This window comes from Reinekea sp. G2M2-21 (assembly GCF_015687175.1).
Classification (GTDB): domain Bacteria; phylum Pseudomonadota; class Gammaproteobacteria; order Pseudomonadales; family Natronospirillaceae; genus Reinekea.
Genome location: NZ_JADPQG010000003.1, coordinates 230,687 through 288,357 on the forward strand (window position 1 = coordinate 230,687; position 57,671 = coordinate 288,357).

The following is a 57,671-nucleotide window of genomic DNA, read 5'->3' on the forward strand; positions in this document are numbered from 1 at the left end:
GACCGAAAGTCCCGCAAGACCCATCCCTTTTTCTGGACACGGGAACGTGAAGCAGACAGGCTGGCCTTATGGAATTTACTGGAAACAGCTTGGCACAATCATCAATCCATCGAGCCCAGAGCGGAAACGTCTGTAAACTGAGCCATCAGTTGCTCTAACGCCGTGGGATTGATCAACTGATACAGCCGATCCTCCCGGGTAATAGTGCCCTGAATATAACCGCCGGCCATGTTGGTATCCATCTGGTCGGCGTTAAAATACTGCACTCCCTCGACCTTATCGACCGCCAAGCCGACCCGGCTTTCCGGGAAGTCCAACACCACCATGAAGCTCGGATTTTCTACATAACCCAGACCATTCATTTGCAAAACGTCCATGACCGCCAGAGTTTCACCACGTAGGCTAATCAGCCCCATCACGCCGGTGGCCTGACTGGGGACCGGGTTTAACGGCTGCCAGGGGACAACTTCCTTGATCAAGGTTGCCGGAAACGCCAAGGGTTCTTCATTCAGCTGCACCACAACCCACATTTCATTTGTCGACATTGTCTACCCTCTTCCTCACTACGGCTTAAACAGGTTAGTTAGCTTCTGCGACCTTCGCAAACTCATACTTTCACAATTCCCTGCTAGACTTATTCTTTCACCCCTATCATCGGCCGGCAGGCAAAAAGGTTTATGTCTTATTTGCAATTACTGGATGACGCGTTTGAAGAACTGGCAGCGGCAAAAAACCTGGATGATCTCATTCGCCGGGCTGTATTGATCTCATTGAACCTTTTTAAGTTCGATCGCGCTGGTATTTTGCTGTTCAAACCGGGAACCCAGGAAATACTGGGCACCTGGGGCACGGACGTTCATGGCAATTTGCGCGATGAACATGACCTGCGTCTGCCCTTAAATGACCGACATATACTGCACAAGCGCGAAGGCCGTGTACGGCTTGTCGAAAACATCGATCTGCTCGATGAAGGCCGTTCGGTCGGCAATGGCTGGCTGATTCAGGCTGCTATTTTTTCCGGTGAAGAGCTCTTTGGCTGGATATTTATTGACAATCTGGTTAACCAACAACCTCTCACTACCGAACAATTTGAAGCGGTCAAGGTATTCTCCAACGTACTGGGCCAATTGATTGTACGCAGCAAAATGGAAGATACTCTGTTGGCGGCGCTGGATTCGCTGGCATCCAACGAAGATCTGACCATGAATGCTCTGGACAAGGTACATCGGCTGGAAGCGCAGATTGAAGGCAACCGGAAACTGGTTGTCCTGGCCGAACGGCTTTCAGGTCTGGTCCCCATGAGCACCCGTGCTGTGGGTAATTTGCTGAACTTTATTAATCTGCTGACACCTGAACAATTTGGCCAGTCCGATCAGGCATTACTGGAGTCTGCAAAAAAATCCGCTGACCGACTATCTAGGATTTTCCGGCACTTTGATCAAAAAGTGCATGATGCGACGGACAACGATGTCCAGACTTTGCCGGCCGCAGTGGTTCAGGAGTATTGGTTTAATCAATTCAATTCCCTGTTCCGCAACACACCGCATCATCTCGAAGTGCGCACAGACGACCCGACCGAAGAGGTTTCTCTGCCGCTGATACTGCTGACACAGTTGGTGAAAGAATTAATCGCCAATTCGCTGAACCACGGCCTCGAACACTGTCAATCTGGCCGTACGATCGTGTCATTAGCCCGCAAAGGTCCATGGTTAACGGTGCAAGTAGAAGATACCGGCCCGGGGCTGGATGAGGATCAGTTCGAAGACGTACTGAAATTATTCGTCACGTCAAAACCAAACGAGTTGCTGGGTTCTGGTCTAAATGTCATTCAACATTACGTGGAACGCTGGTTGAACGGGCAGCTGGACCTGGGTCCGTCCGAATTTGGCGGACTTCGCTGCACGCTGAATATACCGATTCAGCAATGACTAACTGAAAGGACAGCCTGGGGCAGTCGTATCAAATTTCTGACAGCTGTTGCGTCTGCCAGACAAATTGACGAGTTCGCTTGCCTTTGCCTTTACGCGCTCTGCGTTTACCCTTACCGGCAAATAACAAAAACACCGTGAGAGAAAACTATGACGGATGTGCTTTTTCAGCCCACTCCCACTGCGCTAGCGCAATGCCAACTGACCGCTTTTGCGACAGAATTCGGCCAACGTATCGGGCAAGACTTCCCGAACTACGCGAGTTTGCATCAGGCGAGCATCGACCACCTAGACACCTTCTGGCACACGCTATGGGACACCTCTGGCGTTATCGGTGAGCCGGGAGACATCGTTCTTGGTCAACGCACTATGCCCGGTGCTCAATGGTTCCCAAAGGCCACACTGAACTTCGCCGAAAATCTGCTGGCCATAGGTCAAGCGGAGCATATTGCCTTAATTAATGTCAGTGAATCCCGACCGGACAGCACGCTCAGCTACGCACAATTGCGCCAGCAAGTCATGCAACTGGCCGCGTATCTGAAGCAGGAATGCGGCATCCGCGCGGGCGATCGAGTCTGTGCTTACCTGGGCAACACCCCGGAAGCAATCATCGGGATGCTGGCAACGACTTATCTCGGTGCGACTTGGTCATCGGCTTCGCCAGACTTTGGATTTGAAGGCGCATACGACCGCTTTGGCCAGATTGAACCAACGGTTTTAATCGCAGGCAACGGCTACCGATACGGCGGCAAAGACTTTGACAGACGAGATGTCGTGAACGCTTTGCGAGAAAAGATCAGCTCTGTGCGCCACCTCATTTCGGTCTCGATCCTCACCAATCTTGATGATTTGCCTGATGCGGTAAACCTGGCGGATATCGTCATTCAGGATCGCCCGGCACCTGAGTGTGTCCGTTTTCCGTTTAATCACCCGCTTTATATTCTGTTTTCCTCAGGTACCACCGGCAAACCAAAATGCATTATGCACGGCGCCGGAGGAACACTACTGCAGCACATGAAAGAGCTGCGTTTACACGGTGATATATCCGAGCAATCGGTTTTTTTCTATTTTACGACAACCGGTTGGATGATGTGGAACTGGCTGGCCTCGGGTCTGGTTACCGGCGCCACTCTGGTCCTCTACGACGGCAACCCCATGTACCCAGCAACGGATTCACTCTGGGCACTCGCCGAGAAGTACCGTTTCACGCACTTTGGCACTAGCGCAAAATACCTTTCAGCCTGCCGTAAAATGGGGGTGAACCCGGCACAAGACGATCTCAGCGCGTTGCGCGTTGTCTTTTCCACTGGCTCACCACTCGCGCCTGAAGACTTTGCATGGGCCTACCAAAACATCAAAAAGGACATGATGCTGCATTCCATTTCCGGCGGCACCGACATTGTCAGTTGTTTCGTGGGAGGCAACCCCTGGTCACCGGTCGTAACCGGAAAAATTCAGGCGGCTAATCTGGGTATGGCTGTAGAGTCCTGGGATGACGATGGACACAGAGTTATTGACCAGCGGGGCGAGCTTGTTTGCACCCAGCCCGCGCCTTGCATGCCTATCGGATTCTGGCAGGATCCGGATCAAGCCCGCTATAAAGCCGCCTATTTCGAGCGTTTTCCCGGTGTTTGGGCGCATGGTGACTTTTGTGCCATCGATGCACAGGGCCAAGTTGTCATACTGGGGCGCAGCGACACTACTCTGAATCCCGGTGGGGTACGCATTGGCACCGCAGAAATTTACCGGCAGGTGGAGCTGATTGACGCCGTGACTGACTCTCTCGTCGTCGGTCGACCGGTAGACGATGATATGGAAGTCATCCTGTTCGTGGTATTGCAAGAAGGGGTCATTCTCGGCGAGGACTTGAAGGCTCAGCTGCGTAAACAGATCCGTACGAATACCACGCCCCGCCATGTACCGGCACATATCATGGCAGTATCAGCCATTCCCTATACCCGTTCCGGGAAAAAAGTGGAACTGGCGGTCACAGAAATACTGCGCGGCGAGAGCCCCAAAAATGTGACGGCGCTGGCCAATGCCGATGTTCTCGCAGAATATCAGCACATCGCTGAGTCTTTAAACCGGACCTGACCTACCAAAAAATTCTGCCCGTTACAGCGGGCAGCGTTTTGTGAGACCGAGTTTCAGCTTCAATTCAGTTTCATTCGGTATTCTTTGCTCAGGTTGCTACCGAAAATACTTATCAAAAAGACAGTCTTGGTGAGTATGATGCCACTGTTCGTATCGTAAATGGCTACTTTGCGGATACTGCTTTGGTCACGGTCAAAGACCCCCTATATTCACCGCCAACAAGAAATCAGCAAGGAGTCACCCAATGCCACAGTCAATTAATCAGGTTTTCAAATACGTCAGCGAGCATCCGGGTTACCGGGCATCTTTGGGTGTTATTGCCAGCCCACGTGCCGCGAAAACCATTTTGGCCTGGGGTGCTGTCAATGAAGCGACAGAAGAGACCTGGGTACCCGAGTTAACCGATATTAAACACAGCTGGCCAGATGCGAAATGGACACCGATGAACCAGAAACAGGCATCGCTTTTTGACGAAGCGTATCAACGCGAACAGAAACCAAGACAAGACTGGCTACTTTCAATTTAGCATTTGATTCCTAAATGTTGTCCTCGGGCCAGCGGAGGACCCACAGCTGGCATTAGACCCTCACTTGAGGTTCTAGTACTCCTCGACCTTTTGGGGCTCTTTGAGCCCCCTTTTTTTACGGCAAAACCACGATTGAAACGTGACTGCGTAAACGGCCGCTGAACTGCCCGGTTTTAAATTCTGCACTGACCGAACCAGTAACGTCTTTATCCAGCGTAAACGCCACTTCACAACCCTGGCTGGGATAATCCAGTAGTTGAGGGCCATTGCTGAAAATCGTTGAAAAGCGTATATAAGCCAAACCGTCTTGCAAACCTTGGGAAGTGCTGCCCTGCCGAGTCTCGGTGTCACCGCTTGCGGTACAGCTAACCGTCCAGTTTAAGCTTTTATAATCTTCCGCGACCGACGCCGGAAAACGCAACTCAACGCCGTCTTCGTCGTAATTGAACGTTTGCCCTTCTGAGGGTGAGGAAAAACTACCGGTTGCAGTCAGCTGAATTGAAGAACCCAGCGCTGACAAAAATTCGGTGCGGTTAAAATCGATCACTAACGTACCATCTGCCGCCGAAAATTGCGCTTCGTGACCGTGCCCACTGCGACGCAACGTTTTCGTCTGACCCGCTAAGGTCGCCGTGAGTTCATCCCCGCCGGAAGCTAGTAAATAGGTCGGTTCTTCATCGTCACCAAAAATCAGTTCAGCGCGCACGGTATAAATATCGCCCGAGTTCGACACAAAAAATTCCGCCTCAATACCACTGGTTTTGACATCGTCCGAATCCGATGTCGGTACTTCATTGCACCCGACCAACGCGGCCGCGGCGACTAACGGTAATAGTCTGTTCATGTTTTAGTCCTTAATAACGCTGGCGTGAGCACCGTCCCCGGTGCGGTCGACGATCACCTTAACCAAAATCATAAGACGTTGCACTGAGCCGAATGGCACTTTTCTGAAGGGAATTTAGCGTGTATTCGAGATATTTTGTTTAATTTCTATAGCACGGTTTCAGGAGATCTTTTACGTCGTCACGGGACTAACCGGCTGGTCAAACCAGGCATGGCTCTTAACAATTCCAGCCGCCACAAACGACTATTCTCTGTCGTCAACTTCATCTTCGACAGATCGTTTACGACAGCCATTTATGGCCGGCTTACTTGTTCAAGCTTCCCTGCTTGAACAACCGTGGTGAACGAAATTATCTCGCTCGGGCGTTTGGAAAGCGATGAAACAGTATGCGTCAGCTTCTCGATAACTAATGCAAACCAGCAAATTCTATTTAGCTTGATCAGGTGTAAATAACCCAACCGTCGCATTTGCTTTGGCTGGCATGACGGACACGTCGCAACGGATTCAAGGCATGGATGCCCTTGTAAGCGCCGCGCGTGCAGGGATGCACGCTCAAGCGACCGTTCGAAGTACGTGTCAGGCAGGGCAGAAAACCAAAGCGAGCGACAAAGGGGGTGCAAGGGGATCTCCCCTTGGAAAGAAAAAACCGCGAAGAAAAACGTAGAAGAAGAACCGAACCATAGTCGTCGGACCAGATTGGTTCTTTGCAACAAGACACAGATGTCTGAACCCTCTCACGGCATCTTCTTTTCAGTTTCGGTATACTGGCTGGCTCAGATTAAGGAGCCTTCATGCTGCAACTGTCAAACGCCGTTTTTATTCCCGACGAGGAGTTGGAGATTTCCGCGATCCGTGCGCAGGGTGCGGGTGGTCAAAACGTTAACAAGGTCTCCAGCGCTATTCACCTGCGCTTTGATGTTCGCGCATCATCGTTGCCGGAGTTCTATAAGGAGCGGTTACTGGCGTTGAGCGACAGCCGAATCAGTAAAGATGGGGTGATCGTTATTAAGGCGCAGACCTTCAGAACACAAGAAAAGAATCGAACAGATGCATTTGAGCGTCTCAAGGCGTTGATCCTGGATGCGACCAAAACCCAGAAAGCCCGCCGAGATACCAAACCAACGCGAAGCTCACAACGCAAGCGAGTGGATAAGAAAACCAAACACGGTAAAACCAAAGCATTGCGCGGCAAAGTCAAAGACTTTTAAAGCAAGTCATGCTTCGGCTTTCAAACCAAAACCGATCAGAAAATCCCCAGAATCGCCGGGCCCCAATAGAGCGTGGTGAACGCGTAAGTACCCAAAATCACAAAACCGGAAGCCACGACCAACACACCACTGAAACACCAGAGCATGACGGGGCGCCACGTGGCGACCGGTGCCCTCAGAATAATTTCAACCACCAGCAGATTCGGGATAAAGAAAAAGAAGTCCATCACATAATCAAACGGGCCGGTAAAGGTCTCATTGTGACCGGCGTTATCCGTCAGCAGATACCAAAAACCATAATCCATGCGATACAGCCAGGAACCGACGGCCAGCGCAAACAACCGCAAAGCCCACCGGCGATGATCCACAAACTGTTTTGCCATGGCCAGGCGAATCGTCATGACGGCACACACAATCATTAAAACACCGTACAGCCCAAACCCAAGATCCATGACCCAGCCTCCAATGGTGCCTTTGCTGACCACAAACACCAGACCACCGATGGCAGTTAGCAGCGCTGCGGTCACGTAAATACGACCAAGCCAGTGGTGCAAGACAGGAAAACGGGCGCGCACTGAACTCATCAATTGAACGCAACCGAAAATCAGAATCAGGCCGCCGGCCATAAAGTGCAGACCGATACCGGCGGTCGCTGTCGTGGTATCTTCACTGTACAAATTGTTTAGCGTTGCATTCCAACTGTGCATGTCCTGCTGGAAAAAGGGTACCGCGTAAAAGGCCAGAATATACAAACCGAACAGCAAGGTGCTGGTCCACACCAACGCAGATATCAGCCGGATGGACCAAGCCAATGCGCGCTGCGCGAGAATCGGTCCGCTCGATTGGCCGTTCACAGAATCAAGAGTCGATAGAGATGCTTCTGACATGCGTCTTCCTTTTCAAAAATTAGGTCATTCCAAGTCTATTCGTGGTGAATTTCACCCTGGCTGAAAACCACCGCACCGCCACCAATATAGACATCACAAACCTGATTGTGTTGTTTGATCACCCGGGCGCGAAGCTCACTGGGGCGCCCCATTTCCACACCTTGCGCAATCGTCCAACAATACTCATGGTTTCCCCGCGTATCCAGATCCGCCAGCAGCGCCGCCAGGGCACAGTTCGCGCTGCCTGTAGCTGGATCTTCCGGCACACCATCGGTTGGCGCAAACATACGACAGCGGATGTCGACTTCATCGTCGGAATGGGCATAGACATGCAGGAACGGTGACTCACTTTCTGTCAGCAGCGCCTCCAGTGCAACGCTGTTTACTTTCGCCTTGCGCAGCGCCTCGACATGCCGCAATTGCACCGCAATAAAGGGCAGTCCAACGGAGATCGCCATCGGTTGGTGTTGCGACACAACTATATCGTCACAGGGCAACGATAAAACCTGGCTGATTAACTCTGCAGAAAAAGTCTGGCCCTTGCTCAATGCTTCAGGAGCGCGCAGCTCCGCCTGCCAGGAACCATTATCCGCACGCTGGACGGTCACAGGCACATCACCCGCTAACTCTTCGAAAACAAAGCGGCCACTGTCCGGCAGCAAGCCTTGTTCAGCCAACACGATCGCCGTCCCGATATTCGGATGACCGGCAAACGGAAACTCCGTCGTAGTGGTAAAAATTCGGACCCGATAATCACCGCCGCGCTCAGGCGGTAAGACAAAGGTGGTCTCGGAATAATTGAACTCACGGGCGATCTGCTGCATCTGTTCGGTGGCCAGGCCTTGGGCATTGAGCACCACGGCCAATGGATTGCCACCATACCGCCGATCCGTAAACACATCACTGACGACAAACGGAATTCTCATCATGACACCTCAGGACGGATCGGATTCCGGCGCTTTACCACGCAACCGATGCTGCAGTCCGGTTAAGAAATTACGCAACACCTGATCCTTGCACTCACGAAAATTCTTATGGGTTGGTTTTCGGAAAAAGGCACTCAATTCCGATTTACTCAATCGAAAATCCACTTCTTCAAGAATGGCAAGAATATCTTCCGCTTGCAGATTGAAGGCAATTTTCAATTTACGCAGCACAATATTGTTGGTCAGCTCGTCTTCGGTTTCAGGCACTGCCCCCTCTTGTGGTCCGCGCTTATTAATTATCAATCCATTCAAAAAATGTGCAAACGCTTTATCCGGGCAGGATTTATAGCCCTCATCATCGTCGCGTTTTAACCAGGTAATTACCTTGTTTTCATCCACCGGCAAACCACCCAGCGCGTACAGATCCATCATTTTCTGATTGGTGATATTCAGGGTGTAGCGCAAGCGACGGAGTATGTCGTTGTTCGTCATGGTCGAATTCTCAAAGGTTGTGTAAGAGGGATTTAGGCAATGCCCAATTCTTCTTTTAGCTGTTTTAACAGCGCTGCCGGTAAATTAGTGATGGTGAGTGATTCCGTACTAGGATCAAAGTTCACATTCTTGCCGAGTATTTCGTTACTGAAACTGATCGATACTTCTTTGCTTTTACCGGTATAGCGTAAGTACTTTTTTAAACTCTTGCGATCGGGTATAAACTCTTTTTTGGCTTCTGGTTGTGTGTTTTCCATATAGGCTACCAGAGATTGTGACACTCCGGGGGCGACCTCATCGTTAAGGACAACCGATATTTCATTGGCCACCACGGTCTCACCCAACTTGTCCTGCTCCGCACAATATTCGATGGCTTTGCGACGATAATTACCGCCTTTTTCCGGAGGTAGGGTTTCACTGTAAGCTTTCACTATCTCCATGAAGCGTTCGGTATCGACCGCCGTATTGATGGTATCGACAAAATTCACAAACTCCAGCAATGCCGATTGCAGCTGACGGTCGCCAAAACCAAAACTTACGGTCAGATATTTCTGGTCTTGTCCGGCCAAAGCCGTTAAGTCCACCACGCCACCAAAACCCAGTTTTGAAAAATCAATAATAGAGGAATCAGTAATGTCCATCTTTTGCGTCAATGCGATGCCATTTTTGTGCTTCAGATGAAAAAACCACAGGTAGTCGCCATCTTCCAGTGATTCATTAGCAAACAACCAATGACCTTCAAACTCAAGTTCTTTCTCTTCGATCTCCAATTGCAGTTGCTTCATCAGCTGCTGACTCATGGTAACGAAGCCGACACTTTTCTGCTGCCATTGCCCGGTTAATGCTTTGAAATGACCGCTTTCTTCACTGAACTGACCGTACTGTTTACTGCTGCGGTTGTAAAACGCTGTTTTCATAAAATTGATCAAATCCGACAACTGCTCATTCTGCTCTAACTCTTCTTCGCGAAGGTTGAGTTCAGCCGTGGTCGAATTGCGAAACAGTTGATGCACAATGGCGTGAGTAATAGACATAGCAGGCAATAATCTGTGATTTGGAAACGAACGGGCATTCTAGCCCGAATGCTACTTCAAATCACGCTGAACCGGCGCGGACACCGGTGCAATGCAAGATGGGGGAGTCAGTTAACCATTGGTCTGGTTCAATTGTTCCGTTAACCAGCTGATGGCGTCTGACATCGTAGTAAAGGCCTGATGATTTTGTTTTTTACGACTGGCCACCAGTGAGTCAATGATTTTTAGTTTGACTTTCGACGTGATCACGGTGGCTTTGGCCACCATGTTCTGAGAATTCAGCCATTGATTAAAGATTTCCAGGGCTTCATAGGCTTCTGGGGTTCCGCCTTCGACCTGAAGGTCATCAATCAGCATGGCAAAGGGTTCTCCATCAAACCGTGCAATGGCCGACTGCATGGCCTGAACACCCAGCTGCATGCCATCCAGATTGAACATGCCGATATACTGGGCGATCAGAATATTTCCCTGCGTGGTCAGCAGGATGTCACCGTGTGGGCGATCAGGCATCTTACTGTCGAACCTTCATCGATATTATTGTTTCTATTCCCGCTAATTGGTGTGCGCTTTACCTAATACCACTACCGACTGAGCAAATAAATCATAATTGCCTTTGGCCAGCATGGGCTCTTCGGGTAACAGACCGTCGTTACGCGCTGTGTCACAGAGTACGACCCAGCCACTGATTGGGTTGGCAGGCAGCACAAAGTTTATATCCGCTTCACTGGCATTGAACAACACCAGGTAATACTCATCGCATAAATGGAGATTGACTGCCGGATTCTTGATGTCACTGGACAACAACATTCCGAACACTTTGGTTTTCGGGTTGTGCCAATCCTTTATTTCCATGGCGTAACCATCAGCGCGGTACCAATGCACCTCATCTGACGAAAAGGGTGACTGGTAACCCTGCTGATCTTTCAGGATCAGGTCATTAAACAGTGAACTGCTTTTACGCAGCGCGATAACCTGTGCGGTGAAAGCTTCCAATTTGGCATCACGCTTCTGCCACTGGTACCAGCTGATGTCATTGTCCTGGCAATAGGCATTGTTATTACCGTTCTGCGTTCGGCCCATTTCATCCCCGCCGAGGAAGTGCACTGCGCCTTGGGACATCATCAACGTCGTAATGATATTACGCTTTTGCCGAGCCCTGATTTCAAGGATTTTACTGTCCTGGGTTTCCCCTTCAACTCCGTAATTTCGGCTGAGGTTATTACCGTGACCATCCAGGTTATGTTCTTTATTCGCTTCGTTGTGTCGACTGTTGTAGGACACCAGGTCATGCAGGGTAAAGCCATCGTGGTAACAGACGTAATTGACGCTGGCTGAATAGCAGGTAGCGCCCTTATGAAACACATCGCTGGAGCCCATAAGTCGAGTCGCAAAATCGCCGGTAACCCCATCATCGCCACGCCAGAATTTCCGCACGGTGTCACGGAACTTGTCATTGCACTCATACCACTGTTCTGGGAAATTCCCGAGTTGGTAGCCATGGCGACCAATATCCCAGGGTTCGGCAATCATTTTTCCGGTGGACAGTAACGGGTCCTGCAAAATGGCTTTGAAAAAAGCCGATTCCTGCGAGAAATCCCATTTTTCTCGGCCTAAACTGGCGGCCAAATCGAAACGGAAGCCGTCTATACGATATTCCTGCATCCAGTGTCGCATGCTGTCGAGAATCAGTTTTAACGCATAGGGGTGATGGCTGTTTACCGAGTTTCCGCAACCGGAGTTGTCGATATAGTGGGTGTAGTCACCATCCAGGTAACGATAGAATTCACGCGCATGCAACCCTTTATTGGCGATAACCGGACCCAACATGCCACTTTCAGCAGTGTGGTTGTACACAACATCCAAGATGACTTCGATGCCCGCCTCATGAAGAGCATTTACCATGGTTTTAAACTCAACGACGGCATCCTCTTTGGCGTAGCGGGGTTCCGGGGCAAAAAATAAGGCCGGGTTATAGCCCCAGTAGTTCGTCAGACCCAACTCTGAGATTCGGTGCTCCGGCATAAAAGCGAAACAGGGCAGCAGTTCTACGGTGGTTATGCCCAACCGCTTGAGATGTTCAATACTCTCGGGATGCGCAATGCCCAAATAGGTCCCGCGGATGTCCTCCGGCAGTGCAGCGTTAGTTTGGCTAAACCCTTTTGGGTGAAGTTCATAAATAATCGTTTCCCGCCAATTGACGTGCGGACGTTCAGAAGACCACTCAAAATACCGGTTGTAGGGAATACGGCCCTTCGGGATGTGTTTGGCGTTGTCCTGTTCATCTGGAACAATCTCTCCAGTCACATGAATGTCGTGCGCAAACATCAACTTATTAGGCACAATCGGGCCGGATATTTCCGGTGCGTAAGGGTCCAGGATCACCTTACTTGGGTTAAACCACAAACCATGAAACGGCTCAAATGGTCCATGAACCCGGTAACCATAACGCTGCCCAGGTGTCAGCCCATTAATAAACCCATGCCAGATATCCCCGGTCCGCGCAGGCAACCGGTGTCGACCGAGCTCGTTATCCTGTTCATCGAACAAACACAGCTCAATACCATGTGCATCCGGGCTGTAAACGGCGAAATTCACACCGCCGTTATGCACCTTAATACCTAATGGAAATGGTCGCCCGACCTCAACACCCAGGGCAGGACTTACCCGAGTCATCATGTTTCACCTCAACCCTTTAACAGTCACCGTACTTTAATTCAGCCAATGGTAACCGGTTTCAGCTTGAAAAACAGGGTAGCCAACGGCGGCACGCGGATATCCAAAGCAAAAGGTAAGCCATTTGCTGACTCGTTGATCGAGTTAAACGCGTCCCCAACGTCGTAGTTACTACCGCCGTAAAAATGGGAATCCGTATTCAGGATAACGTCATAGCGCCCGGCGCCCGGCACACCAATGCGGTAGCTGCCATGCGGATTGGGCGTCATATTGGCCACGACAACAATGATGTCATTGGCATCGGAGTAGCGAACCCAACTGAAGATATTGGCCGCCGAATCGTCGTGATTGATCCACCGGAAACCGGCGGGATCACAATCGCGCTCATGCAATGACGGCTCATCACGGTGCAGTCGATTTAAGTCCCGGAACAGGTTCTGCATGCCTTTGTGGCGGTCAAACTGCACCAGATACCAATCTAACTCGGTCTGGTGGTTCCATTCAATGCCTTGGGCAATCTCATTGCCCATGAAATTCAGCTTTTTCCCGGGGTGACCGTACATGAAGCCGTAATAGGCACGAAGGTTCGCGGTTTTCTGCCATTCGTCGCCGGGCATACGGTCCAAAATGGAGCCTTTTCCGTGCACGACTTCGTCGTGAGACAGTGGCAACACAAAGTTTTCATTGAACGAATAAACCATCGAAAAGGTCATTTCGTTGTGGTGATAGGTGCGATGAATCGGGTCCCGCTTCATGTACTCCAGTGAGTCATGCATCCAACCCATATTCCATTTAAATCCAAAGCCCAGCCCTCCGGCAAACACCGGACGGGTCACCCCGTCAAATGCGGTGGACTCCTCTGCAATGGTCATTGCTTTCGGGAACTTGCCATAAACGGTCTCATTGAAACGCTTCACAAACTCAATGGCTTCATAGTTGTGGTTTCCGCCATCGACATTCGGCACCCATTCACCGTCTTCCCGGGAATAGTCCAGGTACAGCATAGAAGCAACGGCATCAACACGAATGCCATCAACATGGAAATAATCCAACCAGACTAACGCCGAACTGATCAGAAAATCCCGCACGGTAAAACGGCCAAAATCGTAGATGTAGGAATTCCAGTCCGGGTGCCAACCGCGTCGCGGATCTTCATATTCATACAGTGCGGTGCCGTCAAACAGGGCCAATCCATGCGAGTCGGATGGGAAATGCGCCGGAACCCAATCGACAATCACGGCAATGTTTGCCTGATGGCATCGATCCACCAGGTATTTAAAATCATCAGGCGATCCGAATCGGCTTGTTGGTGCGAACAACCCCAGCGGTTGATATCCCCAACTGCCATCAAATGGGTGCTCGCTGACCGGGACAAATTCGACGTGAGTGAAGTTCATATCGACCAGATACGGCACCAGTTCGTCTGCCAGTTCGCGGAAATTCATCACATGCCCATCTTTGCGCCGCCAGGAACCTGCGTGGATTTCATACACAGCCATCGGCGCTTTGGTCGGCGGTACCGGCGTCCGATTACGCCAAGCGTCGTCCTGCCACTGATACTGGCTATGGTCGAAAACGATCGAGTTAAATTCCGGGTGCTGAGCACAATAGAAATTGTACGGGTCTGATTTATGCGGCAGCAGATGTTCCCTGGCGTCTTTCAACTCAAACTTATAGGAGTCACCGGCGCTGACTTCCGGGACAAACAAACGCCAGATACCATCACTGTTGCTTTGCATCGGGTGGCGACGGCCATCCCAGTTATTGAAATTGCCGATGACACTGACACAGCGGGCATTGGGGGCATAAACCGCGAAACGGACCCCTTTCACCTCACCTTCATCCGTGTCAGCGCTGCAGAGCTGCGCACCCATGGTTTTATAGAGAGTATCGGAATCGCACGGGAAATCGGTCAGTGCCCGTTCCTGAAACTGAAAGGCATCGATCAACTGCCAGGTTTGACTTCCTTCCGTCACGTGCAGACAGTAAATCGGACGGGAAGCGGTTGTTATCGACAACTCAAACAAGCCCAGAGGATCAACCTGCTTCATAACACCGTAGTCGGTGCTGCCGTCCAGTGAATGAACCGAAATACTGTCGGCGTTGGCCAGAAACACCCGAATTAACCAGCCTTGGGGTTGCTGGAAAAGTCCCAGATTATCAAACGGTCGGGCTTCTAAAACACTGTTGATCTGCTCTGCAATAGTCATTGGACGGTCGGTCCCCCTAATTTGAATTGTTGTCTTAACCGAAGCGCTAAATAGTTATTTGTCGCCATGCTAACGGATCGTAACCTAAGTTGAGAGATGCAAAATCATGAAGGTGGAGCTCATCTTAGATTAACCGGGCTTTCGCTGATCTTTCTCAATGAATTCAAAGGTCTGTGACACCTCCATGGTCCGATTTCCGTTTAATTGTGCCCCAAAAGAAATGACCGGACCCCGTCGCTGGTGATCACCGGCGGATGCAGAGCACGGCTATTCGGTTGAGTCTAGCTGCTTAACTGGGTTTTGAATACCCGAACGGCGTCGACTTTCTCAATCACGATCGACTTACCAGCCAGCTAGCCCTAGTTGATAATAGATCGACCATTGCTGTGTATTTAATTGATAGTAAACCGAAAAAGAAGGCGAAATCATCACGGAGGCATTACGGAACAGGTTTATGTTCGGCGAAAGGGTCACGCCAACTGCACTGGTCAACGCAGAATCCTGTTGCCCGACCGCGGTCAAACTTAATTCGGTATTGCGCCAATACAAGGCAGGCGTCAACGTCTGCCCAATGGCACCGAAATTATGCCGGTAGGTAAGACGCGTTCGTGTTGTCAATTCCTCTTGCAGTGAGTCCGGGAAGAATATCGTTGCTGGCAACAACGAAAATATGTCGCCAACCCGGTACTGGGCTTGCAGCCCCCACTCGACTGAAGCCTTGTGATTGAAGCCACGCTGTACTCCACTGGTATCGGAAAGTAAGACGACACCACCGGTCTGCAGCGCCAACTGTCCGGTTAGATTCTGAGCAAAACCCCACGGCACATTGATATCCTGATACGCCGGTGCCCGCGAAGAGACATACCCCAAACTGGCGGCCGCCAATGTCAGACTGCCCAGCTCTTCCGGCATGATGTGAATCAGGCGAAACTCAGGTTGCACACGCTGTTGCAACGCACCTTTCTCTGACACTTGTGGCGCTGCCAGCGAGAGACCGTGCAAGGTAAAGGCTTCACCAGAGCTGAGAAAGTCTCTCTGCCTGAGATAACCCAGTTGCGTCCCCTCATCCGTCAGCCAATTTACGTTTACCGAGCCCAGCCAGTCCGCTTGTGATTGCTGCAAACCTAATTGGGTGGTGACGTTCAAGCGCCCGAAGACGTCGGTAGATTGTATTTCGCCCACCAGCCGCTCGCTGTCGTAGTTCAGCGACCAACTGTGCGGGTTCCACAAATTCGAAGAGCGCCGATAGGGCAGCACTTCAGCCCGAGCCCGCTCCACCTGTGCACCCTTGTGAATGGTCATTGGCAAGTTGTTTGCGACAGACTGTGGCTGCCAGGCATCGCTGACCTGCATGGCGTCGTCAAAATCCACAGCGATCAATTGCTGGCCCTTTGCCGTGTAATCCGCCGCAATCAGACGGTTGGAATCCACATCGTAAACCGGAAAGTAAGTGCCGTATGGACGGCTCATCACCTGGTAGGAGTCAAACTGGTTTCGCGACATGGCCTGCAGTTGATCGATGCCACTAGCATCGGAAGAATACAGCAGCCAATTATTGGTTAGTAAGGGCGCGCGCAGGTTTTCCTGGTTTGCGGCCCTCAACAATGTCAGATCCGTCAAGGCACCATTGACATGAAAGATCCCGTGCCCGTCATCCAGTTGCATAACGAACACCCAGCTTCCCCGACTTGGGGCAATGTCATAAACCAGTGCACGCTGCGGCAAGGCCAAGTCAGACAAACGCTGTCCATCCGCAGAGTAAACCACTAGGGCGCTACTGCGATCGGAACGAAATTCATGAACCAAAAACTCGCCATCGGCATAGCTGGCCGCAGTAATTTTCTGGTCTGACAGGACCACTGCCAGACCCGCAGCATCCGACCAGCACTCCAGGTTAGCACTACCGGCATCGGGTCGCGTGGCATGCCGCACACTGACTACCCAACACACGCGGTCATCCGCCAAAAACACCGCTTTGCTCTTCGCGCCAGACACATAGCTGGCCGTGACTTTCGGGGACAGATCGGTCAACCTGCGGGATTGACCGTTACGGACGGCCACCAGAAACGAACCTTGGGTTACATCCACTTCAACCGCAATAATCTCATCGCCACGAACACCCACCGGGTACCAGCTTCGCCAAGAGTCCGAAGGATTCTGCAGCAACGGCAGAACTTCCGTCAGACTCAGCGCGTCTAACTGCTGTTGCCATTGTTGAGTGCGCTGTGAGATCCACTGATCATAATGCTCATTGAGGTTAAGGCCGGTCTGATCTTGCAACGCTCCATTAAAACTCACACTGCTCAGCGTGCCGGTATTGGCGAGTACGCGATCCATTAAACCGGTGTCATACCTTGACTGCAGATAGTCGGTAAAAAAATAACCCAGAACATAGGGAGATAAATAGGGAGTGCGATCAAAACCGGTTCCGAGCATTGCTCGCTCATAGCGGTAAGGCGAATTATTGAGCAAATCGGTTCGCAACCACAGATTGAAGGCAGCATTTCGACCCCGACCGGCAGAGGTTAAAACGGTTTCTGCCCAAACAGCATCGCCTTCGGCATACCAATCCGGAATCAACCAACGACTGAACAGCGCAACTCCCGACTCACCAAAGAAGAAGTGCAGCCATGTCCCTGTTTCATGATCAAAATACTGCTGATACTGCACCATGTGCCGGCCTTCATGGACGGCTAACGTGTCATACCATTCCAGACCGGTTAGCGGCATAGGTTTGTTGTACCAATGCGAACGAAATGGCGGCAAACCGACTTTGCCGTTACTGACATGCGACTGCGCAAACAAGACGATAGGAACGGGTTTAAAGTCTCCCTCAATGGGCAAGTCCTGCAGATGCTCTGCCAGGTATTGATTCAGCAAGGTCACCACCCGCTGAGCTTCGGCCTCCTGCTCAGGCGGGAAAATCAGTTGAAACAGGGGTTGCTGAATCTGCAGCCAGGGCTCGGCACTGCTCGCGGTTGCCAGTCCGGACGATAAAACAACAAGTAACCCGGCGACCAGGCATCTGAATTTCAGCACACTCATACCCTTTATTAACGAGACAGGCATCATAGCCACGCCGCCATTAAAAAAACACCCGCTTACGCGGGCATAAAGGGTCATTAGTGGATACAGATCAGGTAATCAACGTTGTCGCAGTGCATTTATCCGGCTGTCCAAACTGGGATGCGAGGCAAACATTTCAGAGCGCTTACCATTAATACCAAAGGCCACCAACTGACCTTCCAGTTCGGGTTCGGACGATCGCTTCAGCCGTTCTAACGCTGCGATCATCTTCGGTGCACCCACTAGATCGGCAGAGCCCTTGTCAGCCCGGTATTCTCGCTGGCGCGAGAACCACATGGCGACAATACTGGCCAGAATACCCAGCACGATTTCCAACACAAACACGACGCCCATGTAGGCAAACATACCCAGTCCACGCCCTTCTTCGCCGCGCGCCACGACGCTGGAAATGGCGTTGGCAATAATGCGCGCCAGGAAAATCACAAAGGTATTCAAAACGCCTTGGATCAGGGCCATGGTAACCATGTCGCCATTCGCGATATGGGCAATTTCGTGCGCTAACACCGCTTCCTGTTCGTCCTGAGTCATCTGCTGCAACATACCGCTACTGACCGCCACCAGTGAATTGCGCTTGCTGGCCCCGGTGGCGAACGCATTGATTGACTGGCTCGGGAATATGGCGACTTCCGGCATGGGAATATTGGCCCCCTGAGCCAAACGAGCCACCGTTTGCATTAACCAGCGTTCCATCGGGCTCGATGGCTGAGTAATCACATGAGCTCGGGTTGAACGAACGGCCATCCATTTGGACATCCATAAGGAAATAAAACTGCCGCCAAAGCCAAATGCCGCGGCAAAGAACAACAGCGTTGAGGTGTCACCAAGCTGAATGCCGAACATCGGCAGTATCACATTCAAGAACACACCCAACACCAGCAGAATGGCAAAGTTGGTGGCGAGAAACAGTCCCACACGTAACATCGAATTACTCCAGAAAATTTGATTCGTCAGTGCCGACTATTTAAGACTGCCTGTGCGGCCTTTCAAGCACGCCGGAAGTCATTTTCTGAATCCATACGCTTTGCTGTTGTATTTCTGCGGATAGTGAATATGACTAAGCCAGTTAAGCAATTTAACCAAAACAAGACAAACGACGACCATCAGCATCACACCACCCCCAGAAGACAAAGGGGTTGTAGCCAGAATTAAAGGTTGGCACAGCCGCTGCAAAAGAAGCTGCAAGAATCCTCAACCCCACAAAGGAACTGAACCGTGAAACACAATCGACTGAAACGCACCCCGACAACCCTATTGATGATACTGACCGGCTTTTTGTTCACCGCCTGCAACACCTTAACGGTACAGGGCACCGGCCGCAGCTATGAAATCAACCACACCGTTACCGAGATCCGTGAAGTCGAACTTCATGGAATCGGTGAGTTAACGTTACAAAATGGTCAAGAAAACCAGCTCGTGGTTCTCGCACAGGAAGAAATCCATGACCACTTAAGTATTCGCCAGGAAGACGACCAGTTGATCATCGGTCCGCGCGAAGGGTATCAGTTCAGAACCAATGAACCACCGCGTTTCCTGCTGAACGCCAACCATCTCGATACCGTCATAATAAGAGGCGCAATCGACCTCACCAGCGGTAACTACCGCACCGAACAACTGGCCATAGAGGCAAGTGGCTCCAGCGATGTGGATTTGACATTGCATGCCAGCAACCTGACTATCGACGCGTCCGGATCGTTCGACGGCTACCTGTCCGGTGAAGTGAATACGCTCAAAGTAGACTTCAGCGGCTCTTCAGACCTGAACGCAGACGACCTGAAAGCCAAGGATGTCGACATAGATATCTCCGGTGCCGGTACGGCCTATATACATGCCACTGAAACCTTAACGATATCCGCTGCGGGTGCGGTCAAGGTGGTTTATTCCGGCAATCCAGTGGTCAGTCAATCGGCGGCTGGTGCAACCTCCATCAGCCACTCTGACTAAAAGTCATTTACAAAACCATGACTGTCGGCACTGTGGCAAAGGTGCCGACCATCGCACACTGCTTCGTCTGATAAAACAACACAACAAGGAACCCCAATGAAACTCTGGAAATCGCTACTCACCGGCGGCCTGATCGTCGCTGCCACCGGCGGTGCTTTGGCATTAATGTTTAAACCAGATGTCACCAAAGAAATTGACGTCGCCGATGAACCGATTTGGGATGCCCGAACAACGCTGGCCGTAGTGGGTGAATACCAACCACAAATCACCTTGATTGGCCGTGTAGAGCCTATGCGAGAGTTGAACGAAATTGCGCAGCTGTCGGCCCGTGTAACCAACCTGTATGTAAAAGATGGCATGCGCGTTGAACAGGGTGAACTGCTGATTCAACTCGATGATTTTGACGCACAGATGCAATTGCAACAGACCCTGGCGGATCTCGATGACCTGAATTCACGCATTACACTGCAGAAATCGCAACAGCAGTTAGAAATCGAAGGACTGGATGTTGAACGCGCCAACCTGGCCATGCTGGAAGACCGCCTGAAGAAACAAAAAGCGATTACTAACACCCAGCAAGCGATTGAAGAACTAGAACAACAGATTCAGCGCCAGCGTTTTGCTGTGTTGCAACAGGAAACCGCCATTAACAATCACGCTGCGACGAATACCCAGTTGGTCAGCCAGCAACAGAAACTGCTATTAGCCAAACGTGCCGCTGAACGCAACTTGGCCAACACGCAAATTAAAGCGCCCTTTACCGGCAAGCTCGCTCAGGTGCTGGTGACTGAAGGGCAGCATGTTAACCCCGGTCAAGCGTTATTCCGCTTATATTCGGAAGATGACATGGCAGTACTGGTGCAGTTGCCGGCTCGCCTGTTGGCTGAAAAAGAACAACTCAACGGTGTTGCCACTGAACAGAATCGCGCCAGTGAAGTGGCGTATGATCGCAGTGAAGCGCAGATCGATATGGGGCAAAGCGGTTTTAAAGCCTGGTTTAAACTAGCACAAGGCAACCAATGGTTACCCGGTGACATCGCGTATCTGACGCTTAATCTCGCTGCGAAGCCACAAACGATTAAAATTCCGGCGGCCTCTGTCTTTCAAGACCGATGGATTTATCAAGTTGATGAAGAACAACGGTTAAAGGCATTGGAAGTTAAGGTGTTAGGGTCTCTATCAGAAGGCGATTCATCACAATTGGTGGTCCAGGCGACCGACGCCACGGACTCGGAATTACGCTTATTACTGACCCGCTTAAACAACCCGACAACCGGCATGAAAATCTACGAAGCGGGCGTTGACCCTGAACCCGTCGAAGCGACAGAAGAGCCGGCTCTTGAAAACGACGACATTGAAACAGATGACGAGGTGAGCGATGAAGACGCTTAACGACCGCGGCATTCTCGCCTACTTCACAGAACATCGGGTTGCCGCCAACCTGATCATGATTCTTGTACTATTAATTGGCGTCATTTCTTATCTCCGGTTGAACAAGCAGCTAATGCCTGATGTCACCTTTCCTGCCATCAGCATCAACACTACCTGGACCGAAGCCAGTGCAGAGGGCGTCGAACAAAACCTGACAACACCGTTGGAAAACGCACTGCGTAATCTGGACGATGTCGAAGAAGTCTGGTCTTGGTCAGCGCAGGGCAACAGTAACATCGTTTTACGCTATCGCCTGGACGCCGATATGGATGAGGCTCTCGCCGAGGCCACCAACTTCATCGCCGGCTATCGTGATTTACCGGAAGGCGCAGAACGGCCGGAAGTCACTCTGGAACAAAACAAAGAAGCGGTATTTTCTGTGTTGGTTGCCACTGACGGACCAGTCACAGAACTGCGCCCGTTGGTTCAGCAGTTCCGCAACGACTTACTCGCGCGTGGCATTGCCGAAGTGGATGTGCGTGGTTTTCCCGATGAAGAAATTCGGGTCGAAACCGATCTGCTTAACCTGTATAGCAACAACACATCGATTGATCAGGTGGCTGCACAGATCGCCAGCAGCAACCAGAACAGCCACGGTGGTCGACTAGCGTCGGATGTTTCTCAGATATCGGTCGTGACCGACACCAAGGTCGAAAAAGCCAACGCCATCCGTAATCTGGAAATGAGCAATCAACAACCCCTAAGCGCGTTGGCCAGTGTATCCCGTCAAACCAAAGACGGTGCCCGGCATTATGTGCTGGAAGGCAAAGAAGTCGTCCGCCTGCTGATATTCCGTTCTCCACAAGTCGACAGTCTTGATACGAGCGACATTCTGTATCAGTGGATAGATGAAGTACAACCGACGCTACCCACAGGTATCGACATTGTGGTCTGGTGGGATTTAGGTGAGGTCGTGGAAGGCAATTTGGATATGCTGAAGAGCAATGGGCTTATGGGCCTGATATTGGTCGTTGGTATTTTATTTACTTTCCTCAACCGACACGTCGCCTGGTGGAGTGCCGTCGGCATTCCGGTGTCCATTGCAGGAACCTTAGTAATCCTCTATGGAACAGGCGGCACAATCAACTTCCTTTCAATGTTTGCATTTCTAATGGCGCTGGGAATCATTGTTGACGACGCCATCGTCGTTGGTGAAGAAACCGTAACCCAGATGGAAAAGGGTCTTCCGGCCAATGAAGCGGCGCTGATTGGTGCGAAGCGTATGTTCGGTCCGATCATGGCCAGTTCACTGACCACTGTAGCTGCATTTGTTCCTTTACTTTTTCTACCTGGAGTTTTTGGGGAAATGTTTCGGCCGGTTCCGGTCATTGTTGTCGCCGTTATTATCGCGTCCCTCATCGAATGTTTTATCATTTTACCTGGGCATTTAAATCACGGCTTGGCCAAGCGCACCGGTGAGCGATCAAAGTTCCGCCAAAAGATGGACAGCGGCTTCAATCATTTCCGAGATAATATTTACCGTCCTTTTGTCACCAAAGCCATTGAAAATCGAGGACTCTCAGTTCTGTTAGCTATTGCTATGGCGGCAATTGCTCTTGCGCTGCCGCTTTCAAAAACAGTTCCTTTTTCGCCGGATATTGATGTGGAAGACAATATGGTAACGGCCTGGATCAGCTTTCACGAAGGTACGTCCGAGCACGTCGTTGAAGATTACACTCTGCAATTAAAAGCCGCACTCGATGCGACCGAACAGGAAATCGGCCAAGGCAATACTATAGTGACGCAGGTGTACGAGATTTACAGCGCCGATGAAGGCTTCACTCAGGTTCAGGCGAAACTGGTCAACCGTGATGACCGCCCTGTCTCCAATGCTGACTTTTTGAAAACATGGGGCAGTAAAATCAAAGGAGGACCGGATGTAGCCGAAATATCCACAAACGAGGACGAATCATCCGCTTCCGGAGGATCTCGATTAAGCTTTTTCCTGGCAGGCCGAAGTTTGGACGAACTGAAAGCCGGTGCCGAAGCGTTAAAAATTCGCTTGGAAAAATACCCGAACCTGTCAGACATCACCGATGACCTGCCGCAAGGTGGCGACGAAATTGTCTTCTCCTTGACCGCCGCCGGAAAGCGCATGGGCTTAACTGAACGCGGTGTTGCGGCGCAGTTACGTCAGGCGCTGATGGGCACACAGGCACAGTCTTTCACCGAAAACGACGCCACCCTTAACGTGCACATCCGCTTGCCGAAGGACTCGTTCAGCAACACCGCGCAATTACAAGACTTGCCGATACAAACCGCGAACAGCGGCTGGGTTCGTTTCGGTGACATAGCGGAATTCACCACACAACAGGGACTCGGTACGCTGTTTCACAACAACGGGCAACTCGGGGTTCGAGTTAATGCGGTGATACTCGATAAAGAGACAGACAGTAACGCCCTGTCCAAGGAGATTTACTCAGCCGAGGTGGAGCCGATCCTGAAACAGTTCGGTCTAACCGGTGAAATCCAGGGCAGCGCTGCAGATATTCAAGAAATGCTATTGAACTTGCTCATAGCCTATGGGATTAGCATTCTTCTGATTTATTTTATTTTGGCATGGTCTTTTTCCAACTATAGCTGGCCGCTGGCGGTCATGGCCGCGATTCCCTTTGGTTTAACCGGAGCGATCTTCGGACATTGGGCTCTCGGGTTGAACCTGACTTTCCTCAGTTTCTTCGGGTTATTCGGGTTATCGGGCATCATTATTAACGATTCAATCATCTTGATTAATCGTTATCAGGAACTGCGCGAAGAGGGTATAGCGATCAAACCGGCCATCATCGATGCCAGCTGCCAACGCTTGCGTGCCGTGCTACTGACCTCGATCACTACGGTTGGCGGATTAGTACCCATCTTGATGTCTGACTCAATTCAGGCGCAGCTGGTCCAGAGCATGGCCGCCTCATTGGCGTTTGGTATCAGCTATGGAACATTACTGGTGTTACTGGTTATTCCTTGTTTATTGACATACATCGAAAGCATCAACGCCTTTAACAAGCGGATGATCGGTAAGTTTAAGAACCGCGGTGCGAAAGCGGCCTCGTAAGGGTTCATAAAAAGTTCAAAAAAAGCCCGGCTGCCGTCCGGGCTTTTTTATGCATCCCACTGCGCAGACAGCTCTTTGAGCCAGGCAATAACTCTCGTCAGGCTGTCATCGTTTGCCGCTTCGACTCGGACCTGCAAATAGGAGAAAGGCATGGTCGGCAAAAACATAAAACCCAGTGGTTGTATGATGTCTGCACAGTAATCTTTTGCTGCTTTCGCATTCGCAAAAGAATCCGCTGCCGGTAATTTCAGCCGCTCAATGTGGGATTTGGTGCCCGCGATAAATTCGATGGGACGGGTCAATTCGAAATAATGAAAGTACTCAGTTTTTCCCTCTTTCTCACTGGTATCTACTTGATACACACCAGATACCGCGCATAATGAACCCGGCTGCAGGTACTCATGGGCATGCTCAGCATTGCTGCCATAAGCCTTCATCATAACTGAAGAGCTTTTTAAACCGGTGGTGTGACCGTGAATAACCATCATCGCCCGCAATTTCCCCTTGGCCGGGAAAAAGTTCAACTTGGACACCCGCACATCTGCTTGCCAGTTTTGCATGTTTTTTCCACTTAATCGTCCTCAAGAGCACTGAGCGTATCACAGAAAAGATCCTTCTTGCGCAGGTGAGACAAATGCGTGATAGGTCGTTTGCAGAACCGCGTCACGGCGGTTGGCTTTACTGCGGGCCAATGATTTAATGGCAGACCTTCATCTTATTGTACTGGAGTTTTTGTGGCTTTAACTCGCCTCACATTACCGGCCGCGAATGCAGGTCAGCACACCGTGATCAATGTACATCATTTTGGTCCTGAGAACGGGCAAAAAGTCTATATTCAAGCTGGCCTGCATGCCGATGAACACCCAGGCCTGCTGGTCGCACAACATCTGATTGAACAGTTGTCGGCCCTGGAAACCAACCATCAATTGCATGCTCATTTTGTCGTGGTACCGTACGCCAACCCGATCGGCCTGAAACAGCGTAGTTTTGGCAAAGTGGTCGGTCGCTGCGACTGGCATACCGGTCAGAATTTCAATCGGGGCATGGCGTTGGATCGGGATGCCTTCTCAGGCGAATTTGCGGCTCAATTCAGCGCGGATACTGCAGCGAATGACCAACGCATGCGCACATCATTACGTGAGATGGTTAATCAACGTTTGGTCGGGTTTGAAGTTGAAAGTTTGCACAAGCTGTTACTCAGCCAATCCATCGACGCACACTACGTAATTGATTTGCATTGTGACGTTGTCGCCCTGCCCCACGTGTTTTACGGCAGCCACCAGCCTGACGAAGGCCGTCTGCTGGCACGATGCCTGAATTTCCCGGTCTGTCTGGAAGAAGATGTCACTGGCACAGTCGCCTTTGACGCAACCCACACTCAGCCCTGGGTACTGACGCAGCAACATCTGACTGACACCGCCTTTGAGCAACCCTGCTTTGCGGCCACGGTTGAACTGCGCGGCAATGCCGATGTCAGCGACGAGCTGGCGAAACAGGATTGCGATGGTTTATTGGCCTTTTTCGCCGCGAAAGACCTGATATCCGGCTTACCGCCCGCGCAACCATCAACCGTTGCCCAAACGGCGATTGCAGTTGAGCAGGTGAAACTGATCAATGCGACGGCCCCCGGCATTGTGACCTATCATTGTCAGTTGAATGACCACGTTCGCCGTGGCGACAAAATTGCCGACATCGTGTTGCTCGATGAACCTATGCCCACTCGCGTTGCCATTATTGCACCGTGCGATGGTCTGGTATTCAGTCTCACCAACGAATTCTATGTCAGCCCCGGCCAGACACTGGCGATGCTGGCAACGGATGAGGTCCAGAACAAGGCCGGCAGCCAATTGGCGTTCTGATACAAGGGGTTCTGAGTGGCATCCAAATGACGCAGAACGTCGTAACTGAGATACGCGCAAGGAAAACCGATGAAAAAAAGCCTCTACAGTTATATGCATCAACTCAGTGAAAGCCGCACACCTTTTGCATTGGCAACAGTCGTGGAAACTCAGGGTTCGGTCTCGGCCAAGATTGGCGCGAAAGCACTGATTGATGCACAAGGTACATTGCTCAGCGGCTGGATCGGCGGTGGCTGTGCCGAAAGTCAGTGTCGCGAGAGTGCCGTTAAGGCGATTGCTGATGCCCAGGGCTTTGTCATTGATATAGATCTCGATGATGAGATGCTCGGCGCAGGCATGCCCTGTGGAGGCAGCATGCGCGTCTTTATTGAGCCGGTTCTGCCGGCTCCCTCGCTGTGGATTCTGGGCCATGGGCGTATTGCAGAGTCACTTTGCCATCAGGCAAAAGAGCTCGGTTTCCGCGTGACCATTAATGACGTGATGGCCGACCGCCAGTATTTTCCAGCGGCAGATGAACTGATCACCGACGACCTCGACTATTCACTGCTGCAACCGCATCGTGACGATTACGTGGTGATCGCGACTCAGCACAAGGGTGATCATGAGTCACTGGCGCAAGTGCTTAATACGGAGGTCGGTTACATCGGCCTGATTGCCAGCCGAAAGCGCGCACGCTTGGTTTTGGAACACTTTCAATCACGCGACTTACCGGCGCAGCAATTAAGACGAATCCGAACGCCCTGCGGTTTAAATCTGGGTGCGAAAACGCCGGAAGAAATTGCACAATCCATTCTTTGTGAAATCACTCTGTTGCGTCGGCAAGGTTCTGGAGAACTGATGTTTGAACCGGCAGACTTCGTACAGAACCAAAACCCGTCATGACCAACACCGTTTACAAAGACATTTTACTTGACCACTACCGGCACCCTCGCAATCAGGGCAGTTTGGAAGGTGCACATCATTTCAGTGAGGGCTTTAACGCCAACTGCGGTGACAAGATAAAACTTGGTGTTATTTTGGAGGGCAACAGGGTACAGCAAGTGAAGTTCCAGGCACGTGCGTGCGCGATATGCACCGCATCCACGTCAATGATGACCGAACATATGATCGGACGGACCACCGAAGAAGCCCGGCAGATAATTCACCAGATTAAGGCCGCGGTCATTGGCAAAGCCGATTGGCCCGCTGGCTGTGAAGCGCTGGCCGGTGCGGCCGGCAGCGTCAATCGTCACAAATGCATCACACTCAGTTGGCAGGCATTGTCGGAATCACTGCCCAATAACTAAGAGCAACGTTAACGTCGCCACGGTCATCACCCCAGCGAACCCATAACAGAGCACCGCAAAGAGCCGCGCTCGACCGAGTTTAAAATCTTGCGTTAAGTGAAACAGACGATGTAACGCATGCCACGCGGGCAACGACAGAACAAAAAACCAGACTAACTGCCCCAACCAGTGGCCGCTCATATTGAGGATTCGGGTGTAGGAAAATGCCTGACCATCAACCAGATGCAACGGCAAGAAAAACGCCAGTATCAAGAGCACCGCTGGCAGCACCAGCGCGGTAGCCATGCCGCCGGCGGCGAATAAGCTCCAGAATATCGGTTCATGTGTACGCTTCATAACCACCCTCCTAAAATAAAGACCACCACGACGCTGATCACGGCCAATGCGACGTAATGCCCGGTTTTTATCGTTGACGGTGCGAACGCCTCGCCTCGCCAGCGCAGGTCGAGTGTTTTCGGTGTGAGTTGGAACCACGTCACGGTATGCCACAGCACTGCCAGCCAACACACCAAGTTAAAAGCAAGCATCCAAGGCGATTGCAGCGTCTCAACAAACTGAGTCCAACTGGCTTCGCCGCGCGCCAATGCCAGCAAAGCCAGCCATAACTCTACGGTGAACAGCCAAACCAACAAGCTGGTCGCTTCGCGCAGCATGTAGCGACGGTAGCCCGGACGTCTCAACCACCAGTGAGCCGTCAACGATTGCGGATAAGGTTTTCGGTTTGTCATCGCCCGCCCTCCTGCCCAGCGTCATCCTTTCGCAACCAATGGATCAGATTCACGCCATAGTCCACGGTACTTTCCAGCTTACTGGTGTTAATAGCCCGGGCCGGATCAACACCTTTCGGGCACACTTCTGAGCATTCACCAACAAAGGTGCAAGCCCAGACACCCTGCTCTGCGTTTAACATCGGCATCCGTTGTGCCCGCCCCTGATCCCGATTGTCTTTGTTGTAACGTTGCAGCAATGCCAATGCCGCCGGACCAAAAAACGCATTGTTCAGGCCGTATTGCGGGCACGCTGCGTAACAGAGACCGCAATTGATACACATCGACAGATCGTGATATTTCGCCATCTGTTGAGGCGTTTGTGGGTATACCGAGGTTAGCGCGGTGTCTTCCTGATCACGGATAATATAGGGCTTGATGGCTTCCAGTTTTTCAACAAAATCATCGATGCGGGCAATTAAATCGCGTTCAATCGGGAAATGTGCCAATGGCTCAATGCGCACGCTATTGTCGCCACCATTGGCGGAGAGGTAATCTCGCAGAAAAGTTTTACAGCCCAGTTTGGGCTCGCCGTTAATCATAAAACCACAACTGCCACAGATTGCCATGCGGCACGACCAACGATAGGCTAACGTGCTGTCGCATTCGTCTTTAATGTAATGCAGGGTATCGAGAATAGACATGTCGTTGCGGAATGGCACGTCAAAATGTTGCAACCAGGGCTCGTCATCCTGCTCCGGCCGATAGCGCATAACACTGACGTTCACCAAGAGCTGAGTGTTCATGGTTTCGCCTCCTGCTGATCCAGTTGCGCACCGTACAGCCGTTGCGCCGGTTGGCTTTTGGTGATGGTGACCGGTTGATAGTCCAACCTGGGGGCGTCACCTGCCTGCCAATAAGCCAGGGTGTGCTTGAGAAAATTTTCGTCATCCCGGGTTTCATAACCGTCAATACGTTGGTGTGAACCACGGCTTTCGGTACGGGCCAACGCGCTGTGCGCCATCGCCTGACCGACATCCAACAAGTAACCCAGTTCCACGGCATAAACCCATTCGGTGTTAAAGACGTTACTGGTGTCGGTAAACCCAATGTTCTGATAACGCAGCTGTAATTGGGCGAGTTTGTCACAGGTAGCCTGCATGGCATCCGCCGAACGATAAATACCGACTCCCGCTTCCATAGTCAGCCCCAATTCTTTGCGTAACTCAGCAATATTTTCATCGCCTTGCTTGGCTTTTATGGCCAGCGCTTCAGATAGCGATTGCTCTGCCAGTTCCGTGAGTCGCGCTGCATTACTGCGCTGGCTTTGTAGCGCAAAAGCGCCGGCGTCGATGCCGGCAACCTTGCCAAACACCAGCAATTCGGCCAGGGAATTGGAACCTAACCGATTCGCGCCATGCAGACCGACGCTGGCGCATTCACCAACCGCGTATAACCCCGCCAGACGAGTCGCACAACGCCCATCGGTGTGAATGCCCCCCATGGTGTAGTGCACCGTTGGGCGCACCGGAATCGGGTCTGCCACTGGGTCGCAATCGACAAAGGCTTTAGCCAGTTCCCGAATGAACGGCAGACGCTCATTGATCTTTGCCTCGCCCAAATGTCGTAAATCGAGATGCACCACGTCACCCCACAGCGGGTCTTGGATAGTGCGGCCCTGTTGTTGTTCGTGCCAGAAACTCTGACTGAGTTTGTCACGCGGCCCCAACTCCATGGTTTTGTTTTTGGTCGTTCCGACAGGTACCTCAGGACCCAGACCATAATCCTGCAGATATCGGTATCCGTCTTTGTTGATCAGAATGCCCCCTTCCCCGCGACATCCTTCGGTCATCAGCACACCTGTACCCGGCAGACCGGTTGGGTGGTACTGAACAAATTCCATATCCCGTAACGCCACACCGTGTCGGAACGCCATGGCCATGCCATCCCCCGTGACGATACCGCCGTTGGTGTTGTAGCGGTATACCCGTCCGGCGCCGCCGGTGGCGAGGATAACAGCACCGGCCTGTACCTGTACCGCTTCGCCTTCGGCCAAATCAAACAGCAAGGCGCCCTGGCAATGATCGTTATCGACCAGTAAATCAAGACAAAAATGCTCATCCAACCGATAAATATTCGGATACTTGGTCGAGGTCTGAAACAAGGTGTGCAAGATGTGGAAACCTGATTTATCGGCGGCAAACCAGGTGCGTTCGATCTTCATTCCGCCAAAAGCACGTACATTGACATCGCCATCGGGTTTGCGGGACCAAGGGCAACCCCAATGTTCCAACTGAATCATTTCCTGGGTGGCGTTATTCACGAAGTAGTCGACCACATCCTGCTCACACAGCCAGTCGCCGCCAGAAACGGTGTCGTTGAAATGATACTTGGTGGAATCATGTGGCTGAATGACACCGGCCGCGCCCCCCTCCGCAGCCACAGTATGGCTGCGCATCGGGTAGACTTTTGAGACCAGAGCAATATCTAGGTCGGGGTGTGCTTCAGCGGCGGCGATAGCAGCACGAAGGCCAGCACCTCCGGCGCCGATGATGACGAGATCCGTCTGGACTGTTTTCATGTTCACCTGCCTGCGATGGCGGGTTTTGCAACCCGGCGATTAATGAACTTTTTTATTTTTAGTCTGGGCTTAGGAATAGGCGCTTCGCGGCCAGAATGCAACCATGTCCATTGAGACGGGTCAGTTAAACCGGCAATAAAGCCATTCACATTACCAGGGCAAAACGACAGGATGATGAATTGTGCATTGCGAGCGGTCGGACCAATTAGGTATATTGACCGTCTTACGCGAGAACCAAAGGAAGACCAGTGAATATTCGGACAGGAAGCCTACTGCTGCTGTGTTGCGCGCCCTTCACGTTTGCCGAACGCGGGTTAATCGATAATAACGGTTTATTTTTGCGCGTCGGCGCTGGCTTTGCCCCCATCTACATTGAAGAGGTGATAATTGACAATCTCTTGGCGTCAGGCGCAACCGTCACCGCATTTCACTCTTCAGTCCACGCAGGCACGGTCTTTAACGACTTCTACGCCGTCTATGCGCTGGCGGAGCATAACTGGTACATCGACAGCGAGCAAAGCATCTACAACACGGGGCTGGTCGGTGTGGGTGGCACTTACTTTGTTCCGGAACTCTATGGTTTGTACTTGAACACTGGTGCAGGGCTGGCAACCAAAACCATCTTTGGGGCCGATGCCTCAGCCAACGGTTTTGGGTTACAGCTCGGTGTCGGTCGGCCTTTAACTGACCATATTGTGTTGGATGTTAGCTATAACTATCTGTCACTTTCATCGGTGGCCAATCCTGCGACCAATGGCGATATTGAAACCATCAGCTCTGTCCAGTTCACCTTTTCTTATCAGTGGTATTAACGATGACGCCAACTATACGTGCCGGGTATCGCCGCTCAACGTTACAACACGTTTTGGTTCTCCTGTTAGGGTTGTCTTTAACCGCGTGTGCCGGTCTCGGGCAGAAAAGCAACGCAGACCGCATGGCCGCGACGACGGGTAAGTCATTCGTCATTTCCGTACCCGCTGCTAAGCTGGACTTAAACCTGATAACGGGCGAAAAACGTTCCGATCTATCCATTTTACGGCTGGTCGACGAACAGAATTATAAGTTTGCGTTTCAATCCAACGGCAACCGTCTAAGCGGTCCGCTGTCCGTGAGCGACCCAAGCGTCAATATTCTTAATGCTTTGAATAAATACTATCAAAAACAAAATCAGATTAAATTCGTGGCCAAAGGGACCATCAACAACATTGACGAAAAATTTCTGGCCGGAGCCCTGAACAAAGGTGACTACTTGATTGATGTTCGTGTCAGCGAGTTGGCGCTCAAACGGAAGGAAGACACGCCGTTGTTTTACCTGCAAGCCTCGTATCAGTTCACAGTTTTTGACCGCAAAAAAGGAAAATATCTGTTACAGGACCAATGCCGTTTTGCAGAACCGGACAAAGCGCAAACGGTACGCGCATTCTCTAATCAGAATGGCGCACCCGTGGCTAATTTTCTGAACCGTTATGCCAGTGCCTGTTTAAATTATTTTGTCAGTGGTAAAGCTTTACCCGCGCAACAAAGTGTGACGGCGCCGAAATCCGCACCGCCGAAAAAAACGTCCCCGGTTCAAGCCTCTTCCAGCTCACTTGCACGGATCAGTCTGGGCACCGACTACAACTACTACCCGAATTACCCTGGAGACGCCAAGTCACTAATCAGTGGTGAATTTACCGTAGCCCTTGGAAAATCGCTGTCTCCCACTTTGGGGTGGATGGTACAGGGAGGCGCAAAAGTTACGGCTGATGACGCATTTCCCACCTTCGCCGAAGGCACAATTTACGCAGCCAACCTGGGTGTCGGTGCCAACCTGTACCCCAATGGCAATGTGCGCAATGGCTATTCACTGATATTGAACGGTCAGATCGGTCAGTTCCGTCAAAACGCAATTGGACTGAGCACCAACGCCGTTGGCCTTAACATCGGTGCGTACCGGCAACTAATAGGCCCATTACAAGCACAAGTACGTTACACCTATTGGTTGCATGTGGGCAAAACGGAGGAAGCGAACTTGGGCGGGCATGCGTTAGGCGTTGGGTTGGGGTTGCAGTATTAAAGTAACAGCGATCAAAACGTATGATTCATCTTCAATGAACTCATGATGTAAACGCCCGGTCGCTGCGTATTTCTGAAGACTCTTTTTTGCACAATGTTATACGGGCGCGACATCATTACATCGAAGGTCCGCGGATCACTTTTTGATACGTATTCTCTCTCAAGGAGCTATATCAAAAAAGAGCCAAATTCGCAGGAATTTGACTCTTACTTAGTGATTTTATTTCGCTACTTATTGAATATCATCAAATAAGCCCGAATCGTTTTTTCCTTCTTAACATCAGTAGAAACAGAAGCAAAAGCATCCCGCTAGTAGACAATGAGCCTCCTTTCTTACCTGAGTCCGTCTTCAGAGTAGAAACAGAAGGATTTAAGGGTGCAATATCATTAATATCCAATACGCCATCATTGTCATCATCATTATCGGCTATATTTCCGATACCATCGCCATCCGAATCTTCATGCTCAGTGGCATCAAATGGAAATGCGTCAACAATATCGGCATACCCGTCACCATCGGAATCCAGAACCATATCTTTTATTAGCGGTGCCAGGTCATCTTCATCGTACAACCGATCGTTATCATCATCTGCGTCGATTGCGTCCGGTATGCCGTCTCCGTCAGTATCGATGGAGATATTGGCAGAAAAAGACAATAGGTCCACGCCGTTAAGTACACCATCACCATCGATATCAGGGTCAATATTATTAGCAACACCATCGCCATCAAAATCACCAATAATGCTTGCAGAGTTATCATCCAAATCCAAAGCTGCGACCCAGCCATCATTGTCAACATCGAAATCAGCCACCATTACTTGCCCGTTCACCAACAGATAAACTGTATTGCCAGAAGCAACTGCTTTGTTGATCGAACTGAACGCCACAATATCCGCGTCACCACTACTGGCCGGGTTATAGTGCAAGCTGACAAATTGACCTTTGTCATTACGAACACTCAAACCACCGTTGCTGATGTAGACACGACCGTCACGTTCAAAAACCGAATTAACTGTTTGCGAGAAGAATGGGGGCTCAACATTGCCATTTGGAAGAATATTGAAATCATAGTTTGCCGAGACTACCAAACGCCCATCTTCCAAAAAGGACAAAGCATTTACGGTGAGGCTACGTACTAATTCTGAAGGCTGCCCATAAATAGACGATGGCGTATTAGAACCTTTACCCGCAATAGTCGACAATGATCCATCAGCATTGATTCTTCGGATGGTATCGTAGTAATCATCAAAATAGACAATCTGATCATTTGAGTCTGTCGTCAAATAGCGCAGATAACGCCCCACGCGACCATTACGCGCATCTACCGCATCTACATTACCAAATGAATTGTAGGTTCCCGCGATGCGGTACAATTGGCCGTCCAACTCTAATCGATAGAAAACGTAACGGTTTGAATCGCCAATGATCAATCTGTTTTGGCTGTCAAACGCTATACCACCGTGTTGAATAGAACCAATACTGGCATCTAGCGGTGCCACGCCGTCATTGATAACAGATTGATTACCACCGCCGACTTTGAGGTTCCAACCACCATTTTCCCAGGCAAACACGCGAGAACCGTTGGTAACGTATATCTTCCCGTTATTATCCAGGACCAAGTTTGACCAGTATGATGCACCACTATTGCCGACCTCATATGCAGTCCAGTTGTTCAATGCTGACAAATAGCCATCCTGCGTAACCGTGCCCAACGTCGGGGAAGCATCCGTAAAGGCGTCCCAAAATAAAAAATGAATCTGGTTCTTATAGTAACCAATGGCTGTCTCAATATGAGCATAAGAAGATCTGGCTGGGCGACCTAACTTAACTTGATTTTCATTGTCGTTTCTTTGCGCGCCAACAACCGCTCGAAGAGACAGTCGATCTTCATTGTCATATGTTTGCGCGCCAACAACCACTCGAAGAGACAGTCGATCTTCACTGAGTTCCAGAATTTGAGTTGAATCATCGAAGTCCTCCAAAACAAACAATCGATTATTTCCAACCTGCAAATCGGTCGTCCATGCCAAAGAATATTGCGCAGCAGGTCCATCTTCCGCAACGAACGTATGGACATTCAAGTCTCCGTCATGAATTACAGTCTGCAAATTACCATTTGAATCTACGGTACGAATTGCGTCACCGGAGCCACCGTTACTGTCTGTAAAGAAAACCTGTCCCGCAGCCGTTGCAGCGACTTGATTAAGATTCAACTTCGCCGTTCTCGCATTCACGCCATCGGCTGTATCGTAAACATCATTTGCCGGTTCAGTGACGTCGGCGGCATTTCCGTCGCCGATAATTCGGGTATATGTTTGAGCGCTTACATCCAATTGATAAATAACATCGTCGTCTCTATAAACCACATAAAGGTCACCGATTGAAGATGCAAAGACATCCGAAACACCTTCTTCAAACTCAGGTCCAAAAGGGGCAAGATCAAATGGGTTATCGAAACCGGAAATCAACGGCTCTACGGCGCCACCAACAACCCATTTATAGATATTGTCAACGTCATCGGAAAAATAGACAACATTGTTCGGCGCAAGCGATACGGCCTCTATGTCATTGGCATCAACACCTCGATTGGTCAACAAAGGATCAGTTTCAAAAATTTTGAATTCCAGCCACTGTTCAGTGGACTCGTCTAAACGATAGAAAACCCCATAATCCTGATCAAAGACCATCAGGGTATTGTCAGTAGCCAAGACTAATGAATCTTCACCAAATAGTTGCAATTGAGCAGGTAGAATTGGGCCAACTAAGGATGTCATTTTCAATTCATCAGCATCGGCGATGCCGTTATTATTCACATCTAAAAATCGAGTGGCACTGTTGGAATCAACGTCTTTATTGTCGCCAAAACCATCGTTATCCATATCGGCTTGTTCACTTGGATCAAACGGAAACGCGTCGGAGCTATCCGGTTCTAGATCGTTGTCATCATCCAGATCCGCCACATCGCCAACACCGTCACCATCACTGTCCTGATACTCTGTTGCATCATTAATAAATGCATCTACTTCGTCGGCATAGCCGTCTCCATCACTATCAATGGTTACCGATGAATCGAAATCATTGACGTCGACGTTGGCTCCAACACCATCGTTGTCTGCATCGGTCGTTTCTGCTGCATCAAATGGGAATGCATCCACGTTATCGCCCACACCATCCCCATCTGAATCACTTTGCTCAGATGGATCGAGTGGGAAAGCGTCGTTGATATCAATGACGCCATCGTTGTCATTATCTAAATCGGAATTGTTACCTATACCATCACCGTCAACATCTTCAGACTCGGTCGCGTCATAGGGAAATCTATCCGTGTTGTCACCAACGCCATCACCATCACTATCGAGTGATTCTGTGGGATCCAGCGGGAATGCGTCCATAGAATCGTTGTACCCATCGCCGTCTGAATCTGCGGCATATTTGCTGGTTCCTGCAGTCTCTTCATCGACATCAGAGACGCCATCATTATCCGAATCCGTATCAATGTTGTTATCAATGCCATCGAAATCGTAATCGTATTGACGAGATGCATCAGCAGGCCACTGATCTACCCAATCATTGGCACCATCACTATCGGTGTCTTCTGTAACAACATATATAATCTTGTTGTTGTCTTGAATGAACAGTTCGCCATTAGGTCCGATTTCCAAGTCGTTAATATTGGAGAACTTCACGGCCAGTGGAGACTTTGCGTCCACGCCTGTATCAGCCCCCCCACCTACCACAATACTGACAGTGCCATCAGTTAAATTGAGAGCCCCTATCAAGTCTTGGTATTCCTCGATAAAGTATAAGGTGTTAGCGTCTGCATCATATTCGATGTCGGTCAGACCCGTACCGCCACTCTGGAAAGGGTCACTGCCTGGTACGATAGTGTTTCCACCATTTCCATAAATATGTTTGATGGTGTCATCTGACCTATTCCACGCGTAAATACGATTATTTGATGATAAAAAAATCGTACCTGAACTGCCTTTTGCCAAACCCAATACTGAACTGGAGAATCGGATATTTTCGCTACTCACAGTCGTACCATCAGTGGGAACCACCTCAGTACCGCCGCCTAAAGCAGTTTGCAAACCCGTCTGAGCATCCCATTTATTCACTTTATAGTTGTATGTGCTGTAGGTGTTGGTGTAAAAAAGTGCGCCATCATCAGCCAGGAAATCGACTGTTTGAAAAAGTGCGCCATAGCTCGACTGGCCATCATGTGCAAGCGCCCATCGATTGGTCACCTTGTCTCGTTTCAAAATATCGCTGTAAACCCATAGGGAATTTTCGATAATGAACCAATCCGATCCATCAATATCAGCCAAATAGGGTTTGGCGATTCCCTGTGGTGTCGATGAAAGATTTGTATTCCCCCCATTACCGGCATTCAGAGTTACCCGCATGGATCGATTGACCTTAAATACTTTGTTCTTGCTGCTATCCGAAAAAAACAAATCGCCGTTCTGATCTGTATTCATGCCATATATATTCAATGGGGAATACAAACGAGAATGATAAGAAGAAGGTTCTGTAACAGCCGACTCAATTGAGGTAACGTTATTAATAGTGGGAGCGGCATGCACGACCCCAATCCCAAAGATTGAAAATGCCGCAGTAACCAGTTTGCGCGAATTCATAAAACTTCCTTCGTTTTACTTAATTGAAACTGGAACATTTCTGCGCAACGCTCGAGTTACATTGCAGAATGCAACTCGAATGAGGAGTCGCCATCGATACCTTCGATGGGAACATGTGGCCAAAATGTCCCTATTTTGGACGTTCTTCTTGAGAACATGCTCTTACACCGATGCCATGAGTTCATGACTCGAAGAGCGCTGAAATGGTGCCACGAATGGGCTTACAAGGGAAATCAGAACACCGTATCAAACGTGCATAGTTCACATTTTTGAAAAGCACAGGACCAAACAGCGGCCTTCGACCACAATGCACATCATGCCGTCACGGGATTAACGCAAAAACATGGCGAAAAAAAAGCAGTCATTTGTCTACATAGCTGTCTTGACCTGTTTTTGACACGGCATGTGAATATCAACGGCCAGAGTTGTCGACGAAAGCTTTTATGTCCCGCAAGTTCGTCACCACATAATCCGGCTGAACGTCAGTATTATTCTCAGCGCCCTTTCGCTGGTACCAACACCCTTTCATACCTACGTTCTGAGGTCCACGCACATCGGCTTCTAAGGTATCGCCACTATTGAGGCATCGACCACAGCCACTGCGAAGAGAAAGAGATCGACTTCGGGCTTAAGCAAGACGACATCCGCGCCGAGGGTTGTTCCCTGTGGCCACCCATCCTAACCCGAAGTTCACCAACGGCATTGCTATTCCTTGCAATGCGTGTAGCGTTCGGCAAGCATCTGTACAGGTACTCGCTGATGTTGGACGGACGGATTGGTCCGTCCCTCCAAACGTGGACTGAACACCAGGGCCATTGGCCTTAATATCGGTGCACACCTGCAATTAATAGGCCCATTACAAGCACAAGTGCGTTACACCCATTGGTTGCATGTGGGCAAAACGGAGGAAGCGAACTTTGGCGGGCATGAGTTTGGCGTTTGGTTAGGGTTGCAGTTTTAGGCTGTATTATTTAGTGTCCTGAGTCGGAGGTTCGTATCGTTTGAGAGCGAATGAGAAGCGCTAGTAAAAGGCGTTCTTTTTATAGAATATCGAGATCTTTACAAGAAGAGCAACGCCGTAATGGTGTTTTCCATGAACTCCCTACGGGCGCGACATTCAAGCTCTCCAGCGTCGTTCAGTCTCTTGTCAATGAAATAACCATTGACTGCGAGACACGCCTAGCTATCGAACTGGAATGGCACGCTGACCACAAGCGAACTTCTAACTCAGGACACTAGGGGTCAGTTTTTACAAGGGCTGCACTCCATGGGCCATCCGCTTCAATTTTTTCCGGAAAGACGACTCTAAGAAGGCCTTCAATATTCTCAATACTTACTTCGAGGGTTTTCTGAATAACCAATCCATCGATCAACGCTAAGAGTACCTGAGCTGTGATTCCTGCACGCTTGCCGATCCAAGGCTCTATTGCTTGCGTAATTATTCCTATCCACTCATTGTAAAGACTATTTAGAGCTTCTCGAATATCAGGGCTTCGATTAATGCTTTCTTCAACTAAATACAAATGTAAGTGGTTCCGATGCTTCGCTTCCAAGACGCGCGTTACTAGCTGAAAAGCCAATGTTGCCAAAGGTTGTATTTCGGCCTTTTCATCGATCAATGATAAGACTTCTGTCTTCACCAATTCGATATGCTGAGTCGCGATTTCCAGAATCAAATCATCCTTACTTTGAAAGTGGTAAAACAGGGTGCCTTTGCTTACCCTCGCAGCAGTTGCAATATCCGCTAAACTGGTTACCTGAATACCACGCTCGTTAAACAACCTATCTGCAGCTGCAATAATATTTTCTCTTGATTTCGTCCTCATCATTCGATTCCTGGCAATATATTCCTAACAACCTCATGCATCTGATATTGATCAAAAATACAGGGTACAGGGTACAACGGATTCGCTTCCTGTAAAGAGCGCTTAACGATCAATGGGATGTCTTCTTCAAGCAACTCGCTGACGGCCTTTGGAATGGACATCGTGGCATTGGTGGCCTCAATCCACGCAATCATTTTTGAGGCCCGTTCAGGCACACTGGCTTTTTCATTCGCTATGCCGCAAGCGATTGCCAACTCAGCCAGTTCAGGATAGACATGTTTACCGTATGCTCGCAATACGTGAGGTAGCACAATTGCGTTAGCGAGGCCATGAGCAACAGAATACAAACCACCCAGAGCATGAGAAATGGCATGCACATATCCAACATAAGCTCGCGTAAACGCAAGACCCGCCAGAAAGGAAGCTCGCTGCATGTTAGCCCTAGCCTGAAGATTTTCACCTTGCTCATAAACTAACGCGAGATTTGCAACTATGAGCTGAACTGCTTCGAGCGCAAAAGCTTTGGTCTGTGCCGTATTACTGCGCCCGATATAGGCCTCAACGGCGTGCGTTAAAGCGTCCATACCGGTTGTCGCTGTGACACTTGGTGGCAACCCCAACGTCAGCTTAGGGTCGAGCAATGCATATGCAGGAACTAAGCAAGGGTCATTTACCGCGTATTTCTCATGCGTTGTCGAATCAGAGATAACAGCAGCTAACGTCACTTCACTTCCTGTACCAGACGTCGTGGGAACCGCGAAAAAAGGCGGCAACTTACGCCGGACTTTCAACAGCCCTCGTAACTGGGCAAATGACTTATCAGGTCGAGCAAGTCTGGCTCCGACACCTTTAGCACAATCGATTGCGGCACCTCCTCCAAACGCTAGCAACCCATAACAGCCCTTCTTTTGATAACGCCCTGCGGCTTCTTCGATGTTTTCAATTGTCGGATTCGGTAAGGTTTCAGAGAATATTTCATAACGAATTGCGTTGTCGTCTAATGCTTGCAACAACGGTTGCATTAGACCCAGTTTCACGATGGTCGCATCACTAACAACGAAAACACGTGAAACTGATTCAGCTTTAATCTGCACAGCCAAGCTCGTTGCAGAGTCCAACACCGAAGGTTGTCGCCAAGGAAGTCCATAAGAAGCCAAACGCATAACAAACTGGAAAAAACGGCAATAAAGCCTAAACAGCATACTTTTTTCTCCGCTGGTGCTTAATTTGTCGGTCGACCGACCGACCGATTTCTAGGCATTATTTGTATTTAGCTTGCGAAAGTCAATAATCCTGCGACTTACTCCTCTGATCCATTTGTCATGATTAGTAGGTAATTATCATCTCCATTACTTAATTCAGAAGAGGGAGTGCCGACAGAAATGTAGTGCGAAGTGTCTTGCTATTATAGACACCAGAGACCAGTCCTATTGATTCTTGGGACCGTCGAACTCAGCATTTGTTAACGTAAACCTGGTTGGAAATCTACTCATCTTGGTGCTTGGGCGTAACCCAACATATCTGTTCAGAGCGTTACTCCTTCAACCCTATAATGTCGCTTTCTTGCCTTACACATAATTTGGCTCAATATCGGCATTATCCTCAGCACCTTTACACTGGCATTCGTACCCTTTTATATCTGCGTTCCTCGCTGCACGCAGTCTGGCTTCCGAGGTATAGCCACTATTGAGGTATCGACCACAGCCATTGCGATGTGAAAAATATCCACTTCGGGCTTTAGCAAGACGACATCCGCGCTGAGGGTTGTTCCAGGCAGCCCCCCCCTCTAACCCGCAGTTCACCAATGGTGTTGCTACTCCTTGCTATGCGTGTAGCGTTCGGCAAGCATCTGCACAAGCATCCTAGGGCCACCTATTCCAGTGAACCATTATGAATAATGAGTAGATTAATCTCATGATTTCAGATTTCGGTTTCATCTCGGCTCGCTCGAAATCATTCCTATCCTTGCCCACAAAGATAGAACAGTTACCCAGTTTTTGTTGCGGCTGACGTGTCCACAAAAAATCACAGCTTAGAAAGCCAACGATTTTCGCCACTGTACGTGCCAACGCAGAGGACTTCTTTGCTTGAATACTGAGAAAACAAAAAGTAACGTAAGCAAGATTACTTTGAAAAACAAATAGCAACCTATTCTTTAGGGTAATCTGCGTACTATCTATCAATAAATGAAATTCAAATTTCGTAACCGGAAAGTCCGAAATTTTCAACCCGCATCAAGAAACCTCCGAAGATACGATGACACAATAAAATAGAAAATTTCACGGATTGATATTCTCAGAATAATCGCCCGCAAAGAAAACGAGTAAACTATAAAATATGGAATGGGTATGTGGCTTTCTGAAAAACTAAATATAATTGACTAGTAGCGCTTTGCCACGTTTAAACAGGTTCGTTTTCACGGTATTTTGGACTCTATTATTTGAAATACTTTCTTGTATACAAACATCGAATCTATTGCAGAAACATTCTGTTCCAGCTTCTTCTTCAAACCAAAATCTGTCAATACTATTTCAACCGCAGCAATAATTTCATGCCGTGCCAGTGTTTCCTTCGTGCAACGCAAATGACAACCATCTATGGCAATGATGTTTGTTGAACTTTTTGCTTTTTTAACCAACGAAGGAACGTCACCTCCCAATCCGGCAATACAGGACATTTCAGCGATATGTTCTCGATCCAACGTGATCGCAATATCATTCGCCAACTGCGCCACGCTGGAACAACCTGAACAGGAATAAACGACTGGGATAGTTTCCATTTCATTAAATTTCAGTAGATATATTCACCACCACTATCACACAGCAAATCGAAATTGTATGTACTTCAATATTGGTAACCTATTTGATATCTATCAAGTTGTTTCAAGTAGATAGGAATGTGACGTCAAGAAATTACCTTTCCACATCCATTTCAACTTCCTGAAATTTCCACCGATTCGCAGATGCCAGGATTCAATTCATGAACCTATAAGCCTTTACCAAACCTATCTAAACTGATAAAAAATCTTGAGAATGAGAATAACTTAGATTTTCGTGACGTACTCACGCCTAGGTACTTAACTTGCGTCGAATCATGCTTACGGAAACTAAACAACCAAATACCCCATAAAAGCCACTGCGCATTCCTTAAGTGGTATTGTTCAACGATTCAATATCCTTCATGTTGCGGTCCGTCTCAATTTTTCTGGAATTGACATGGACAACATAACAACAAAAAGAAATCTCGTACTGACCATGAACACACTGTCATTCGCCATGAACTTTGCGGTGTGGACCATGTTTTCAATCATCGGTATTAAAATTAAAAATGAATTGAATTTGACCGAGACTCAATTTGGTCTACTCGTTGCGACGCCAATTCTGACCGGTTCGCTAACTCGTTTGCCTCTGGGCATCCTGACCGACAAGTTCGGTGGGCGAATTGTATTTTTTACGCAGATGCTGCTCGTTGCGATACCTACCTATGGTTTAGCTTATGCAAATCAGTACTGGCAATACCTATTCATAGGGCTATTTGTCGGTTTAGCCGGGGGATCATTTGCGATCGGTATTGCTTATACCTCGGCGTGGTTTGACAAAGAACATCAGGGCACCGCGATGGGGATCTTCGGTGCAGGGAATGCCGGCGCTGCGATCACCAATCTGGTGGCGCCGCTGATCGTGGTTGCGTTGGGCTGGCGTGCCGTTCCGCAGATTTACTCTCTTGCCATGCTGATCATGGCTATCCTGTTTTGGTTGTTTACATACACCGACCCCAGACACGCAGAACTCAAAGCAGGCCATAAAACCCATCAGACGTTACGCGAACAACTTAAACCATTGGGCGAACTAAGAGTCTGGCGCTTCGGCCTATACTACTACTTTGTATTTGGTGGCTTTGTCGCGCTCGCACTGTGGCTGCCAAAGTATTACCTCAATGAATACCACCTGGATCTAAAAACGGCTTCCTTTATCACCATGCTCTTTACTCTGCCATCCGGCGTTATTCGTGCCCTCGGTGGATATGTTTCGGATAAGGCTGGCGCTCGAGTGGTGAACTGGTATGTATTCTGGATTTCAGCGGTCGCATTATTACTGCTTTCATATCCTGCCACTCAACTCACCATCAATGGCATTGAAGGACCGATTCAACTCAGCATTGGCCTCAACGTTTACACGTTTACCTTTTTGATTTTCGTTGTCGGGATCGCCCAGGGTTTTGGCAAGGCCAGCGTGTATCGCCTCATCCATGACTATTACCCCGACAACATGGGTTCCGTCGGCGGCATGGTCGGGGTACTGGGTGGGCTTGGCGGCTTTTCTCTCCCGATTTTATTCGGGATTGCGTCTGACCTGGTGGGTATTCGAAGTTCCTGCTTCATGCTGCTGTTCGGGCTCGTCGCGATATGCATGGTGTGGATGAACTACTCAATATTAAAACAAAAGAACGAACCCGAGTTCCTGTAACTGTCATCAAATTTCCAGACGGAGGTCTAAATGAGTGAGTTAGAAAAGTGGGATGTTGAAGATCCACAGTTTTGGCAATCAGAAGGCAAAGCTATTGCCAATCGTAATTTGTGGATATCAATCCCCAGCCTGTTAGCCGGTTTTGCCGTTTGGTTATATTGGGGTGTGATTACCGTTCAGATGATGAATCTTGGCTTCAGCTTTGAAGCTTCGGAGTTATTCACTCTGTCGGCGATTGCTGGCTTATCTGGCGCTACGTTACGGATACCAAGTTCCTTTTTTATCCGTATTGCGGGTGGCCGAAACACGATTGTTTTTACCACGGCATTATTAATGTTACCCGCGCTCGGTACCGGTATCGCATTGCAGGACAGAAGTACGCCACTCATTGTGTTTCAGTTTCTGGCTTTGCTGTCTGGGTTCGGCGGCGGTAACTTTGCATCATCGATGTCCAACATCTCTTTTTTCTTTCCGAAAAAACAACAGGGTCTGGCACTGGGCCTGAATGCTGGTCTGGGTAATTTCGGAGTAACCACGATGCAGATTCTGGTGCCGTTGGTCATGACCTTCGGACTGTTCGGGGGTGAGTCGATGACGCTGGTGAATACATCAGGCACCTTGATCGGTAAAATTCCAGCGGGGTCAGAAACCTACATTCATAATGCGGGTTATGTTTGGTTGCTGCTGTTGATTCCACTGGCCATCATCGGTTGGTGGGGTATGAACAATATCAGAAATGAACAGGTCACTCCGATCGTACCCGCAGCACCGGTATCCTTTGCGATCGTCTCCGGTATGTTACTCATTGCACTGTTTGCCGCTGGTCTCGGCTTATGGCTGTTATTACCAGCCAAGGTTAATGGCTCTGGTCTCGAAATTTCTAAGTGGGTGGTGATGCCCGCTGTGATCGCAGCCACTGTCTTTATGTTGCGCACCATTCCCGGCCAGGTCGGCCAGAATCTGGCCCGTCAGTACAAAATTTTCAATAACCACCACACCTGGGTAATGAGCGTTATTTACACCATGACCTTCGGTTCATTTATCGGTTTTTCGGCGGCTTTCCCGTTGGCGATCAAAGTTATTTTCGGCTTTCAACACGTCGAAGTAGACGGCGTCATGACCCATGACATCGCAAATCCGAATGGCCCCAGTGCGCTGATGTTTGCCTGGATGGGTGCCTTCATCGGGGCATTGATTCGCCCGGTTGGTGGATGGATGGCCGACAAAGTAGGCGGCGCTCTGGTCACGCAAATCGTCTCCGTGGTGATGGTGATCAGCTCGTTGGGGGTTGCTTACTACATGGCGGCAGCTTATCAGTCAGCGACACCTGAAGAATTTTTTGTCCCCTTCTTCGTCCTGTTCTTAATCCTATTCACGGCGACCGGCATTGGTAACGGTTCGACCTTCCGCACTATCGCCATGGTGTTTAACAAAGAACAGGCCGGGCCGGTTCTGGGTTGGACGTCTGCAGTGGCCGCTTATGGCGCTTTCTTTATCCCGCAGGTCATCGGAGAGCAGATTAAAGCCACGACGCCAGAGTACGCCCTTTATGGTTTCGCCGCTTTTTACGCCCTGTGTGTTTTGGTGAACTGGTGGTTCTATCTCCGCCCAGGCGCTGAGTTCAAGAATCCTTAATACAGCTAAGACGTGACGGAAAGCACCGCCACATCAGGAGAATTTTTTATGAGTCATTTTTTAGATCGTCTGCAGTTTTTCAAAAAGAAAGAAAGTGAGTTTTCCAATGGTCACGGCGAAGTGTCCAATGAAAGCCGGGAATGGGAAAACAGTTATCGATCACGCTGGCAGTACGACAAGATCGTTCGTTCAACTCACGGCGCCAACTGCACCGGTTCCTGCAGTTGGAAAATATATGTCAAAAACGGCTTGATTACCTGGGAAACTCAACAAACCGATTACCCGCGTACCCGTCCGGATCTTCCAAATCATGAACCTCGCGGTTGCCCACGTGGCGCCAGCTATTCCTGGTACACCTACAGCGCAAACCGCGTTAAGTATCCTATGGTTCGCCGACCCTTACTGAAACTTTGGCGGGAAGCTCGACGTACGCTGTCACCGGTAGCGGCTTGGTCCTCCATCGTCGAAGACGCAGAGAAATCGAAGTCTTATAAATCCAAGCGCGGTATGGGTGGTTTCATCCGTTCAAGCTGGGATGAAGTGAATGAAATCATCGCGGCGTCCAACGTTTATACCGCTAAAAAATACGGTCCGGATCGTATCATCGGGTTCTCACCTATCCCGGCCATGTCCATGGTGTCCTACGCGGCCGGCTCACGCTATCTGTCGTTGATCGGCGGGGTGTGCATGAGTTTTTATGATTGGTATTGTGATTTGCCTCCGTCGTCACCGATGACCTGGGGGGAACAAACCGACGTACCGGAATCGGCCGATTGGTATAATTCAAATTACATCATTGCCTGGGGCTCGAATGTTCCGCAAACACGAACACCCGATGCTCACTTCTTCACGGAAGTTCGATACAAGGGCACCAAAACGGTTTCCATTACACCGGACTATGCAGAAGTTTCCAAGCTAACCGATCAGTGGCTTAACCCTAAACAGGGTACCGATGCCGCACTGGCGATGGCATTCGGTCATGTCATCCTGCGTGAATTCCATCTGGATAATCCGAGTGAATACTTTACCGACTACGCGCGAAAATATTCTGACATGCCCATGCTGGTGCTGTTGGATGAATTCAAAGACGGCTCACTGAAACCAAGCCGTTACCTGCGTGCTTCAGATCTGGAAAACAGTCTTGGGCATGATAATAATGCCGAATGGAAGACGCTGTCTTACGATGAAAACACAGGCAACATTGTCGTACCCAATGGCTCCATCGGATTTCGCTGGGGTGAATCGGAAGACAAAACCGGACGTTGGAATCTGGAAGAAAAAGAAGCCAGTCATGACCAGGCGACCTGTTTGCAATTGTCATTACTCAATGGTGAAGATGACGCCGCTGTCGTTGCCTTCCCTTATTTTGGCGCGGGTGAAGAAAACCCGCACTTTACACCGAACAAGCAGGATGAGATCCAGCTTCGAAAAGTGCCGACCCGCGAGGTAACCCTAGCCGACGGCTCTCGTGTCAAGGTAGCCACGGTTTACGATCTGATGATGGCTAACTACGGCCTGGATCGTGGCCTGAACGACGCCAATGTCGCCAAGAGCTACGATGACGACATCGCCTATACTCCGGCATGGCAGGAAAAAATTACCGGCGTCAGTCGCGAAAAAGTCATTCAGGTTGCCCGCGAGTTCGCCGATACGGCGAACAAGACCAACGGTCGGTCAATGATCATCGTCGGTGCCGCCATGAACCACTGGTACCACATGGATATGAACTACCGCGGTCTGATCAACATGCTGATCATGTGTGGTTGTATCGGTCAGAGTGGGGGTGGTTGGGCGCATTACGTGGGGCAGGAAAAATTACGGCCGCAAACCGGCTGGACACCGTTGGCCTTTGCCCTTGACTGGAGTCGGCCACCCCGCCACATGAACTCCACGTCATTCTTCTACGCGCATTCCAGCCAGTGGCGCCACGAAAAACTGAACGCCCGCGAAGTCTTGTCGCCGATGGCCAATCATGAAGACTTCCCGGAACACATGATCGACTGGAACGTGCGCTCAGAACGGATGGGCTGGTTGCCATCCGCACCACAGTTGAACCGCAATCCGCTGCAGATTACCCGTGAAGCTGAAGCGGCAGGCATGGAGCCGAAAGACTATGTGGTGCAGGAACTCAAAGCCGGCCGTCTGCGTTTCGCAACAGAGGCGCCCGATGCTCCGGAAAACTTCCCGAGGAATATGTTTATCTGGCGCTCCAACCTTCTCGGTTCTTCCGGTAAGGGTCACGAGTATTTCCTGAAGTACTTCCTCGGCACCACTAATGGCGTCATGAACGACGACCTGAGCACCAGTGACGGACCGAAACCGACAGAAATCGATTGGGTCGACGACGCACCAACCGGCAAACTCGATCTGGTCACCACACTCGATTTCCGCATGTCGTCCACCTGTGTGTATTCCGACATTGTTCTGCCGACGGCAACCTGGTACGAGAAAGACGACCTGAACACCTCGGACATGCATCCGTTTATCCATCCACTGACGTCGGCGGTTGACCCGGCCTGGGAAGCCCGATCGGACTGGGAAATTTACAAAGGCATCGCCAAAGCATTTTCAGCTGTCGCCGTTGGTGAACTTGGTGTGGAAAAAGATCTGGTAACCGTACCGCTGCTGCACGATACGCCGGGAGAACTTGGCCAAGCCATTGGCGTAAAAGACTGGAAAAAAGGAGAGTGTGAACTGATTCCCGGTAAAACCGCACCGAGCATGGTCGTGGTGGAACGGGATTACCCGAATACCTACAAGAAATTTTCCTCCGTCGGTCCATTGTTAGAGACACTGGGTAACGGTGGCAAAGGCATCAGCTGGCAGACTCAGGAAGAAGTTGAATTGCTCGGCAAACTGAATCACCTGAATGAAGAAGATGGCGTTTGCGAAAACCGTCCAAATCTGGATACCGCTATCGATGCGGCGGAAATGATCTTAACGCTGGCTCCAGAGACGAACGGCCATGTTGCCGTGAAAGCCTGGGATGCTCTGGGCAAGATCACCGGTCGTGATCACACGCATCTGGCCAAACCCAAGCAGGAAGAAAAAATTCGTTTCCGCGATGTTGTTGCGCAGCCTCGCAAGATTATTTCCTCGCCGACCTGGTCCGGTTTGGAAGACGAGCATGTGAGCTATAACGCCGGCTACACCAACGTTCATGAGTTGATTCCATGGCGCACCCTGACTGGCCGTCAACAGTACTTCCAGGATCATCCGTGGATGGAAGCGATGGGCGAGCAGTTTGTCAGCTACCGACCACCCATTAACACCAAGACGGTGACGCCGATCATGGGCAAAAAACCCAATGGTCATCCGGAGATTTCATTGAACTGGATTACACCGCACCAGAAGTGGGGTATCCACTCGGTCTATACCGACAATCTGCTGATGCAGACGCTGTCCCGCGGTGGTCCGATCATCTGGATGTCTGAAGTGGATGCCGCAAAAGTAGGCATTGAAGATAACGACTGGGTCGAAGTATTCAACATCAACGGGGCTATTGCCTGTCGTGTGGTGGTCAGCCAGCGCGTTAACGAAGGCATGACCATGATGTATCACGCACAGGAACGGATCATCAACGTGCCCGGCGCCGAAACCACCGGCACCCGTGGTGGGCACCACAACTCGGTCACCCGGATTGTCACCAAACCGACGCACATGATTGGTGGTTACGCCCAGCAATCGTACGGCTTCAACTATTACGGAACGGTCGGCTCCAACCGTGACGAATTTGTTATCGTCCGCAAGATGTCCAAAGTGGACTGGCTCGAAGGTGAACACGGCGAAAACGGTGACGCGTTGCCACAACCTTTACCGCAAGATTTGTAAGAGGAAACCAAATGAAAATTCGTTCTCAAATAGGCATGGTCCTGAATCTTGACAAATGTATTGGTTGTCATACCTGTTCAGTCACCTGCAAAAACGTCTGGACTTCCCGAGAGGGAATGGAATACGCCTGGTTCAACAATGTTGAATCAAAGCCCGGCATTGGTTATCCGAAAGAATGGGAAAATCAGAACAAGTGGAACGGTGGCTGGGTACGCAAGGCCAACGGTAAGATAGAACCAAAAATTGGCGGCAAATTCCGTATTCTGGCCAATATTTTTGCCAACCCGGATCTGCCGCAGATTGACGATTATTATGAACCATTCGATTTTGACTATCAGAATCTGCAAACTGCACCGCTGGGCAGCCACCAACCTACTGCGCGTCCGCGTTCGGTGATTACCGGCAAGCGCATGGAAAAAATTGAATGGGGTCCTAACTGGGAGGAAATCCTCGGTACCGAATTCAAGAAACGCAGTAAAGATAAAAACTTCGACAACATGCAGAAAGAAATGTATGGCGAATTCGAAAACACCTTCATGATGTACCTGCCGCGCTTGTGCGAGCATTGTTTAAATCCAGCCTGCGCAGCATCCTGCCCTTCAGGTGCCATCTATAAGCGCGAAGAAGATGGCATTGTATTAATCGACCAGGACAAATGCCGCGGTTGGCGCATGTGTGTGTCTGCCTGCCCCTACAAGAAAATTTACTTTAACTGGAAGTCCGGAAAATCCGAAAAATGTATTTTCTGTTACCCGCGGATTGAAGCTGGAATGCCCACCGTCTGTTCGGAAACCTGTGTCGGTCGCATCCGCTATCTGGGTGTGATTCTGTATGACGCTGACCGAATAGAAGAAGCCGCCAGTGTGGCCGATGAAAAAGACCTGTACAAAAAACAACTGGAAGTGTTCCTTGACCCGAACGATCCAGTTGTTATCAAACAGGCGAAAAAAGATGGCATTCCTGACTCCGTTATGGAAGCAGCCCGCCGTTCACCTGTTTACAAGATGGCGATCGATTGGCAGGTTGCCCTGCCACTTCACCCAGAGTACCGCACCTTACCGATGGTCTGGTATGTACCGCCATTGAGTCCGATTCAGTCGGCCGCAGAAACCGGCACCCTGGGTCATGATGGTGTTATACCGGACGTCGATTCACTGCGAATTCCATTGCAGTATCTGGCCAACCTGCTGACTGCCGGCGATATTGAGCCGGTTAAATTAGCGTTGAAGCGAATGCTGGCAATGCGTGCCTATAAACGATCAATCGAAGTGGATGGTGTCGAGAATCTGGACCTTCTGACGCAGGTCGGTCTGACCCAAAAACAAGTGAACAGCATGTATCGCTATATGGCGATTGCAAACTATGAAGATCGTTTCGTCATTCCAACATCTCATAAAGAAGAAGCAATGAAGATGGACGAAGCCTTTGGCGAACGCGGTGGTTGCGGATTCTCTTTCGGTGACGGATGTGAAGGCAGCAACAGCGGTCTTAATCTGTTTGGTGGTAAGAAAACCAAACGTCGGGACATCATTAAAAGTGTCCAGATCTGGGAGGAATAAGCATGCAACTTCTGAAACTGATTTCCGCTTTACTGGACTACCCGAGTGAGCCGATGCAGCAGGCTAAAGACGAATTGGTCGACGTGGTCCAGAGCAGCCGCGAAATCCCCAAAGCGCAACGCGACGGTATCAGTGAACTGATCAAGCACCTCTGTGAATCTGAATTAATGACCGTGCAGGAACGCTACAGTGAGCACTTTGACCGTGGCCGAGCCACCTCTCTGTTGCTGTTTGAACACGTTCATGGCGAAAGTCGCGATCGGGGTCAGGCCATGGTCGACCTGATGGATCTGTACAACCAGAACGGCTATCACATCAATGTGCGGGAGTTGCCAGACTTCATACCGATGTATCTGGAATTTCTGTCTTCCCAGGACGATTTGACTGCCCGCGAGGGTCTGGCAGACGTCGCGCATATCTTAGGTTTGCTCAGTGCGCGCCTTAGTGAACGCGAAAGCCCATATCAGGTGTTATTTGATGCCTTGCTCGTGATCAGCGGCAAACAAGTCAATATGGTTGAACTGAAAAAGAAAGTGGCCACTGAAGAACGTGACGACACACCCGAAGCGTTCGACAAGGTCTGGCAGGAAGAACAGGTTACCTTTGGTGCCGGGGATACAGCCGTTCAGGGCGGTGGCTGCTCAGCACCAGAGAACCCGGCGATGCCAAAAGAAGCCGTACACGAAGCCATTCACTGGGTTAACTAGGTCAGGGGAAAAGAACATGTCCAATCTTAATTTTATCTTGTATGGGGTTTACCCTTACATCGCTTTTATCGTCCTGCTGGTAGGTAGCTGGATTCGGTTCGACACCAACCAATACAGTTGGAAGGCCAGTTCAAGCCAACTGCTGCGCGGCAATATGCGCATGGCCAGTGTACTGATGCATCTGGGGGTGCTGTTGATTCTGGGCGGTCATTTCGTCGGCTTACTCACGCCTGAATCGATTTATCATCATGTCATCTCCTCGCAGGCCAAACAATTGGTGGCGATGACTATCGGTGGCTTGGCCGGAGTAATGATGCTGGTTGGTTTGCTCATGCTCATCTACCGGCGCCTGACAGATGAGCGTGTGCGGGCCAACAGTCGGTTTTCTGATGTGCTGGTATTGTTTCTGTTATTAATTCAATTGCTGTTGGGCTTATCAAGCATTGTCGTCTCAACTCATCACCTGGACGGTTCGGTGATGGTGTTACTGGCAACCTGGGCTCAAAAAACCGTAACCTGGCAGCCAATGGAAGCGGCAGAGGCGATTTCCAGCGTACACATCATCTATAAGCTACATGTGTTCTTTGGTCTGACCTTGCTCTTAGTATTCCCGTTTACTCGTCTGGTTCACATCTTGAGCGTTCCGATCTGGTACTTCGGGCGCAACTATCAGATCGTTCGCCGAAAGCAGCAATACCGCTAATCTTAACTGGGTCGCAGACAGCGTCCTGCGACCTTTCTATTGAGGACTTCGTTTTGACACAAGCATCAGAATCAATCCCAGAAGTGACCGTCAACGGTTTACGCATCGACGCGGACCAGATCGCAATAGAAATGCAGTACCATCATGCCGAATCATTTGATCAGGCACTGCACCAATCCATGGAAGCGCTGGTCATCAAAACACTGCTGATCCAACGCGCGCAACAACTTGGTATCATCGGCTCCGCTGAAGATATCAATGATGAACGCACCACCGAATCGGCCATTGAAAAATTAATTGAGCAGGAAGTCACCATTCCCGAAACATCTGACGACGCCTGCCAGGCATACTTCGATAACAACCGGCAACGATTTGTATCGCCGCCATTAATCGAAGCGCGGCACATTTTGTTGGCCTGCGCGCCGGACGACATTAATGCCCGCATTGATATGCGCCAACAGGCGGAGCAACTCATTACACAGCTGTCCGACAACCTGGCCGATTTCGAATCTATGGTTAAGTTACACTCCTCTTGTCCATCGAAGAACACCGGTGGGCACTTAGGTCAGATATCACCAGGCTCAACAGTTCCTGAATTTGAAAAAGCGCTCATGCGTCAGCGCCAGGGACTGTGCAGTTCGCCTATTGAATCCCGATACGGATTTCATATCGTGGATATCGCACACAAGGTGGACGGCGAAGCACTGCCGTTTGATGCGGTTCGCGACAAAATTCGCACCTACCTGCACCAGTCCGTCATACACAAAGCAGTTAATCAATATATTCAGGTATTAGCCGGCAACTCAGTCATCACGGGTGTCGACTTTGTTGGATCACAATCTCCGCTGGTGCAATAGCTATATAGGGAACCGTTATGAACTATGATTCGTTATCTCCATTCGAAAACAGTTATTTTTACCGGACCGCATGCTTTACGCGACAGGGGCACCTGATATCACTGGCTGATATTAACAACCTGAACAACCAAACAACGCTTGATGCGTGGTTCAGTCAGATATTTTCTTTGGCCGATGGTCTACACACCGTAAGTGAACTGTATCTGTTCCTGAGGAAAGGTTACCAAACTGCACCGGCCAGCCTGCGTGAAACCATTGTGTCTAATCTTTATCGAATGGTTGAAGGCAAATTGATTCGTTTCAGCGATGAAGCCGTCGCTATACCCTATCATGTCAGCGACGCGTTGAATGAGTTGGACTTAACCCGAGCACGGACGTCTTACTCTCGGTCGATATCAGACAACACCCATATCAACGATACGGTTTAATACAGGTTGGTTACTATGATTAGAGTTGCCGTTGTTGATGATCATCCCGTCATCCGAAAAGGTTTAAAACAGCTGTTGGAACTGGAAGACGACCTGCAAGTGACGGTTTGCATCGGCGAACCTGAAACGGTTGTCGAAAATCTGAAGCACGACCCGGTTGACATTGTGTTGTTGGATTTGAACATGCCGAAAATCAACGGCATTCAAGTACTGATAAAAATCAAACAGGCCAATATAAAAGCGAAAGTCATTGTATTCACCGTATCCGAAGAACCGGTCGATATTCATAAAGCCATTCGTGCTGGCGCCGATGGTTTTCTACTCAAGGACGAAGAACCCGACCAAGTTATCAATAGCATTCGGGATTGTGTTAACGGTCGTCACGTGGTGAGTGGCGCCATTGAAGATATTGTTCGAGATATGGTCTTTAATCCGCCACCGGAAAACATACACCCTTTACTTGCCAAACTCACAGAAAGAGAAAAAGATGTTTTGAGGCTCATTGGCAGGGGGAAATCAAACCGGGAAATTGCACAAGAATTATTTATGGCGGAAGGTACAGCAAAAGTACACGCCAAACGAATCCTGAGTAAGTTAGCCAAAAAAAATCGTATCGAAGTCGTTTTGTTGTGCCAAGAGTTAGAAGGTCTGATTTGAACAAGAAAACTCTCAGTGACTTATTAAAGATCTAGTCGCGGGTTTCCGATCAAAAAACCTTCAAACCAACCCTTTAATGTCGCTTAATTGCGTCACCACATAATCCGGCAGAACGTCAGTATTATTCTCAGCGCCCTTTCGCTGGTACCAACACCCTTTCATACCGACGTTCTGAGGTCCACGCACGTCGGCTTCTAAGGTATCGCCAATCATCAGGCACCGACCAGGGTCGGTTACGCCGACCGCTGCCATAGCAATGTGAAAAATATCCGCTTCGGGCTTCTGCACGCCAACTACCGCGCTGACGGTTATGCCATGCAGCAAGCCATCCCAGCCTGCTTTCCGCCAACGGTGTTGCTGAGAACTCGGGAAACCATTAGTGATAACGTGCACCGGGAGTTTGGCAGCCAGATATTGCATAAGATCGTCAGCCCCGTCCTCCAGTTCACATTGCAGTGCCAAACTCTGCGCGTAATGATCCGCAAGTGCCTGGGCGGACACTCTCGAGTTTTCGCCAATGGCGATGAGCCATTGCGACCAGCGGCGCAAGTTAATCTCATCATTGCGGATCAGCCCGGCGTGATAATCGGCCCAGCATGCTCGGTTAATGCCTTCATAAAGGGTGAGCACGTCCTCGCTCAGCGGTAGGTCAAATTGCGTGCAGCTATCTGCCAGGGCCTTTTCCTGTGTCCGGTCAAAATCAAACAGTGTGTTATCGGCATCGATAAAAATGGCGTCGAACATAGAAACCTCTGAATAGCGGAATTTACCGCTCTGAAATGCTGAAAAACCTGCATTGAATCATATTAGCGGTAATTAAAGCGAACTAGGACTAGCCACTCGGGCTTAATCGCCATAAAATATACAACTGTATATTATTTTAAGGTGTATACACCTAACCGAGGTCCCCTTGTTATTTCTGGAAAAAATCCAATCGCACGCACACCTAATGCCCGATCAATCTGCCCTATCTCAACAAGTGGTCGGGCAATGGCGCCACCTGACTTGGGCTGAAAGCTGGCAGGCTTCTCTGCATATTGCGGCCGGGATGGCGTCGTACGGGGTAAAACGCGGCGACCGGGTCGCGATTATGGCCAACAACTGTATCGAGTGGACCTTAGTTGATATTGCCTGCATGGTAATTGGTGCGGTGTCGGTACCGGTGTATGCCACGTCGAGTCCAGAACAGATTGAGTACATTCTGAATCACAGCGAAGCCAAACTGGTCTTCGCAGAACCCGAATTAGTTGCTCTGATCCGCGCTTTAGATAATCGGTTGCCCACAGTAAACGCTGTGATCAATATGAATGTTCACCCCGCTGCGGCCGAAACGCTAGACACGTTGGCGCATTGGCAAACGCAAACTTTTCCCGACATTCGCGTTGAACCGACACAACCAGGCGACCTGCTGACCATCGTTTATACCAGTGGCACCACGGGCAACCCAAAAGGCGTCATGATTACCCATGGCAACCTGTTGGCGGCCATTGAAGCGCATCTCAGCGGCATTGAATTCAATGCTGGCGATCGGTCTTTGGCGGCACTGCCATTGAGTCATATTTTTGAACGCGGCTGGACGGCAATAGCACTCTACGCGGGCGGTCATAACCATTACGTGGCCGATATCAACGACTTACAAACGCAATTACAGTCGGTAAAGCCTCATGTATTCTGCGCTGTACCGCGGATATTCGAAAAAATCTACGCGGGCATTGTTCACAAAGCGCGACAAGCGGGACCGCTTAACGCTGCAATCTTGGCGTGGGCATCTGCACGTGTCAGACGCAATCAACAACGTCAGCAACAGGGTAAGCGCGTTAATGGTTTCGCCCGGGCCATGCAGCAATTAGCAACTCTATTGGTAGGCCGGAAGATCGCGCACGCATTGGGTGGCAATATCCGCTTCATGCCTTGCGGTGGCGCTGCGCTCGATCCAGACATTCATGGTTTTTTCATGGGCCTGGGCATCCATGTAAAAATTGGCTATGGCATGACTGAAACCCTGGCCACGGTCAGTTTCATGCCGGATAACGGTTATGTCTTAGGCACTCTTGGCAAACCGATGACAGGCATCGACATTCGCATCGCTGAACAGAACCATGAAATATTGGTTCGCAGTCCGAGCATGACACCCGGTTATTATAAAGATGAAAAAGCGACGGCCGAACTGATACAGGACGGCTGGCTGCACACGGGCGATGCTGGGCATTTCGATACCGAAGGCAATCTGGTTTTTGAAGAGCGCCTGAAAGAGTTGATGAAAACCTCCGGCGGAAAATACATCGCGCCCCAACATGTTGAAGGCGTGTTGATCCGCGAAGAATTGTTTGAGCAGGTTGCGGTTATTGCTGACGCGCGCAACTATGCTACCGCCTTGATTGTGCCGGCTTGGGAAGCACTGGAAGACTACGCCCGCAGCATCAATCTGCAATACGACAACAAACTCGATCTGCTGAGAAATTCCAAAATTCTGGCGCACATCGAAGCGCGATTGCAGGCCGTGCAAGTCGGGCTGGCACGTTATGAACAGATAAAACGTTTTACGCTTTTACCGAGAGAATTTTCGATGCAGGACGGCGAAATCACCCCCACCATGAAACTGCGTCGCAAGGTGATCAGTCAGCGTTTTGCCGATGAAATAAAAGCCATGTATTAGCAATCACGGCATTAAGCAGCGAACCGAGCCAAAGCTCGAAGCAACATATTGTGCTGACGTGCGGTTGCTTTCGTGTTTTCTTGAATGGGGCTGGCGACAGACGACCCCACATACAGGCTATAAAGTTCGTATGCGATTTCCTTACTGCTGACATTGCGCACCATCGAGTCCTGCGCCTGTGCCTTCGCGACCAACCCGGTCAAGGTTTCCAACAACCGGCGCTGTTGCTCGAAAGCATGACGCCGCACAGGGGAGTCTTGCCTGTGTTCGTATTCAACAATGGCTTTGACAAACGGGCAACTGGTTTGCTCTTTCGTGAATACTCGCGCTGTCCAGTTTACCCAGTTTGAAATTAACTGCTGTAATTGGGTATAAGCATCATCGTGCCGGGATGGTTTAAGAACGTTCTCGATGAACTGTTTTTCGCTGTAGTCGAGAATCGCAATCTGCATGTCGTCTTTGTTTTTAAAGTGCGAGATCACACCCGTGCGCGACATTCCAGTCAGGCTGGAAATGGTACCGATGGTGATGTCCGCCAAGCCATATTGACTACTGTGCAGCATGCCCCGATTTAAAATACTGTCGCGCGTGCGCTCACCCTTGTTCATACTGCCGACAACTGCTCCGAAATGTGATGGATCACGTCAGTATCGCGCAGAATGCGCCGATGTCCCAGCCCCTCGGTACAGATAAGGGTCACATTCCCGCGTTGAGCGTACTGTTCAACATCCGCAAATGGTGCGTATCGGTCTTTGGCGTCGTGAATGAAAACCACATTGTCACTGACTTTATGCAAATGCTGTTCGGCATCCAGATCGGTCCAGGTTTTACCATAGCGCCGGGTGACCGAATCCAGTACACGGGTCAGGAAATGCCGGGAAATGCCAA

General features: G+C 50.0%; 46 protein-coding genes and 1 pseudogene (2 of these 47 running past the window's edge). 23 read left to right on the top strand and 24 right to left on the bottom strand.

Features of this window, described 5'->3' with window-relative positions; genetic code table 11:
• Positions 1-141 carry the end of an SDR family NAD(P)-dependent oxidoreductase gene (locus IYN85_RS13360; protein WP_196159408.1) on the top strand. The gene continues 792 nt to the left of window position 1, outside the view, so 141 of the gene's 933 nt are visible here — the last part of the coding sequence; its start codon lies off the left edge, out of view; the stop codon is at positions 139-141.
• On the opposite strand, the gene IYN85_RS13365 is transcribed toward IYN85_RS13360, so the two are convergent.
• The gene (locus IYN85_RS13365) at positions 102-545 is read right to left on the bottom strand and encodes a chemotaxis protein CheW (RefSeq protein WP_196159409.1); all 444 of its coding nucleotides are present in this window, start codon (positions 543-545) and stop codon (positions 102-104) included. The two genes, IYN85_RS13360 and IYN85_RS13365, sit on opposite strands and share 40 nt — an antisense overlap.
• 132 nt (positions 546-677) lie before the next feature.
• On the opposite strand from IYN85_RS13365, the gene IYN85_RS13370 reads away from it, so the two are divergent.
• The 3 genes from IYN85_RS13370 to IYN85_RS13380 all read left to right on the top strand — a co-directional run bounded on the left by IYN85_RS13370 (position 678) and on the right by IYN85_RS13380 (position 4,548).
• Complete coding sequence (locus IYN85_RS13370; RefSeq protein WP_196159410.1) at positions 678-1,928, top strand: HAMP domain-containing sensor histidine kinase; 1,251 nt, start codon at positions 678-680, stop codon at positions 1,926-1,928.
• Positions 1,929-2,078: 150 nt separating this feature from the next.
• Positions 2,079-4,022 (top strand): acetoacetate--CoA ligase, encoded by a 1,944-nt coding sequence (locus IYN85_RS13375; protein WP_196159411.1) that lies wholly within the window; start codon positions 2,079-2,081, stop codon positions 4,020-4,022.
• 244 nt (positions 4,023-4,266) lie between these two features.
• Positions 4,267-4,548 (top strand): hypothetical protein, encoded by a 282-nt coding sequence (locus IYN85_RS13380; RefSeq protein ID WP_196159412.1) that lies wholly within the window; start codon positions 4,267-4,269, stop codon positions 4,546-4,548.
• A 115-nt stretch (positions 4,549-4,663) separates the two neighbouring features.
• On the opposite strand, the gene IYN85_RS13385 is transcribed toward IYN85_RS13380, so the two are convergent.
• Complete coding sequence (locus IYN85_RS13385) at positions 4,664-5,392, bottom strand: hypothetical protein (RefSeq protein WP_196159413.1); 729 nt, start codon at positions 5,390-5,392, stop codon at positions 4,664-4,666.
• A 791-nt stretch (positions 5,393-6,183) separates the two neighbouring features.
• Here IYN85_RS13385 and arfB point away from each other — a divergent pair.
• Entirely contained in the window at positions 6,184-6,600 is a 417-nt protein-coding gene (gene arfB / locus IYN85_RS13390; protein ID WP_196159414.1) for an alternative ribosome rescue aminoacyl-tRNA hydrolase ArfB, read from the top strand.
• Positions 6,601-6,635: 35 nt separating this feature from the next.
• On the opposite strand, the gene IYN85_RS13395 is transcribed toward arfB, so the two are convergent.
• From IYN85_RS13395 to htpX, 9 genes are all read right to left on the bottom strand, one after another.
• Positions 6,636-7,487 carry a DUF2306 domain-containing protein gene (locus IYN85_RS13395; RefSeq protein ID WP_196159415.1) on the bottom strand — a complete coding sequence of 284 codons (852 nt, stop codon included), beginning with the start codon at positions 7,485-7,487 and terminating at the stop codon, positions 6,636-6,638.
• 35 nt (positions 7,488-7,522) lie between these two features.
• Positions 7,523-8,416: a PhzF family phenazine biosynthesis protein gene (locus tag IYN85_RS13400; protein ID WP_230390733.1), complete on the bottom strand. Its 894-nt coding sequence runs from the start codon at positions 8,414-8,416 to the stop codon at positions 7,523-7,525.
• 6 nt (positions 8,417-8,422) lie between these two features.
• On the bottom strand, positions 8,423-8,905 hold the full coding sequence (locus IYN85_RS13405; RefSeq protein ID WP_196159416.1) for a DUF1456 family protein: 483 nt from the start codon (positions 8,903-8,905) through the stop codon (positions 8,423-8,425).
• 32 nt (positions 8,906-8,937) lie between these two features.
• Positions 8,938-9,939 carry a nucleoid-associated protein gene (locus IYN85_RS13410; protein ID WP_196159417.1) on the bottom strand — a complete coding sequence of 334 codons (1,002 nt, stop codon included), beginning with the start codon at positions 9,937-9,939 and terminating at the stop codon, positions 8,938-8,940.
• Between the two features lie 111 nt (positions 9,940-10,050).
• A complete protein-coding gene (locus IYN85_RS13415; protein WP_196159418.1) occupies positions 10,051-10,449 on the bottom strand; it encodes an STAS/SEC14 domain-containing protein in 399 nt (132 codons plus the stop codon).
• 42 nt (positions 10,450-10,491) lie between these two features.
• Entirely contained in the window at positions 10,492-12,615 is a 2,124-nt protein-coding gene (gene glgX, locus IYN85_RS13420) for a glycogen debranching protein GlgX (protein ID WP_196159419.1), read from the bottom strand.
• Positions 12,616-12,653: 38 nt separating this feature from the next.
• On the bottom strand, positions 12,654-14,822 hold the full coding sequence (glgB, locus tag IYN85_RS13425) for a 1,4-alpha-glucan branching protein GlgB (RefSeq protein ID WP_196159420.1): 2,169 nt from the start codon (positions 14,820-14,822) through the stop codon (positions 12,654-12,656).
• A 342-nt stretch (positions 14,823-15,164) separates the two neighbouring features.
• Positions 15,165-17,861, bottom strand: a complete 2,697-nt coding sequence (locus tag IYN85_RS13430; protein WP_196159421.1) for a hypothetical protein — start codon at positions 17,859-17,861, stop codon at positions 15,165-15,167.
• 105 nt (positions 17,862-17,966) lie between these two features.
• Complete coding sequence (gene htpX / locus IYN85_RS13435; protein WP_196159422.1) at positions 17,967-18,830, bottom strand: protease HtpX; 864 nt, start codon at positions 18,828-18,830, stop codon at positions 17,967-17,969.
• A gap of 291 nt (positions 18,831-19,121) precedes the next feature.
• Here htpX and IYN85_RS13440 point away from each other — a divergent pair, with 291 nt between their 5' ends.
• The 3 genes from IYN85_RS13440 (at position 19,122) to IYN85_RS13450 (ending at position 24,330) form a co-directional block, all read left to right on the top strand.
• Entirely contained in the window at positions 19,122-19,850 is a 729-nt protein-coding gene (locus IYN85_RS13440) for a head GIN domain-containing protein (protein ID WP_196159423.1), read from the top strand.
• A 96-nt stretch (positions 19,851-19,946) separates the two neighbouring features.
• On the top strand, positions 19,947-21,242 hold the full coding sequence (locus IYN85_RS13445; RefSeq protein ID WP_196159424.1) for an efflux RND transporter periplasmic adaptor subunit: 1,296 nt from the start codon (positions 19,947-19,949) through the stop codon (positions 21,240-21,242).
• Positions 21,229-24,330, top strand: a complete 3,102-nt coding sequence (locus IYN85_RS13450) for an efflux RND transporter permease subunit (protein WP_196159425.1) — start codon at positions 21,229-21,231, stop codon at positions 24,328-24,330. Before IYN85_RS13445 ends, IYN85_RS13450 begins: the two co-directional genes overlap by 14 nt.
• Positions 24,331-24,377: 47 nt before the next feature.
• On the opposite strand, the gene IYN85_RS13455 is transcribed toward IYN85_RS13450, so the two are convergent.
• Positions 24,378-24,890, bottom strand: a complete 513-nt coding sequence (locus tag IYN85_RS13455; RefSeq protein WP_196159426.1) for a hypothetical protein — start codon at positions 24,888-24,890, stop codon at positions 24,378-24,380.
• Between the two features lie 174 nt (positions 24,891-25,064).
• On the opposite strand from IYN85_RS13455, the gene IYN85_RS13460 reads away from it, so the two are divergent.
• From IYN85_RS13460 to sufU, 3 genes are all read left to right on the top strand, one after another.
• Entirely contained in the window at positions 25,065-26,189 is a 1,125-nt protein-coding gene (locus tag IYN85_RS13460) for a succinylglutamate desuccinylase/aspartoacylase family protein (protein WP_196159427.1), read from the top strand.
• 69 nt (positions 26,190-26,258) lie between these two features.
• Complete coding sequence (locus IYN85_RS13465; protein ID WP_196159428.1) at positions 26,259-27,071, top strand: XdhC family protein; 813 nt, start codon at positions 26,259-26,261, stop codon at positions 27,069-27,071.
• Positions 27,068-27,475, top strand: a complete 408-nt coding sequence (gene sufU / locus IYN85_RS13470) for a Fe-S cluster assembly sulfur transfer protein SufU (RefSeq protein WP_196159429.1) — start codon at positions 27,068-27,070, stop codon at positions 27,473-27,475. The genes IYN85_RS13465 and sufU overlap by 4 nt, the downstream gene beginning before the upstream one ends.
• Here sufU and frdD read toward each other — a convergent pair.
• From frdD to frdA, 4 genes are read right to left on the bottom strand one after another with little or no spacing between them, the layout of a single operon-like run.
• Positions 27,458-27,811, bottom strand: a complete 354-nt coding sequence (gene frdD / locus IYN85_RS13475) for a fumarate reductase subunit FrdD (RefSeq protein ID WP_196159430.1) — start codon at positions 27,809-27,811, stop codon at positions 27,458-27,460. The genes sufU and frdD overlap by 18 nt on opposite strands.
• On the bottom strand, positions 27,808-28,203 hold the full coding sequence (locus IYN85_RS13480) for a fumarate reductase subunit C (protein ID WP_196159431.1): 396 nt from the start codon (positions 28,201-28,203) through the stop codon (positions 27,808-27,810). The genes frdD and IYN85_RS13480 overlap by 4 nt, the downstream gene beginning before the upstream one ends.
• Positions 28,200-28,988, bottom strand: a complete 789-nt coding sequence (locus IYN85_RS13485; protein ID WP_196159432.1) for a succinate dehydrogenase/fumarate reductase iron-sulfur subunit — start codon at positions 28,986-28,988, stop codon at positions 28,200-28,202. The genes IYN85_RS13480 and IYN85_RS13485 overlap by 4 nt, the downstream gene beginning before the upstream one ends.
• A complete protein-coding gene (gene frdA / locus IYN85_RS13490) occupies positions 28,985-30,763 on the bottom strand; it encodes a fumarate reductase (quinol) flavoprotein subunit (protein WP_196159433.1) in 1,779 nt (592 codons plus the stop codon). Before frdA ends, IYN85_RS13485 begins: the two co-directional genes overlap by 4 nt.
• 248 nt (positions 30,764-31,011) lie before the next feature.
• Here frdA and IYN85_RS13495 point away from each other — a divergent pair, with 248 nt between their 5' ends.
• Both IYN85_RS13495 and IYN85_RS13500 read left to right on the top strand, forming a co-directional pair.
• The gene (locus IYN85_RS13495) at positions 31,012-31,575 is read left to right on the top strand and encodes an outer membrane beta-barrel protein (RefSeq protein WP_196159434.1); all 564 of its coding nucleotides are present in this window, start codon (positions 31,012-31,014) and stop codon (positions 31,573-31,575) included.
• A 2-nt stretch (positions 31,576-31,577) separates the two neighbouring features.
• A complete protein-coding gene (locus IYN85_RS13500; RefSeq protein WP_196159435.1) occupies positions 31,578-32,819 on the top strand; it encodes a hypothetical protein in 1,242 nt (413 codons plus the stop codon).
• Between the two features lie 244 nt (positions 32,820-33,063).
• Here IYN85_RS13500 and IYN85_RS13505 read toward each other — a convergent pair whose 3' ends face one another.
• The 5 genes and pseudogenes from IYN85_RS13505 to IYN85_RS13525 form a co-directional block, all read right to left on the bottom strand.
• Entirely contained in the window at positions 33,064-37,458 is a 4,395-nt protein-coding gene (locus IYN85_RS13505) for a thrombospondin type 3 repeat-containing protein (protein ID WP_196159436.1), read from the bottom strand.
• Positions 37,459-37,870: 412 nt separating this feature from the next.
• Positions 37,871-38,020, bottom strand: a pseudogene (locus IYN85_RS26405) (hypothetical protein); the annotation flags it as partial.
• Between the two features lie 673 nt (positions 38,021-38,693).
• A complete protein-coding gene (locus IYN85_RS13515) occupies positions 38,694-39,287 on the bottom strand; it encodes a TetR/AcrR family transcriptional regulator (RefSeq protein ID WP_196159438.1) in 594 nt (197 codons plus the stop codon).
• Positions 39,284-40,486, bottom strand: coding sequence for an iron-containing alcohol dehydrogenase (locus IYN85_RS13520; RefSeq protein ID WP_230390734.1), 1,203 nt, complete (start codon positions 40,484-40,486; stop codon positions 39,284-39,286). The genes IYN85_RS13515 and IYN85_RS13520 overlap by 4 nt, the downstream gene beginning before the upstream one ends.
• Positions 40,487-41,700: 1,214 nt before the next feature.
• Positions 41,701-42,063 (bottom strand): putative zinc-binding protein, encoded by a 363-nt coding sequence (locus tag IYN85_RS13525; RefSeq protein WP_196159439.1) that lies wholly within the window; start codon positions 42,061-42,063, stop codon positions 41,701-41,703.
• A 436-nt stretch (positions 42,064-42,499) separates the two neighbouring features.
• Between IYN85_RS13525 and IYN85_RS13530 the strand changes: the two genes are divergently transcribed.
• From IYN85_RS13530 to IYN85_RS13570, 9 genes are read left to right on the top strand one after another with little or no spacing between them, the layout of a single operon-like run.
• Entirely contained in the window at positions 42,500-43,750 is a 1,251-nt protein-coding gene (locus IYN85_RS13530; RefSeq protein WP_230390735.1) for a nitrate/nitrite transporter, read from the top strand.
• Between the two features lie 30 nt (positions 43,751-43,780).
• Positions 43,781-45,385 carry an MFS transporter gene (locus IYN85_RS13535; protein ID WP_196159440.1) on the top strand — a complete coding sequence of 535 codons (1,605 nt, stop codon included), beginning with the start codon at positions 43,781-43,783 and terminating at the stop codon, positions 45,383-45,385.
• 48 nt (positions 45,386-45,433) lie between these two features.
• Entirely contained in the window at positions 45,434-49,216 is a 3,783-nt protein-coding gene (locus IYN85_RS13540) for a nitrate reductase subunit alpha (RefSeq protein ID WP_196159441.1), read from the top strand.
• A gap of 11 nt (positions 49,217-49,227) precedes the next feature.
• The gene (gene narH / locus IYN85_RS13545; protein ID WP_196159442.1) at positions 49,228-50,775 is read left to right on the top strand and encodes a nitrate reductase subunit beta; all 1,548 of its coding nucleotides are present in this window, start codon (positions 49,228-49,230) and stop codon (positions 50,773-50,775) included.
• A gap of 2 nt (positions 50,776-50,777) precedes the next feature.
• Complete coding sequence (narJ, locus tag IYN85_RS13550) at positions 50,778-51,482, top strand: nitrate reductase molybdenum cofactor assembly chaperone (RefSeq protein ID WP_196159443.1); 705 nt, start codon at positions 50,778-50,780, stop codon at positions 51,480-51,482.
• Positions 51,483-51,498: 16 nt separating this feature from the next.
• Entirely contained in the window at positions 51,499-52,185 is a 687-nt protein-coding gene (gene narI, locus IYN85_RS13555; RefSeq protein WP_196159444.1) for a respiratory nitrate reductase subunit gamma, read from the top strand.
• Positions 52,186-52,238: 53 nt separating this feature from the next.
• Positions 52,239-53,042: a peptidylprolyl isomerase gene (locus tag IYN85_RS13560; RefSeq protein ID WP_196159445.1), complete on the top strand. Its 804-nt coding sequence runs from the start codon at positions 52,239-52,241 to the stop codon at positions 53,040-53,042.
• 17 nt (positions 53,043-53,059) lie between these two features.
• On the top strand, positions 53,060-53,470 hold the full coding sequence (locus IYN85_RS13565) for a hypothetical protein (RefSeq protein ID WP_196159446.1): 411 nt from the start codon (positions 53,060-53,062) through the stop codon (positions 53,468-53,470).
• Between the two features lie 15 nt (positions 53,471-53,485).
• Positions 53,486-54,127, top strand: coding sequence for a response regulator transcription factor (locus tag IYN85_RS13570; protein ID WP_196159447.1), 642 nt, complete (start codon positions 53,486-53,488; stop codon positions 54,125-54,127).
• A 60-nt stretch (positions 54,128-54,187) separates the two neighbouring features.
• Here IYN85_RS13570 and IYN85_RS13575 read toward each other — a convergent pair whose 3' ends face one another.
• Positions 54,188-54,871, bottom strand: coding sequence for a YjjG family noncanonical pyrimidine nucleotidase (locus tag IYN85_RS13575; protein WP_196159448.1), 684 nt, complete (start codon positions 54,869-54,871; stop codon positions 54,188-54,190).
• A 205-nt stretch (positions 54,872-55,076) separates the two neighbouring features.
• Here IYN85_RS13575 and IYN85_RS13580 point away from each other — a divergent pair, with 205 nt between their 5' ends.
• A complete protein-coding gene (locus tag IYN85_RS13580) occupies positions 55,077-56,783 on the top strand; it encodes a long-chain fatty acid--CoA ligase (protein WP_196159449.1) in 1,707 nt (568 codons plus the stop codon).
• A gap of 11 nt (positions 56,784-56,794) precedes the next feature.
• Here the strand turns inward: IYN85_RS13580 and IYN85_RS13585 are convergent, their stop codons facing one another.
• Together IYN85_RS13585 and IYN85_RS13590 are read right to left on the bottom strand one after the other, a co-directional pair.
• Positions 56,795-57,391: a TetR/AcrR family transcriptional regulator gene (locus IYN85_RS13585; protein ID WP_196159450.1), complete on the bottom strand. Its 597-nt coding sequence runs from the start codon at positions 57,389-57,391 to the stop codon at positions 56,795-56,797.
• Positions 57,388-57,671: the end of an alpha/beta hydrolase gene (locus tag IYN85_RS13590; RefSeq protein ID WP_196159451.1), read on the bottom strand. The gene runs 583 nt beyond the window's last position; the window shows 284 of its 867 coding nt (coding positions 584-867); its start codon lies off the right edge, out of view; the stop codon is at positions 57,388-57,390. The genes IYN85_RS13585 and IYN85_RS13590 overlap by 4 nt, the downstream gene beginning before the upstream one ends.

Bases quoted from the DNA above. Each gene is read 5' to 3' on its own strand.
- htpX (WP_196159422.1), bottom strand. From the start codon at position 18,830: ATGTTACGTGTGGGACTGTTTCTCGCCACCAACTTTGCCATTCTGCTG.
- IYN85_RS13465 (WP_196159428.1), top strand. From the start codon at position 26,259: ATGAAAAAAAGCCTCTACAGTTATATGCATCAACTCAGTGAAAGCCGC.
- IYN85_RS13575 (WP_196159448.1), bottom strand. From the start codon at position 54,871: ATGTTCGACGCCATTTTTATCGATGCCGATAACACACTGTTTGATTTT.
- IYN85_RS13540 (WP_196159441.1), top strand. From the start codon at position 45,434: ATGAGTCATTTTTTAGATCGTCTGCAGTTTTTCAAAAAGAAAGAAAGT.
- IYN85_RS13535 (WP_196159440.1), top strand. From the start codon at position 43,781: ATGAGTGAGTTAGAAAAGTGGGATGTTGAAGATCCACAGTTTTGGCAA.
- IYN85_RS13400 (WP_230390733.1), bottom strand. From the start codon at position 8,416: ATGATGAGAATTCCGTTTGTCGTCAGTGATGTGTTTACGGATCGGCGG.
- IYN85_RS13370 (WP_196159410.1), top strand. From the start codon at position 678: ATGTCTTATTTGCAATTACTGGATGACGCGTTTGAAGAACTGGCAGCG.
- IYN85_RS13500 (WP_196159435.1), top strand. From the start codon at position 31,578: ATGACGCCAACTATACGTGCCGGGTATCGCCGCTCAACGTTACAACAC.
- IYN85_RS13410 (WP_196159417.1), bottom strand. From the start codon at position 9,939: ATGTCTATTACTCACGCCATTGTGCATCAACTGTTTCGCAATTCGACC.
- glgX (WP_196159419.1), bottom strand. From the start codon at position 12,615: ATGATGACTCGGGTAAGTCCTGCCCTGGGTGTTGAGGTCGGGCGACCA.
- IYN85_RS13515 (WP_196159438.1), bottom strand. From the start codon at position 39,287: ATGATGAGGACGAAATCAAGAGAAAATATTATTGCAGCTGCAGATAGG.
- frdD (WP_196159430.1), bottom strand. From the start codon at position 27,811: ATGAAGCGTACACATGAACCGATATTCTGGAGCTTATTCGCCGCCGGC.
- IYN85_RS13585 (WP_196159450.1), bottom strand. From the start codon at position 57,391: ATGAACAAGGGTGAGCGCACGCGCGACAGTATTTTAAATCGGGGCATG.
- sufU (WP_196159429.1), top strand. From the start codon at position 27,068: ATGACCAACACCGTTTACAAAGACATTTTACTTGACCACTACCGGCAC.
- IYN85_RS13445 (WP_196159424.1), top strand. From the start codon at position 19,947: ATGAAACTCTGGAAATCGCTACTCACCGGCGGCCTGATCGTCGCTGCC.
- IYN85_RS13570 (WP_196159447.1), top strand. From the start codon at position 53,486: ATGATTAGAGTTGCCGTTGTTGATGATCATCCCGTCATCCGAAAAGGT.
- IYN85_RS13505 (WP_196159436.1), bottom strand. From the start codon at position 37,458: ATGAATTCGCGCAAACTGGTTACTGCGGCATTTTCAATCTTTGGGATT.
- IYN85_RS13525 (WP_196159439.1), bottom strand. From the start codon at position 42,063: ATGGAAACTATCCCAGTCGTTTATTCCTGTTCAGGTTGTTCCAGCGTG.
- IYN85_RS13485 (WP_196159432.1), bottom strand. From the start codon at position 28,988: ATGAACACTCAGCTCTTGGTGAACGTCAGTGTTATGCGCTATCGGCCG.
- narH (WP_196159442.1), top strand. From the start codon at position 49,228: ATGAAAATTCGTTCTCAAATAGGCATGGTCCTGAATCTTGACAAATGT.
- glgB (WP_196159420.1), bottom strand. From the start codon at position 14,822: ATGACTATTGCAGAGCAGATCAACAGTGTTTTAGAAGCCCGACCGTTT.
- IYN85_RS13375 (WP_196159411.1), top strand. From the start codon at position 2,079: ATGACGGATGTGCTTTTTCAGCCCACTCCCACTGCGCTAGCGCAATGC.
- IYN85_RS13395 (WP_196159415.1), bottom strand. From the start codon at position 7,487: ATGTCAGAAGCATCTCTATCGACTCTTGATTCTGTGAACGGCCAATCG.
- IYN85_RS13580 (WP_196159449.1), top strand. From the start codon at position 55,077: ATGCCCGATCAATCTGCCCTATCTCAACAAGTGGTCGGGCAATGGCGC.
- IYN85_RS13520 (WP_230390734.1), bottom strand. From the start codon at position 40,486: ATGCTGTTTAGGCTTTATTGCCGTTTTTTCCAGTTTGTTATGCGTTTG.
- narI (WP_196159444.1), top strand. From the start codon at position 51,499: ATGTCCAATCTTAATTTTATCTTGTATGGGGTTTACCCTTACATCGCT.
- IYN85_RS13405 (WP_196159416.1), bottom strand. From the start codon at position 8,905: ATGACGAACAACGACATACTCCGTCGCTTGCGCTACACCCTGAATATC.
- IYN85_RS13480 (WP_196159431.1), bottom strand. From the start codon at position 28,203: ATGACAAACCGAAAACCTTATCCGCAATCGTTGACGGCTCACTGGTGG.
- arfB (WP_196159414.1), top strand. From the start codon at position 6,184: ATGCTGCAACTGTCAAACGCCGTTTTTATTCCCGACGAGGAGTTGGAG.
- IYN85_RS13450 (WP_196159425.1), top strand. From the start codon at position 21,229: ATGAAGACGCTTAACGACCGCGGCATTCTCGCCTACTTCACAGAACAT.
- IYN85_RS13455 (WP_196159426.1), bottom strand. From the start codon at position 24,890: ATGCAAAACTGGCAAGCAGATGTGCGGGTGTCCAAGTTGAACTTTTTC.
- IYN85_RS13530 (WP_230390735.1), top strand. From the start codon at position 42,500: ATGGACAACATAACAACAAAAAGAAATCTCGTACTGACCATGAACACA.
- frdA (WP_196159433.1), bottom strand. From the start codon at position 30,763: ATGAAAACAGTCCAGACGGATCTCGTCATCATCGGCGCCGGAGGTGCT.
- IYN85_RS13415 (WP_196159418.1), bottom strand. From the start codon at position 10,449: ATGCCTGATCGCCCACACGGTGACATCCTGCTGACCACGCAGGGAAAT.
- IYN85_RS13385 (WP_196159413.1), bottom strand. From the start codon at position 5,392: ATGAACAGACTATTACCGTTAGTCGCCGCGGCCGCGTTGGTCGGGTGC.
- IYN85_RS13365 (WP_196159409.1), bottom strand. From the start codon at position 545: ATGTCGACAAATGAAATGTGGGTTGTGGTGCAGCTGAATGAAGAACCC.
- narJ (WP_196159443.1), top strand. From the start codon at position 50,778: ATGCAACTTCTGAAACTGATTTCCGCTTTACTGGACTACCCGAGTGAG.
- IYN85_RS13565 (WP_196159446.1), top strand. From the start codon at position 53,060: ATGAACTATGATTCGTTATCTCCATTCGAAAACAGTTATTTTTACCGG.
- IYN85_RS13380 (WP_196159412.1), top strand. From the start codon at position 4,267: ATGCCACAGTCAATTAATCAGGTTTTCAAATACGTCAGCGAGCATCCG.